The sequence below is a fragment of the Paenibacillus sp. P3E genome (assembly GCF_001909045.1).
Taxonomy (GTDB): domain Bacteria; phylum Bacillota; class Bacilli; order Paenibacillales; family Paenibacillaceae; genus Paenibacillus_AQ; species Paenibacillus_AQ helianthi.
In genome coordinates this window covers 1-40424 of the sequence record NZ_LVWH01000194.1, presented here as the reverse complement: position 1 = coordinate 40424, position 40424 = coordinate 1, and the positions used below count along the sequence as shown (strand labels likewise).

Below are 40424 nucleotides of genomic sequence, written 5' to 3'. Positions count from 1 at the left end.
GCAATATACAGTTAGAATGTATATAGTATGACTATACAGTTGAACTATACAATATCTTGCCGCATGTACAGTTTGATATCCAAAGGAGAAGAGATATGGGGAGAGACAAATATCTGCCGCTTACGGAAACGGTCTATTATATCCTGCTCGCCCTGCATGAGCCGGCGCACGGGTATTTGATCCTGCAAAAGGTTGAAGAGCTTAGTGGAGGACAGGTAAGAATGGCTGCGGGCACGCTATATGGTGCAATTGAGAATTTGATTAAGCTTAGGTTCATTGAACCTGTCGGCACGGTAGATAACCGGCGTAAGGTCTATGTGATTACAGAAGAAGGGCGGGCGGTCATGTTCCGGGACTATGAACGGATGAATCACATGATGGAGATCACGCGAAGAATTTGGAACTCAGACGGGAGGGAACCTCATGCGGAAATGTAAGTGTTTTACGAATTTAGAACATGAAGAGAAATGGCTGAATGATATGGCTGGGCGGGGCTGGCGATTTGTCAGAAAATCTTTGTTCAGCTACGAATTTCACGAAGCCGTACCGGAGGTTGGCCGAATAAAGATTGATTACCGTGCTTTTGTCAAGAAAGAGGATTTCGAGGATTATCGTGCCCTCTTCGAAGACAGCGGCTGGAAGCACATCCAGGGTTCGAAAAGTTCGGGATATCAGTATTTTAAGATGGTGAATGATCAGGGGAGCGAGGATATTTTTTCGGATGCCGATTCCAAAGCCGGGCGGTATAAACGTTTGTCAGAGATGTGGTTCTCGATTTCCTTGTCTTTTTTCCCGATTATTGTAGCGCTGATGTCAACAGGTACTCTCAAGCCGGCGGCTCTGCTCGATCCCGAAGCCCTCTATTTGACCCCTGGGTTATGGGAGAAGACTGGAGTTGGGTTTTGGCGGGCCTTTCTGTTCGAAACGCCGTTTGCACTTCTTCGGGGATTGAGTGCATGGCTCCTGCCCCTGGTGATTATGCTGTATCTGATCTTCGCCTTCAAGGCGAACCGGCAATATAAGCGATCACAGGGAGAGAACCTGTCCGATTAACGAGTGGGGTTATGCTGCATACCCGCTAAAAATATATTTCATTGAAATTACAGCTTATGGGAAAAACACTTGACACAGATATGATAAAATTAGTGAAATGGCGTTTTTATGCACATTGTATAGCTTACTGTTATCGGAGGAAAGACATGTACCAGTACAACGACCGGGAATTTGTGGATGTCCGTTTTGACGGGCATGATTTACGTTATGGTGAGCTGATCCGCTGCACATTTACTAACTGCACCTTCATGAACACCTCATTGGAAGAGATCGATACCACCCATTGCCGTTTTATCGAATGTGATTTTAAAGGCGCAGCCCTGAATGCTTCGATCCACACCGAATCTGCGTTCGAAAATTGTAAATTCAGCGGTGCGAATCTCTTTGTAAGCAAGTTCATCTCCTGCAAAATGACCGGTTCTGATTTCGCGGGCGCTCAGATGGATGGCATTACACTAAGCGGGGGAGACTGGTCCTACACCAATCTGAGGTATACCAAGCTTGGCAAGCAGGATTTGCGGGGCATCCGTTTTTTTGAAGCGGATCTATCGGAGAGTGATTTGGCCAAGGCTGACCTGAGAGACTGTGATCTGACAAGAGCCATGCTGGGTAAAGCCATCCTGACCGGGGCTGATCTGCGGGGAGCCAAGCTGGAAGGTGTGGATATGAAAGCACTGATGGTAAAAGGAGTGCGGATGGACAGGGAGCAAGCCGTTGTGTTCCTGCGTTCCTATGGTGCGAAGGTGGATTAAGTTCAGCAAAGTGTATGAAAAGCCAGCAATCGGATAGGATGTACACAGAGCGGAGGCCCAGGCGGCCTCCGCTTATTCGTGTGCCGTGAAATGGCTCACGCTGCACTTCTACAAATCCCTTTTATTGAAAAAGACATAAGTCACAGCGACAAGCACCACAATGAGCGCTGCCGACAGAAGCACGAAGACGACATCCAATCCTCCGCCATACATCACATTTTTGGCTTCAAAATACTTAAACGGTGTGATGTATTTCAGGCTTGCAAGCCTGTCGTTCAAGTCGATCGCAATCGATAATACAAAGGTGAGTAAAAGAATTCCTGTGGCAAGGGATGCGGCGGCCTTGGATTTTTTTTGCACGGCTGCAGTTGCCGTTCCGATGGACATGAACAGGAGCTGTAGAATCAACATGGCAAGCATGGTCATGGTGATATCCCCTGCAACGGACTCCCCCTTGCTGTACTTTCCTACCATAAGTAGAGAAGCCCATAAAGTAACCAGATTAAATATAATGATATTGACCAAGGCTGCCAGTAATTTGGAGGTGATGATGTGATGTCTGGAAACCGGCTTAACAAATAGAAATTCCGAGGTTTTATCCCGCTCTTCCTTAGAGATGATATTCGCCCCCAGCATGGCGGCATGAACCGTAGCCATCAATAACAAATAGACGAATAACATTCCGTAATATCCGCTGGCTGTATTCAGATCCAGGTTTCCAATCCCTAATATCGCCTGCAGTGATTTGGGCATGTCCGCCATCATCTGGCTCATGGACTGTCCGGAGGCGGATAACCCCGCGTATTTACCCATGCCGGAGGCTACCATGAGGAACACACCGATGCTCCAGAAGATTAAAGATTTCCGGTACGATTTCATTTCTCTCCAAAATATATTCACAAATGATCCCCCCTTTTACACCGCATGAATATCTTTTTTGGCATACACGTAGTAGCTGGCTGAGATGGCAATCCCAATAATAACGGCCCCGGTGATTACATAGGAGATTTCGTATCCTGAATGTCGTAAGATTTCGGACGGATCAAAATATTTAAAGGGCGACAGGTAACGCAGGCTGGCATCCCCGGTTGTTGCTCCGATCATCCCGATAAAGTAAAAGGAAAAGACTGTAGCCAGTGAAACCGTCAGCACCGATTTGATCTTGCGGATCATGACCGACATCACGATTCCGATGGCCAGAAAGAGTAGCTGAACCCACAAGATGCTTAAGCTGAGCAGGAGAAATATCTTCAAGCTATAATCCTCCACCTTCACCTGTGAAGCCATCCCATAGGCCGCCGCTCCATAAATAATATTGGTAATGACTAAGGACACGAATGCTGCCATCAGCTTCGCCGTAATAACCGTTGAACGTGTAACCGGCTTGGTTAACAGGAAATCCGCTGTTTTCTCCCGGGCTTCTTTAGATACAATCGAAGTGCCCAGATTCATAGCCTGGATGGCTCCGACCAGAACGATGAACGTCAAAGAATACGTATAGAAGCCCATAATCGTAAAGAGATTGTTCAAATCGAGCCCGATTGCTTTTCTTAATGATTCGGGATAGCCTTCAAGCAGCTTCGTGAATTCCCCGGCATCTTTGTGGAAAGAAGGGAAGAGGGACATGAACAGCACCATGATTGCGATTAAAGAAAGTAACCAGATGATCGTGGATTTCCGGTAAGCCTTCAGTTCGTGCAGGAAAATATTCATCAGCGCTCTAATCCTCCTTTACATAGTAGTGCATAAAGATCTCCTCCAGATCCGGCTCCTCGATCCATACATTGGTGATGTCCGTTTCTGCTATTTTTTGGAGCACCCCATTGAGGTTGCCCCGGAACAGAAAGTGAACCAGATGATCCTTAACCTCTAATTGACTGACGCCCGGCAGATTGAAGTACTCCTTATCGAGTGGTGTTTTCGTGTGGATTTTGAATTTTTTATAGTTATTTTCCTGTAAGGTGCTGATCTTTTCGACCGTAACGATAGCCCCTTCTTTGATGATCGCAACACGGTTGCAGAGCCTTTGAACTTCACTGAGAATATGGGATGAAAATAAAACCGTTGCGCCTTTTTGGTTCTCCGTTTCCAGCAGTTCAAAGAATTTCTGCTGCATAAGCGGGTCCAGGCCGCTGGTAGGCTCATCCAGGATGATCAGCTTGGGCTCGTGGAGCAGCCCTTGGACAATTCCCACCTTTTTTTTGTTGCCGAGCGACAAATCATCAATTTTCTTCGTCAAGTCAAGGTCCATGATTTCCGCCAATTCCTTGATTCGTTTCGTACAGTCCTTTTTGTAGAAGCTGGCCGAATACTTCAAGAGATCGAACACCTTCATATTGTCATAATAAAAGACTTCCGAAGGCAGATACCCGATTTCCTTTTTGATGTCAGGAGCGAATTCAATGCAATCCTTGCCGAAAATCTTGGCGTTGCCGCTAGTCGGGTAAATCAGGGACAGCAAGGTTCGGATCGTAGTCGATTTTCCCGCACCGTTTGGCCCGATGAATCCGAATATCTCCCCCTCTTCTACATTAAAGCTGATATCCGTGATGCCTCTGGACTTACCGTACGTTTTGGTCAGATGATTAATTTCAATCACATTCATGGCAGAACCTCCCGGAACTATTGATAAAAAGAATGTCTAAGCATCTCACTGTAGACGTCGAGCTCGGCAATGATATCCTCTAGCTGAATTTGACTCACAGGTACTGAAGCCGTCTGCGCCTGCAATCGGTAGGCGAACCCTTCCATAGTCCAATAGATAATGTTTACCGCTTTTTCGATATCGATTCCCTCTTTGAACGGGGTGAGGTCAATATCACCGAACAAATCTTTATAGCCCTTGTTCAAAAATTCTTTTTTCCGGTTCTCTAAATCGGGCTTCACCTCACTGGAATCCTCAGGATACACTCTCTTTATGAATTCAAAGGCATTCGGGTATTTCTGAAATAATCCGAATTTAAGGATCGCCACATTCCTGTACTTGATAAAAATATCACGCTGATCCCAATCGATGTGTGCGTGTATTTCCTCCATTAGCATTTCTATAAAATAATCAAACAAAAATAAGTACAGGTCCTTCTTATTATTAAAATAATGGAACAGCAGACCTTTGGAGATTCCCGCCTGCTTCACGATTTCATTGGTGGAGGCATTCTGGTACCCTTTAAGCGCGAATTCTCGTAAAGCGGCATTTATGATGCGGTCCTGCTTATCCTTACTTAGATTTAGAAACTTGGAGAACAATGGTATCACCTCCAGGGGTATCACTATATTAACCATAAGCATCGATCATTCCAATGATATTGACCAATGCGGTCAAATTGATTGTAATTCTCTTGACCGCATTGGTCAATACTGAAAATCTAAAGCATTTTCCTTAACCCCTTAGATCTTTTTTGCGGGGAGCTGTTGTTTTTTGGTGGTCTGGGATTAAGGTGCGATGTGGACAGTCTTGTCGAGCTGCTCAAGGAAGCCGCCGAAAAAAATACCTCCGGCATTATTTTTCTGGCCAATGACGAGATGACATCCGAAGTGATACAGTACCTGAAGCCGTATGCGGACAATTTGCGGATGCCAGTGTTCGAGCTTCCCCGCGAATCCATTATCGTTGAAATCACCAAAGAGATTTCCAGCAAAATATTAGAAGAGGAGAGCAGGACTTCTATCACTGAACATTTGCTTGAGCGGCTGTGCTTCGGGGATGCGGAGTCCGTTCACGAATGGGTGAGCAAGGCAGGATACTACGGCATCGACCTGAGCGGTTATTTGGACCGGATGAATATGGAATGGGACCATTCGTTGATATATGCAGCAGGGACTAGTACACCCTCAACTGCCCAGCGCAAAAAAACTTCTGTTCACCGCTTGTTTTATCACAACGCGTTGAACAGAAGTTTTTTTGGGTTTGCGGCGACTGCATTGTATGCTGAACAAAGGTTGGTAACATATGCGCTCAAGGCTGGTTTCGGTAAGCTTCCGGTGTGAGACCGGTGCTCTTTTTAAACAGACGGAAGAAATATTTCTCATTGTCAAAACCAAGCGCGCCGGCAATGATATATACTTTATCATCCGTAGTTTTTAACAAAGTTTTGGCGTGTTCAATCCGCAGTTTGTTGATGAAATCCGTGAAATTCTCCCCGGTCTTCTCCTTGAACAAAAAGCTTAAATAACTGGAGTTCATAAAAAATAAAGAGGAAACCTTCTCCAAGGTCAGATCCTGCAAATAGTTTCTGTGAATATAAACTTTCACGTTATCGATTACATTCGGTGAAGAATAAGGTGTGCTGTCTTTAAGCAGTTCCGCCAAGTCTGGCAGCACAGCCATGAAATACTGCCGGATTTCCTCCGGGTCAAATGATGTATTAAGTACAGCCTCCATGCTGGAAGAAGTCGTTTGATAGGTAGTAGCCGGAAGACGTAATCCGAGTAATTGTTTGATTTCCGCAGCCAGTTCCTGGCATTGGTGTTTGAGCTGGAATAGTGTGGCACTCGGCAGTTGCATATAAAAAGTAATGAAATCGACGACACTTTCCCTAACCTTAGAGGAATGTCCGGCTTCCAAATAGAACATCAAGTCCCCGGTTTTATTCCATAAAGGCATTTCCGAAGGACAGTCTTCGGCGTTGTAAACGAATATGGAGCCATAATCCATGATCCCCTTGCTGTTCATTGCGCTTAAGCATTCCTTCTGCGCCTGATACAGTTCGGCCATATTGGACTTAGCAGCGCTGAGCCCCGCAAATACTTTATTATAGGGAATGGCACAAAGCGGCTCGAAAAATCTATCGGCGGACTGAATCGCGAAGCTAGCGTCCATTCCTTTATAGGAAACCCGCTCATAAGAAGCGAATACCACGAATAACAAATGTTCGTTCACAGGGTGCGGAACTGAAATGTAATCTTCATGAACGCCACCTTCAAATAGATCCGGATTGATCTGCGTGGAACTATATACGGTCAGCAGAACATAGAAACTTGCAGCCCCGAAACGGTTCATCTGTTCAGAATGAAAAGAAACAGGTTTGCCTGTTTGCTCATCCAAGATGAGATGCAGCAGTTTTTGCTGATCCAATTGGCGAATCATGGCTTCATTTTCACTTTTGGATAATGCAGCCTGTTGCTTGGCGGCACGTTCCGATGCTAACGAATCAATGGCTTTGCGCAGCGCTTGATGGATTTCTTCGCGGCTGAACGGCTTGAGTACATAACTGACTACTCTGGCGGAGATCGCCTCCTGCATGTATTCAAAATCGGAATGTCCGCTGATGACAATGATCTTTTTAAGAGGATATCTCTCCTGCATGACCCGCAGCAAGGATTTGCCATCCATCACCGGCATCCGCATATCGGTCAGAATCAGGTCAGGATCAGTTTGCTCGATGAGCTCCAGCGCATCCTCTCCGTTCTCTGCCTCCCCGAGCAGGACGAGCTCCTGCTCAAAGGACTGGATCTTCTTGATTAGCCCTTTTCGAACGAGGTATTCATCGTCGATCACAATAAAAGTATGCATTTGGATCCGTCCTTTTCTTTAATTTGCCGGGATGGTGATTTTCACTGTGGTACCCAAGCCTTCCAGACTCTCAAAGGTAAGTCCATATCCGGGACCGTAGTACAGCACAATCCGCGAATGGACGTTTTTAATCCCGATGCTCCGTTTATTTCTTTGTCCAAAGCCGCCAAATTCCGGGGGTTCGGCCAGCAGGGCTTGAATCTCGGCAACTTGGGCTGTCGTCATGCCGATCCCGTCGTCGATAATTTCAAACACCAAATCGTGTCCTTCTCTACAGCCGTTCACGGTAATGCTGCCTTTACCTTTTTTATTTTCAAGTCCGTGATAGAGCGCATTCTCCACCAGCGGTTGCAAAATGAGCTTCAGGATTTTACTGCTTTGCACCCGCTCGTCAATTGTCTTGTGAAAAGAGATTTTGTCTCCGTACCGGATTTGCTGGATTGCCATATAATTGTCCACATGCTGCAATTCCTCAGAGGCCGGGACCAGCTCGCTTTCCGTCTTGATACTGTACCGGAACATATCGCCAAGTGCTTTGGTCATAATAGCGATGCTTTCCACTTCTTCAATCTCGGCTATACTGTTAATGGACTCAAGCGTATTGTACAAAAAATGTGAATTGATCTGCGCTTCCAGTGCCTTCATCTGCGAATCCAGGGTCAGGATACGGTTCTGGTAGCTCTCCCGGATGTACAGGTCGATGTCCTGCATCATCTTGTCATATTCCGTGTACAGAATGCCGATCTCATCGTTTCGTTTGTATTTGGCTTTGGAGGGAATGAATTTTTGCGATTTATTTTTGCGCATGGTACGGCTGAGCTCGATAATAGGCCGTGTAATCCATACGGACAGAAGAATGGAAAGGATCAGGAATAGCACACCGCAGGTGGCGGAAATATAAATAATCAGCTTCTGTGAAATGCCGTATTCCTTATACAGCTTGGAGGTCGAAAGATTGGCAATGACTTTCCAGCCGTTGCTGGGGAAGGCTTGTATTACCGTTATATCATCGGAATTATAGTATTTTGCTTGGTCGCCGTTCATGTTTTGGGCCTTGGTCCACAGTTCGGCAGGCAGCGTAGAACCCGCAGGATTCTGGGACCCTTCAAAGAGGAGTGTCCCGTCCTCATTCACCAGATAAATGTTAGACAGGTTCGTTGCCAGATTGCGGTTCAATCCGCTGAAAATGTCCAGACTGCAATCCAGCATAAAGACGCCAAGAAATTCCCCCGTGTTCATATCGTAAACTGCACGAGAGAAGGAAATAGAGGGTTTGGCATTGATGAAGTAAGGCTTTATTTTATTATCCCCGATGTAGAGCTCCCCTTGTTTAGCCAGCGTCTTCTGGTACCAGGTGTCTTGCAGCGGATTATAATCTGCCTTGAGGTCGCTTACCGAACCATAACTGATAAATTTACCATCCGGCGTAAAGAGGTACACACCATTGATATAGTCGTAACCCAGCAGCACATTCTGAAAAATCAGCTTCAGCTTGTTGCGGATCGTATAGATTTCGAAAGAGTCATTTGTCGCCTGGAGCTGCTTCAATTCGTCACTGACGGTTCTATACTCCGTTGAACTGGAGGATTGCTGCTGGAAGGTGATCGAGATCCGCTCAATATTTTGCAGGACGCCCTCAATGCTCTCGACCGCATTTCCAATGGTTGTCGCTGCCACTAAGGAGGTCTGCTTATTCACTAGTTCGGTATAACTCCGGTAGGAGCTAATAGCAATTACAATAATCGGGATAAGGGAAACGGCAAGCAGCACCAGAAACAGTTTGGTTTTGATATTAAAGAATCGCAATCCAATTCTTCCTTCCGCTGAAAACGTTAATGAATGCAATCTAAAAATAGTGCACTCAAATGACCAAAGTAAGTATACCTCCTCTGATAGTAAAATGAAAGCGTAAACAGTAGTGCACTTTATAAACGGAAACGAAAGAGGGGTCTTAATCTATGAAAGCTAGAAAATCACTTTGGGCCGGTCTCACCGCTTTGATTTTATCTGCGTCACTTCTTGGCGGCTGCGGTTCCAGTTCTAACAACGAGCCGGCTGCTTCAAACGGCAACACAGCGGATACAGGCGGTTCCAGCGCTAAACCGGTAACGATTACTTTAATGATGTCAGGGACTAAGGCACCGGACGGTCAGGATTTTGTATTAGACATTCTTCCTAAGCTGGTTAAGGAAAAATTCCCGAATGTAACGCTGGAAACTTCAAAATACCCGGATGAGCAGTATATTACCTCTGTACGTACGAAGCTGGCGGCAGGACAAGGACCCGACATCTTCCTTGTGTTCCCGAGAAATGCATCGCTTGCTGTGAACGATATGGCGAAAGCAGGTTTTACCGCTGATCTGTCTGACCTGACCTTCCTGGACAATATCAGCACCGGCGCGAAGGAAGACATGGCGTATGAAGGGAAACAGTATGCGATTCCATCGGGTATGGATATGCTTGGGGTTTACTATAATCAGGAGTTGTTCAAGCAGGCAGGGATTACCGAGCAGCCCAAGGATTGGCCGTCCTTCCTCGAAGCCTGTCAGAAGCTGAAGGATGCGGGTATTACGCCAATCGTCCTCGGGGATAAAGACCCTTTCTTTATTCAATTCGGGATGTATCAAATTGCGGCGAATACCGTATACCCGGATGACAAAGAGTTTGACACCAAGCTGCAAACCGGAGAGACTTCACTGACTGACCCTAAATGGGTGAAGACGGTTTCCATGTTCAAGGAGCTTTATGATAAGGGATATGTCATTAAAAACTCACTTGGACTAGGAAGCGCTCAAGCAGCCCAAAATTTTATTGACGGCAAAGCTGCAATGGTGTTTGACGGAACCTGGGATTATCCGACACTGACGGCTAAAGGCGCATCTGAGTTCACACGCGGGTTCTTCGCGCTTCCGGCTAACGATGCCGGCAAGCCTACTTATATTGCTGCGGCTACATCCGCCGGTTACGCCGTTAATGCCAAATCGGAGAACATGGATGTGGCCAAGGAGATTTTGAATTACTGGTACGATGGTCAATCCGACTTGTTCAAGGAGTGGGTGAAGTCCAATACTTCCATCAGTGTATACAAAGATGTTCCGCTCAATCATGAACTGTTCAAACCGGTATTCGACGATTACAACAACAACGGAAATTCCGTTTATTTCCCCAATCAGATGTGGATGACGGGCGTCGCTGAAGAAATGGAAGCGAAGTTTGCCAACATTATCGGCGGACAGAAGACGACGCCGGAGGAAGTGACTGCGGCCATGGACAAAAAGTATAAGGAATTGGCAAAGAGCAAGAAATAGACATACAACTGTAAAGGATCACCGGCTATAAGTAATGGCCGGTGCATCCGGGATTAAAAGGGAGATGAGAGAAATGAACCGGACTGTAATGAAAAAAACGATGTACTTTTTTGCCATCCCTGCTTTGGTATTTTACCTGATATTCTGGATCTTTCCGATTCTGAAGCTGTTTCAATACAGTGTTACCGACTATAACGGGTTCTCCCCGGATTTTAATTATATCGGCTTGGACAACTTTAAAGACTTGTTCGCAAGCGGAACACTCGGAACCTCGCTGTGGCACACAATATTGTATACCGTAATCAGTGTCGCATTAGGTAACTTGATTGGATTAGCACTTGCTTTGATGCTGAATATGAATATCCGCGGAAAAGGTTTTTACCGTTCGATTTCCTATATTCCTACCTTGTTCAGTGCTATTGTCGTAGGTTTTATCTGGAGTTATGTCTATATGCCCGATTCCGGGATGATTACAACCCTTTTGTCGAAGATAGGCTTTAATACTGAAAATATCAATTTTCTCGGCAATTATTCCACCGCCTTGTACTCGATTATCTTTGTGGAAATCTGGAAGAATATTGGCACGACCATGATTATCTTTCTGGCCGGTCTGCAGACCGTTCCCAAGGATTTGCTGGAAGCGGGTGAAATTGACGGCTGCGGCCCATGGCGTCTATTGAGAAATATCAAGCTTCCGCTGCTTGCCACTTCGGTGACGATCAATATTACACTTAGCTTAATCAATGGTCTGAAAGCCTTTGACTTCCCGTTCATTATGACCAGCGGCGGTCCTGGAACTTCGACTAACACCCTTATTTTCTCAATTTATAAAATGGCCTTCACGGAGCAAATGTTTGGTAAAGCCTCTGCGCTTGGTATCCTGTCCTTCTTGTTCATTATGGTCATCACAGGAATCTTCGTGCTCAATATGAACAAACGGGAGGTGTCGGCATGACGTCGATGACCAAAAACATGTTTGCATCCGATCCAAAGCGAGGAGCGTTAAAACGGCTAAGCGGCCGAAACCTGGGGAAAAAGGCGCTGGTTCAACTACTGGTTATTGCCGTAATGGTGCTCAATCTGATTCCTCTGGTGATCGCGTTGTCCACCTCGCTGCGTTCCCCGGACAATATGAGCAATCCTGTCAACTTGTTCAATGAATTCTCGCTGTCCAGTTACCGCTCTGCATTTGAACGAATGCATTTTTCGCAGGCCTTTATGAACAGTCTAGTCCTGACCGGCATTTCCGTGATCGTCGTAGTACTGATTGCTTCGATGGCTGCCTACCCGATGGCCCGGATCAAGAGCAGAACCAGTCAGTTTCTCTATCTGTTCTTTCTTTCGGGACTTGTGGTTCCCGGTCAAATGGTCCTGATTCCGATTGTGCAAATGCTGAACAGCCTGCACATTCCGAGCACGCAGTATACGCCGATCCTGATGTTCATTACGTGCAGCCTGCCGTTCTCTACGTTCCTGTATACCGGTTTTATCCGCAGCGGAGTACCGGAGGAAGTGGAAGAGGCCGCGCATATCGACGGGGCCGGACTGTTTTACCGGTTCTGGAAAGTCGTATTTCCACTGCTGATTCCGGTTACTGTATCGGTTATTATTACGCAGGGCGTATGGATCTGGAATGACTACTTCTTTAATATGATCTTCATTACCAAGGCTTCGCAATCACCGTTGCCGCTGGCAATGCTCGGTTTCATGGGCGACCAGCAGAACCCTACACAGTGGAATGTGCTGTTCGCCGCCTGCATCTTGTGCGCGCTGCCGCTGCTCATCGCATTTACCTTCCTGCAAAAATATTTCGTGGGCGGGCTTACCGTTGGTTCGGTAAAGGGTTGATCTGCTTAGTGATAAATCTAGAGTAGGAGGTTGGATGATGTCCCAAGCTATAGGGCAGAGTGCAGCAGTGATCATAAAAAAAAATGAAGCTTTTGCCCAGGCGGCAGAGCGACTTATTCCCGAATTATTCCATGAGGTCTGCCGTCCGCAGCATTTGATTAAAGTCATAGCCGATGAAGAAGCTGTTCATGGCTGGAGAACTGAGGTTGTACAATCGGCCGATGAACTGCCTTCGCTTGCCCTTGGAAAAGGGGATGAGGTCATTTTGGATTTTGGCAAACACTTGGTGGGCAAATTGTCGCTTCATATTGAGCCGGATGGAAGTCCGCCTGATGCGCCACTGTATTTAAAGGTAATCTTGGGAGAAATGCCGGTTGAAATGGGGGAATCCTTTGCCGAATATGAGGGCTGGTTAAGCCGTTCCTGGCTGCAGGAGGAAACCTATCATTTGGATGTATTGCCTCACACACTGCATATGGAACGCCGTTATAGCTTCAGGTATTTGAAACTTCAGGTACTGGACACCTCCGTGAAGTACAAGGTGATCTTCGATGATGTCTACTGTACAACCGTCACTTCGGCCTCACCTGAAATGATTGTTCCGCTGAAGCATACTGACGAGGAGCTTGCGCGGATTGACGAGGTCAGCATCAAAACGTTGGAAGACTGCATGCAGGAGGTTTTTGAGGATGGACCCAAGCGGGACCGCAGACTTTGGCTTGGTGATCTGCGGCTGCAGGCGCTGGCCAATTACGAAACGTTCAAAAATTACGATTTGGTCAAACGCTGCCTGTATCTTTTTGCTGCTTATCCAACGGATAAAGGGCTGATTTCGGCTAACCTGTTCATGAAGCCTGTGGTCATTCCCGATGATACGTATCTGTTCGACTATTCGCTCTTTTTTGTTGCTTCGCTGAGTGACTATTATGAAGCTACGCAGGATATGGACACGCTTCGTGAGCTGTGGCCAACCGCATTTCGGCAGATCGAATTGTCGCTGGAACGGTTGGATACGCGTGATATCGTACAAGACGATAACTCGTGGTGGGCATTTATTGATTGGAAGGATCAATTAAGTAAAGTAGCCTCCGCCCAGGCGATTCTAATCTATAATATGAAGTCTGCATTGCAGCTTGCGACAATACTGGAGGATCACAATCAGGAGTTCCTGCAGTTGAGAATTGAACAGCTCACAGCGGCAGCATTGCAATTTCTGTGGAGTGATAAACTGCACTACTTCGTGAGCGGAGAACAACAGCAAATCTCCTGGGCCTCGCAAATCTGGATGATACTGGCCGGTGTAATAGATGAAGCGAAAGGGAAAGAGCTGCTTGTGCGTCTGCTCGATGAGAAACCCGGTTTATCCTTGTCTACTCCTTATATGATGCATCACTTGATTGAGGCCTTGATCCAGGTGGGCGAGCGGGAAAGAGCAACGCTGGAGATCAAAAAATATTGGGGACAGATGGTTAAAGACGGAGCGGATACCTTCTGGGAGCTGTACGATCCGGAGAATAAAAATTTCTCTCCTTATGGAAGTTACTTAATTAACAGCTATTGTCATGCCTGGAGCTGCACACCGTCTTATTTCATCCGTAAATATCATTTGTAAAAGCAAAAAGGAAATCATGGTTTTGATTATAAAAGCCCCTGTTCATTGCTTGTCTATCACAAGCTCTGGGCGGGGGTTTTTTGGGTGCATCTACCGCATTTGCCGGCAGAATAAAGGTTGGAAATATATAAAATTACATTCAATTCAAGCCGCTGAGAAGCGGCTTCTTTGATAATTTAAGAGCTGAAGTCTAAAACGGTTACATTGTCCAGTGAAGGACGGTGTAGCCGTTTTATTAAGAAAATTTTTTAAAAAAATCTGTAAATCAACTCCTGAAATTACCATTACTTGTATACGGAATATTCAGGGAGTGACCCTCTATGTCAAGCAAGATTGTTGTACAGAAGCCAGCAGAGCAGCAGACTGAGATAAAAAAGAGTTCTGCACAAGCTCCACTCGCTGACAAAGCGGCATTGAAGCCGCAAATACGAACCCCGCTTGAGCTCAAACGGCTAACCAACCGCCTCTTAACCGCCCCGGAAACGGTAACTTCCGGTGAGTTCGCTATGCTCACGGGTGTCATTGGCCTTCGGAGCGCTCTTATGCTGCTTGACCAAGGCAAGCGGAACAAGGGAAAGGCAGAGGCAACGGACATAACCTCGGATACAACACCGAAAGAATCTCAGAACTTACCTGCCGCTTCACGAGACTCTTCAATACAGCAAGCGTCACCGTCAACACATCAGTCAGAGGTTTCGGCCCAGCCTGTTTCAGCACAAGCTGCAAAGCCTGAAAAGGCTGAAAAGACCAGCCCAAAAACTGAAAAAGACAACAGGAATGCAACAGAATTTAAAAAGGGTGTTGAAGGTAAGCTATCGCCACTCACAAAAGCGGAGGCAAGCGCAGATGCCACGTTAAAAGGTAAATTGGAAGCTCAGGCGGAGGCCAAGTCAGGTGCAAAGCCAGAAGGCAAAGCAGGAGCAAAGGCGGAAGCCAAGTCAGGTGCGAAGCAAGAAACCAAGCCGGATGGAAAGACCGCAGCCAAGCCAGCTCCGGCCCGGCCTAAGTCTGCTGCTTCTGGTCCGCTGTCTGCTAACCTGCCGCTGCAAGCCAGAAAGGCACCAGCAAAAGCTCCTGTTGTAAATATTAAAGGAGATAATCCGGGCAGTGTGATCCAGCAGCTTGGCAGCATTGCTCCGTCAGAAATCGTGGAGGCTTACACTCAAGCGGTGAATGTCTCGGGGGGAGCGTTAGAGCAGCAACGTCAGCAGGCCGAGAAGGCGCTGCCTGCAATTCCGACACCAACCGGAATCGCACCCGGCAAGGATACTGAAGCTGCTGATTCCCCGAAGCAGGCAGCGGCCGGTCCGGTGCCCGCTTCCGAACTGCCCGTTTTTCAGAGCGGGAAAAAAGGCGGGGATACCTCGACAGGGATGGTTAGCTTTCCCCAAAGCCCGGAGGAGGCAGATCCTGACCAGATTATGGCGGAAGCAAGCCGATTTGCAGCAACTCCGCCGGAGATTGGTCTGACGGGTGAAGCGGACCCCTCTCAGGTGGAGAGCTATCAGGCAGAGGCCACGCAGCATATGCAGACTGTACAGGACTCCGAGCTGGAGCAGACCCGGCAGGATTTCGGAGAGGACCGGATCCTACCCAAGCCGGACGATGCCATCCTCAAATCCGGGCTTGCAATCCGCTCCGTGGCTCCGCCAGCTTTTCAATTGAAATCCACTGGTGTGATCCCGCCCGATGTTGCCGGCTACCTCAACCCTCAGCTGGATGGCCCGCTTCAGACCTATATGGAGAATAGCCAGGCGGAGTATCAAAAAGGGAAGGAACCGTTTGACAGCGGACTCACAACTGCCAAAAGTGATACAAAGGCCGAAGTGGAACGGCTGAAAACTGAAGCTTCAGAGAAGCAGCGAAGCGAACAGGCTGCAGTCAAAGCAGAGGTCTCTGGGTACCGAAGCCAGTGGCAGGAAGAGATCAAGGCCACCAGCGGGGAGTTTGACCGTGAAGCGGGTACAGCCGCAGCAGAGAAGAACAAGGAGATTAGCGGGATCAAGGATGAGAAGGAAGGCGAGGTCAAGAAAAAGCTGTCCGAAGCCGAAAGCGAATCCCGGCAGGAATATAAGACCACGAAGACCCAGGCAGAGGAGAAGCAAAAGGAAGGTGAAAACGAAGGCGAGCAAACAAAGAAAAAAGCTAAAAACCCCTGGGAATGGATCAAGGAAAAAGGAAGGCAGGCCGGGGAAGCCATTCAAAAAGGCATGAACTTCCTCTTCACCCAGCTGCGGAAGGCAGTCAAAACCATTTTTGATAAAGCCAAGCAAGCCGTTGTGGGGCTGATTGAAGCAGGCCGAAAGCTGATTGTCAGCGCCATTAAAGGTTTCGGGAACGTGCTGAAGGGCTTAGCCAATAAAATATTCGCCCGTTTTCCAGGCATTGCCAAGAAGATCAACGGCTGGATCGACCGTGCGGTGAATAAGGCGGTTCAAGCCGTCAATGCTGCCGCAAGCCTCCTGAAGAAGGGGGTCAGTACCGCCCTGGACTTCATGGGGAAAACGGTGGATAAGCTGTTCGCCGGTGTCCAGTCGCTGTATAACGGCATATTGTCGGGAATCGGGAAATTCCTGAACGGGGACTTTAAAGTGAATTTCGGCAAGTTCCTGGAGATTGCACAAATTTCTGCTGAAATTGCTGCCGCTTTTGCGACAGGCGGAGGCAGTATTTTGGTTCAAATCGGCATCTGGCTGACATCGACACTCCCTAAGCTTCTGCGCCAGGCGAACTCGGTCATGACTGTGGTCAACACCTTGCGGAATTTCAAAGTGCAGAATGTGAAGCAGTTCCTGAATCCGTCGGGAATGGGCGGTTTTCTGGTCAAGGGGCTGTTCGGTGAACTTCAGCCGCTGCAGACGGGCCAGGAGGACGATAAGGAGAAGGACAAGGACGCTGGCAAGGCTCCGAAAAGCGGAGGCCAGGAAAAAGGGCTGATGAAGGTGCTGCAGCTCCTTGAGGGAGTGTTCGGGATTCTGCAAAAGACTGTAGGCAAGGTTGCCGGGGCCATCAACAAGGCTCTTCCGGTTATCAACATATCGGACAAGTCGTGGTTTAATCCTTTCAGTATGGCATATGCCGGTGCTGTTCAGGCGCTGGAGGTCGTGAAGAATCCCGCTGAGGCCCTTAATGAGGGGGCCGACAAGCTTAAGGAAGCAGCCGGAGGCTTTTTTAGGGGGATTCGGGAGAAGGTAACCGAAGCCGCTGGCGGGATTAAAGCAAAGGTGCAGCTGCTCGGGAAACCGGCCCAGCTCATGACGGTCCTGGCCAACAAAGGCGTGGATATGGTACTGAATTTTATCATCACCAATCCGCCGTCAGCACTGATTAAAGCCGTGTTTAAGGGGATTGAAGCTGTGGCAGGCCAATCGCTGGTTGACCTGATTCGCCAGCATATTCCCTTCGCGGACAAACTGATCAACAAGATCGCAGCGTCCGGCCCGGTCCAGGGCCTGATGCAGCCGCTTCAGGGACCTGTGGAAAAGGTAGGCGGGATGATCGACGAAGCCACCGGCGGAGCGACGTCTCTTGTCGATGAAGCTGAATCGCAGGCGAGTAGTGTCTTCGGCAACGGCACGAAGCTGCTGGCTAATCTGTCCGGGACCTCAGGCGGAGGCAGCAAAGACAGCCCAGGCCAAAAAGAAGAGCAAAAAGCCGGCGGAAAAGCAGGTGCTGCCAAAAAAGAAGCCAGCGGCGGTTTCCTCGGCACGGTTAAGGGAGGCGTTCACTCCCGCCTTTTAGCCTTCGGCAAGCAGCTGTTGAAGTCCGGAGTCAACCTCGCGGTGGCCGGAGCTGGCAAGCTCAAGAATGCCATCTCCGGCCTGCTGGTCAATTTCAAAATCGGCAAAGAAAGCCACAAGCTCTGGGTCGAAAAGAGTGGCAGCGGACATGTGGTGATGATGGCTAGTGATCCACAAACCTTAGCAGTAATCATAAAGGGATTTGAGACTCGGATAGAGAAATTAAAGGAGTATGGAGCTGGAAACGATGGATCTGAGATAGAAGATCCTGGAATAGACATTGGCGCACTTATAATTCAGCTTAAAGGACTTCATACAAAGATAGGGGCAACACCGCTAGACAAATTAGCGAGTTCAGATCTCAATACTGTAGTGCCTGTGATCAAAGCAATAGAACAGTATCTGGAGAAAAAGGAGGGTGCTGCTGAGGGGACGGGTGAACCTAATCAACAAGCTGAATCCTTATGGCGACCAACAGAGAAGATAGCTGATTTATGGAGTAAGGGGAAATTAAAAGTTCACTATGAAAAACATGGTGATGAATTTGGGGCAAAATCCTCAAAAGAATACTCAAACATGGCTTATGAATTTGGAACTAGTAAATCTGATAGTATTATACAAGTGAATGATGGAGCATTTATATATAGATATGAGCCGTCTACTAAATCTATATTCGTTGGGACTGGCATAGGAGGTAAAATCAAGTCATTTTATAAATGGGATGGTCGTTCTGATGATGCTGTAATCTTAATGTTAAAAGGAAAGGGATTAATTGAATGAGAAATATATCCAGGGAAAATTTCTTTAAATTAATATGCTCAGTACGTGATATTGTTGAAAAAGAGATAGATTTGCCAAAGTATTTTGAAGAAGGTTCTTCAAAAATTAATATGGAACTAAGTGAGGTGGATTTTCAAGGTGTTAGTAATGGATTTTTATCAGAAATAGTTTATGCTATTACAGGATATGATGTTGAAGTTATTGGTGAAGTGGAAGAATTGTTTACTTGCCCTTGTTGTGGTTTTAAAACTTTAACAGAACTTTATGATAAGATTGAAGGAACAGGTTATGATATTTGCCCATATTGCAAGTGGCAAGATGATGGAACTATGGACATAAATTCTTATAGGTCTATCAATAAAGGAAGTATAGCAGATCATCTTAATAAACTCCGCATAAATTCTAATAAGTACTATATAAACAAATGGCTAGATGGGAAAGATTAATGATTAATGTTTATCCAGCAGATGTTCCAAAGTAACCTTTTGCATGGGGATATACAGCTATTAGTTAAACTTTTTTTGGTGGGGCTACCCAGTATCGAATAAATCCGTCATATCTTGAATTAAAAGAAACAGCTTGAGAGTTACATATCTATCTTTTGCTGTATGGTATGTAGATCAATAAGGTGACGCCACTACTCCATGTCATTAAGTTAAGGCGTAGGGCCAAAAATCAAGAAAAAGAGCAGGTTATCAAAAAGATAGCCCGCTCTTTTTGCACGAAAAAATAGAACTTGACAAGCAGGTGGAAATGTGTAGCTAAGCTCCTTGAAAAAACGAGGAGGTTACGCCAGTGGAAATTCTTTTGAAAGTAATCATACGAATATTCCTCCTAAAGCAAAGCAATTCATCGCCTGGTTTCCCTTTTTTATTCCCTATTTGCTTGCCTAGCGTTTCTGAATGAATTTGCTGCGGAAGCCGGAGGGAGATAGCCCCTCCTTCTTGGAGAAGCACGAGGAGAAATGGGAAACGTGGTGGAAGCCCACCTCCTCGGCGATCCGGGTAACGGACCAGGAGGTCTGCAGTAGAAGGCGCTTGGACTGTTCCACACGGTAATTCTGCAGATATGCCATGGGGGTCATGCCATAGGTTTTGAGCATGCTTTTGGCCAAATAATTCGGATGATAATTGAGTTCCTTCTGCAGCATGGGATTGTTGATGTCACGGGTATAGTTATGGCGGATGAACAATTCCACCTTTTCGGCAAGCTGAATGGCAGTAGCATCGGAAGGGGAGGCCAGGTCACGGTCCAGGTGCTGGAGGAAGGATTGGAAGGAAGCCTGGCGTTTCCAGTTGCGCAGGGATTGCGGCTCATGCTCCTGCTCAAAAAACAGATCCAGCACCTCCATCGCCTTCCTGGAGATTTTCATATGCTTGGGAATATAAATCGAGCAGACATCGGCATGATTGAGGTAGGCTTTTTGCTTATGGCTCTCGATCAGTGTGACCTGAGATTCCAGACATTCATCCATACTCATACATTCCTTCCAGCTGCCAAAGGTCTGAAAATGAATCCAGATGATCTTCGTATCCTCGGTGCAGGGTGCAGAGCCGTAATGATGGCCGTCCGGACGGAGAATGAGGATTTCACCTTCATGCAGCTTCCACTCCTTGCCGTCCTCACCGACGGGGAGGATTCCCTTCAGCACAACGATAAGATCAAATACGCCGATACAGTTGCGGTTGATGTGAACATCCCCTGCGGCATAGGTGGCATGTCCGCAATCGACGAAGTAGGGAATAGGCGGAGAGATAAAATGGAGAATAGGCGAGTTCATTTTATTTTTCCTCCAAGCAGGTTGAAATGATTAAAAATAAGGTTGGAATCCTGCGTTTTTTTTCATGATACAACATGTATTATTATTAATAAAGCGCTTTCTAAAAAGTTGAATAGCTAAAAGTTGAAGTTGTTTTTTCTGACGGATGAAATGCAAAATACTGGCTTATTCCCGTAAAGGGCTAAGTATATATCGTTCAAGGAGGAAGCTGAATGAAAAAAGCATTTCTGTGCACGACGGTATTATTGTTGATTCTGGTCATGGGGCTCAGCGGCTGCGGTGGTAACGGGAATAAAGAGACATCCCCTACGAACCAGCCGGCAGCAAGCAACAACGGCAGTAAGGCAACTGAAGGCAGTGAAACAGCAAAACCTCCTGCTCAGGCGGAAAAAGTAGTATTCTGGACCTTTGTTGACGCGCATCAGAAGTTCTATGAGAGCATGGCGGCAAGCTGGAATGAGAGTCATCCGGATAAAACCATTGCGCTGGAAGCGACCACCATACCTTATGACGATATGCACACCAAGCTGCTGGTAGCCCTGCAATCGGGTGTAGGCGCACCGGATCTGGTTGATATCGAGCAGAGCAAGTTTCCGAACTTTATGAAGGGAACGCCGCAGCTCGTGTCCTTGAACGACATTGTGGAGCCTGAGCTTGGCAACATTGTGAAGTCGAGAGTGGAAATCTACAGCAAAGACAAAACGTACTATGGTATTGATTACCATGTGGGTGCGACCGTCATGTATTACAACAAAGAAATGCTTGACCAGGCAGGAATCAATCCTGACACCATCAAGACCTGGGCTGACTTTGAGACGGCAGGCAAACAGATGCTGGATAAGACAGGTAAGCCGATGATCACATTTGAAGGCAACGGCAACTGGTCCTGGTGGCCGGCGATCAGCCAGCAGGGCTCTGATCAGGTGGATGAGAACGGCAATGTTACTGTGGATACACCGGTCAATGTGAAAACGATGGAATTCTTCCAGAAGATGGTGAAGGAAGGTGTCGCTGCTGTCGCTCCTGGCGCCGGCCATGATACAGAAGAATATTTCGGCTATATGGATTCGGGCGGCGCCGCTTCGGTCTTCATGCCATTCTGGTTCATGAACCGTTTCACCGACCATATCCCGGATCTCAAGGGAAAAGTCATCATCCGTCCGATGCCGGCTTGGGTAGAAGGCGGCAACCGCTCCGCAGGGATGGGCGGGACCGCAACCTCGATTACCAATCAGGCGAAAAATCCTGATCTGATCAAGGAATTCCTGGCTTACGCCAAGCTGTCCAAGGAAGGCAACCTGCAGATTTGGAAGCAGCTGGGCTTCGACCCGATCCGCACGGATGTCTGGAGTGATCCGGCCATGAAGGAATCGAACAAATTCACCGATTATTTCGGTACCGATATCTTTGATACGCTGCTCAGCGTCAAGGATGAAATTGCTCCGGTCCATATCCGCGAGAAATCGCCTGAGGTATTCGATGCCATCCGCAACAAAGCGATGCCGCAAATCTTCATTGACATGAAGGACCCGGCCAAGGTCCTAAAGGAAGTGCAGGACAGCCTGAAATAAGATTTCCCCACATATGAAAGCGCACACAAGCTGTGAAGGGGAATGGAACATTCTCCTTCATATCCATACATTTTCCGGAAATATTCACAGCACAAAAGAGTGGAGGTTTGGTTATGCAGATAGAAAGAGAGTTGACCAAAAACCCAAGAAGAAGGAGTTACCAGCTGGGGAATTCTCAAAAATTGGCACCCTATGTGTTCGTACTCCCGTTTCTCTTGTCATTCGCCGTCTTCTTTGCGTACCCGCTGATTAATGCAGGGGTCATGAGCTTTCAGGAAGTGCTCCCGGGAGAGGTGTCGTTTACCGGACTTGATAACTACAGAGGACTCTGGAATGAGGATTTCGGAGCGGCACTCTACAACAGCAGCCGATACACTGTCTGGACACTCCTGCTGCTGATACCGGTGCCCATGATTCTGGCTGTTCTGCTCCATTCGAAAAAGATGCCGTGGAGCAATTTTTTCAGATCTACCTTGTTTATTCCGGCGCTTACGTCTGTAGTCGTTGCAGGTGTGGTGTTCCGTCTCATTTTTGGTGAACTTGACGGCGCGTTGATGAATACGATTCTGCATCTATTCGGGATATCCAGCCAGCGCTGGCTCTACAGCTCCAGTCTGGGAATGTTCGCCCTGCTTGTACTGGCCGGCTGGAGGTGGATCGGCATCAATATTCTATATTTCCTGTCTGCACTGCAGAGCATTCCCGCCGAGCTGTACGAAGCGGCTGACATCGACGGGGCTGGCGCTTTCCGGAAATTAATCAGAATTACGATCCCCCTGCTGAAGCCGATCACGATTTATGTCGTGACGATCACTATATATGGCGGTTATGCCATGTTCACCGAGAGCTATATGCTATGGGCAGGCAAGCCTTCGCCGCAAAACATTGGACTGACCATTGTCGGATACATCTATCAGCAGGGATTCCAGTATTTCAATCTTGGTTTTGGATCAGCCATCGGGATCACCTTGCTGGGGATCACCTTATTGGTCAGCCTGGTTCAATTAACGCTCACCGGCATGTTTAAGAAGGAGGACTAGAGCATGCGGACTATAGAGAAATCCAAATTCAGCTTCTCCTCTCTGCTGCTTGTGCTTTTATTTGTGATTCTGGCGGCCCTGATGTTATTTCCGTTATATGCTTTGTTCCTCGCTTCCCTGAAGCCTGCTACAGAATTGTTCCGCTACGGCCTGAATGTGCGGCTGGATTTCAATTTGATGAGTCTGGACAATTACAAAAGCATCTTTTCGGGGCAGGGGGCGGCTGGCAATTATTTTGGCTGGTATAAAAACAGTCTGCTTATTACCACGCTGTTCACCCTGCTGAGTCTGCTGTTCTCTTCAATGGTAGGCTATGGGCTGGGAATGTACCGTTTTCGCGGCCGTAATTTTATTTTTACCCTGGTGCTCGTGGTGATGATGATTCCCGTGGAGATTATTCTGCTGCCGCTCTATAAGCTAATGATTTCGCTGAAGCTGATCAACACCATCTGGGGGGTTATTCTGCCCTTTGTGGTCTCCCCGCTGCCCATCTTTTTCTTCCGCCAATTTGCGCTTGGCCTGCCCAAGGACTTCATGGATGCGGGCCGGATGGACGGATGCTCGGAGTACGGAATCTTCTTCAGAATCATGGTGCCGCTGATGGCCCCGGCGTTTGGGGCGATTACCATCCTGCAGGCCATGAACAGCTGGAATAACTTCCTGTGGCCGCTGATCGTGCTGCGGACGACCGAGCAATTCACATTGCCGATCGGGCTGGCCTCCTTTGTCTCTCCCTTGGGCAATAACTATGAAGCGCTGATCGCGGGAGCCGTCCTGGCCATTTTGCCTATTCTGGTTCTGTTCTTATTTTTCCAGCGCTTCTTCATGGAAGGGTTAACGGTTGGCGGAGTCAAGGGGTAAGGTTGTAAGGCTGCCACGGGCAGGTGATCTGTAACAGAGATGAGAGGAGAGTTCCATTAATGAATGATAATACCACACCGGCTTCAGGCAAGGTTCAGATTCATGATCCGTTCTGGTCGGAATATATCCGTCTGGTCCGCGAGGTTATGGTTCCTTATCAGTGGGAGGCGCTGAACGACCGTGTTGAGGGGGCTGAGCCCAGCCATGCGATCCGTAATTTCAAGCTTGCGGCGGGCCGGGAGGCAGGTGAGTTCTACGGAATGGTTTTTCAGGACAGTGACGTAGGTAAATGGCTGGAGGCTGTGGCGTACTTACTGGAGACTAAGCGGGATTCTGCGCTTGAGGAGATTGCGGACGGCGTCATTGAGCTGCTTGCTGAAGCCCAGAGGGATGACGGCTATCTGAATACCTACTTTATGCTAAAAGAACCGGGCAAGGAGTGGACTAATCTGGCGGAATGCCACGAGCTCTATTGCGCTGGACATTTAATTGAAGCGGCAACAGCCTATTTCAGGGCCACCGGCAAAAGAAAGCTGCTCGACGCGGTGAGCCGGTATGCGGATTACATTGCAGCCGTATTCGGAGCGGAGCCCGGCAAGCTGCAAGGCTACGACGGCCATCAGGAGATTGAACTGGCGCTGGTGAAATTGTTCCAGGTCACAGGTGAAGAGAAGTATCTGGAGTTAAGCCGCTATTTCCTGGACCAGCGGGGACAGCAGCCCCATTACTTTGAACAGGAATGGGAAAAGCGCGGCCGGACCCTGCATTTCCCTCAGCTCTCCATGGTTCATGATCATCTGTACAGCCAATCGCATCTGCCTGTCAGAGAGCAGACCACAGCGGAGGGGCATGCGGTACGTCTGGTCTATATGTGTACGGCGATGGCCGACATTGCCCTTGAGACCAAGGATGCCGGGCTGCTGGAAGCCTGCCGGAAGCTGTGGGACAACATTGTGAACAAACGGATGTATATTACGGGCGGCATCGGGTCCATGGAGCAGGGGGAATCCTTTACCGCGGATTATGATTTGCCGCCGGACCTGGCCTATGCCGAAACCTGTGCTTCCGTAGGGCTGATCTTTTTTGCCCGGCGCATGCTGGAGCTGGAGCACACCAGCAAATATGCGGATGTCATGGAGCGGGCGCTCTATAATACCGTAATCAGCGGAATGTCCCTGGATGGCACCAAATTTTTCTATGTGAATCCGCTAGAGGTGTATCCGGAAGTACTGGGTAAGAACAAGAACTACAATCATGTAAAAGCTGTGCGCCAAGGCTGGTTTACCTGCGCCTGCTGTCCGCCGAATGTGGCCCGTCTGATCGCCTCGCTCGGAGACTACATTTATTCAACAAAAGGCGATACCTTATACGTTGAACTCTACATCGGGGGCCGTACCGCAAGGATAATGAATGGCATATCCGCCGTTATTGAACAAATCTCCAGCTATACTTCGGATGGCAAAGTCCGCTTGAACGTTACTCCTGAACAGGCCGGTGAATTTACGATTGCGCTGCGTATGCCGGATTGGTGCCATGAGGTCCAGGTATCGCTTAACGGCCAATCCCGAACGCATCATGCAGGAAATGCGGACGGATATATTCACCTGACCCGCAAGTGGGTATCCGGTGATACCCTTGAGCTGCAGTTTGCGATGCCGGTCACGGCGATGAAAGGTCATCCGCATATCCGCCAGACCTTTTCCAAAGTAGCCCTGCAGCGCGGTCCTTTCGTCTATTGTCTGGAGGAGGCCGATAACGGCCAAAGATTGTATCAGCTGCGGCTGCCGCAGGGCAATGAATATTCACTTGCAGAGGAAGCTGGTTTCCCTGAGGGCATCCGGACGATTTCAGTTTCCGGTAGACGGATGCTGCCGGAAGCAGGCTGGGGGGAGGAGCTGTACAGCAGTGGCCCCCCCTTGAAGAGCAGGGAGGTGCAGCTGAAGTTCATTCCGTATTTTGCCTGGGCCAATCGCGGGGAAGGCGAAATGTCTGTCTGGATTGGGGAAGAACAGCAGAGATAAATACGTATAACAACGATAATAACATACATCGAAGGAGATGATTCAAGCATGATATTCAAGACTTCTGATGCAACACAGCCAAGATTAACACCGAATAGGATACTTACAGGAGCGGTCTTCTGGACGCTGGCGGTGCTATCCATTATTCTTCTTCCGTCGAAAGCCGGCGCGTATGAACTGACAAGCGACAAGCTGCTCATTGAAACCGGGCAATACGGTGAAATTTCATCGCTGAAAATCAAAGGCGACGCCTTCCCGACCGAGTATGTGATGAACAAGACAGTAACACCCGAGCAGGATACAGCAGATCATCAGTGGCTCGGCGAGCTGCTCTTCACCTATCGCCTGGATGGAGGCGAATGGACCAAGGCATCTACCAATCAATCCGGGGATGTCCGGACCATAGACAAGGATGGCAGTAAGGTGACAGTCACCTACGAAAACTCCGCAAACGCCGGCGGAATACACGATTTCAAGCTGGTTGAAACCTATACTATGGAAGCAGATGGCTCACTCCAGTGGGATATTCATGTCGCTAACACCAGCGGCAAAAGCCTGGAGTTCGGAGATATTGGGCTTCCGCTTCCCTTCAATGAACAGTGGACGTACGGGGACGCCATTTACGAGACTCGTGTGGTCACCCACTCCTTTGTTGGGGGCAGCGGTTCTTATATTACAGCAGGCAGACCCAGCGGGATTGGCTCCTATCTGATGCTGTTGCCGGATGCCGCTACCGGTGCGGGTTTTGAGTATCAGGACCGCTGGCGCAATGAAGAGCATCCGGGCAGTAAGTGGGCCTGGAACCCCGAGAATGAAGGCAAATGGATCGAGGGCTTGAATGTCTTTTATATTCATTCCAATGTGATCAAATCCACCAACCGGGGTTATCTGCCACATACCAGCCTGACGCTGGCTGCCGGGGAGAGCAAAACCTACGGCTTTCAGCTGCTTGCTGTAGCGAACGAGCAGGAAGCCAAGGACATGCTGGTTCAGGAAGGGCTGATAGATGTAACCGTTGTCCCGGGCATGATTGTGCCGTTGAACCAGAAGGCCAAGTTCGATCTGCGCACCAAAGCTGACATTCACAGCGTGAAGCTGGATGACGGGACCGAGGTTCCCCTGCTTGAGCAGAAGAGCGGAGATCATCACATTTATGAATTCAGTCTGGGCAAGCTGGGGCCGCAGCATGTTACGGTCCAATATGGAAGCGGTCTCACAACCGTGCTGCAATTTTATGGTATCGATGCGGTTGACCGGGCGCTGGAGGACCATGCGAACTTTATGGTTGAACAAACCCAGTGGAATCTCCCCGGGGATATACGCGACAAAGTGTTTGACGACTGGATGATGAACACGAAGTCCAAACGGAATAACTTCAGCGGCTACTGGGGCTGGGGCGATGACTGGGGATTGACGCATGGACAGTTTTTAGCCGAAAAAAATGCCCTGAATCCTGTAGCTTCGGAAATCACGGCAGTGGATGACTATCTGGAAACGGCCATCTGGAACCAACTGATGAATGGCCATCATGAGGATTATCTGATTCATGACTTCCTGATGAAGGAGCCGAATACAACACCTACTTATCGTGGTTACGCCTATCCTCATATCTATAATACGTATTTCAGCATGTACAAAATTGCCGCCAATTACCCTGAGCTGGTTGCCTATAAGCATCCCAAGGAGACCTATTTGCTGCGGGCTTATAATATTTTGAAGGCTCTGTATGAAGGCCCCGTTTCTTACAACTGGGAGACTGGACTTATGGGAGAGCTGACCACACCGGATATCATTCAAGCGCTTGACAGTGAAGGCTATGTGGACGAAGCCAGTGATATCCGGGCCAAGATGCTCCGCAAATATAATAATTTCAAAAACAATAAGTACCCTTACGGTTCGGAATACAGCTATGACAACACCGGGGAGGAAGCGGTATACACCCTGGCTAAGATGCAAAAAGACAATGACCTGGAACAGGCCAAAGCGCTGGAGATGATGGGTAAAATCAATGCCAAGACGCGGGCCTCACGTGGACAGATGCCTGTCTGGTACTACTACGCTGATCCGGTAACCATTACAGGAGAAAGCTGGTGGAACTTCCAGTACAGCGTGTCGCTGGCCGGATATGCGATGGACGACTGGATCCGCTATCATTCCACAGCCAAACGGGAAGAGGAGCAGCGGTTGTCTTATGCGGCCAAGCTGGCTAACCTCAGTGCCATCAACTCCGGGCAGATCAGCGATGATCCGGAGAATTACGGAGCTGCAGCCTGGACCTACCAGGCCGAGAAAGGCAATAACGGCACCAATGGAACCGGCGGCGGACGGAATGTTCCGCTGCTGAACGGATGGAAAGGTATGACCGGGGAAGCGGATCTGGGATTGTTCGGTACGCTGCAGATTCTAAGTGCGGACATTGCCGTCGATCCGATCTTCGGGGTAACAGGCTACGGGGCGGATGTTACAGTGACGGATTCTGTCTATTACGATATCACGCCTACAGACGGTCTCTTCAAACGGATCAACCTGATTACCGAAAAGCTCTATACCGAGCTGGATAAAGATCAGTTTACCGAAGCGAGACTGTCTGCCAATAAGGACTATGCCAAGTTCAGCCTGCGTAATTTGACACCTGGCTATGCACATGAAACGACGCTTACCCTGAACGGTCTGGTAAAAGGCGCCTATCTTATCACCATCGATGGTGAGCCTGCGGGCAAGCTGAATGCGTTCGGGGATGAAGCGAAGCTGACGATTGAAGCCGGACCGGCAGTTGCATATACGGTAGAACTGAGTGCCACAGAGCCGGATGACAATCAGGTCCCCTCGGTTGATGCGGGAGCAGATTTCACCTACACGCTGCAAGTGGACGATGCCATGCTTCGCGGTACAGCCAAAGACGATGGTCTGCCGAAGGGAACGCTGACCCCGGTATGGTCCCTGGTGTCCGGACCGGAAGACGGTCAGGTTGTGTTTGGCAAAAGTGCGGCGCTATTCACTTCGTTCACGGCAACGAAGCCGGGAACTTATGTGTTCAAGCTGACTGTAAGCGATTCGGAGCTTGAGGGCAGTGATACGGTTACGGTGACAGCCTTGGCACCGCCGCCGCTGCCGGAGCTGCTTGTGCATTATGACTTCGATGAAACATCCGGTACAGTGGCAGCCGATGATTCCGGAAGCGGTAAGGACGGCAGTGTGCTGGGAGCCGCCTCCTGGCTTCCGGGCAAAATCAATCATGCGCTTGAGCTGAGCGGCCAGGATGCCTATGTGAAAATGCCCGAAGGCCTGCTGAGCCGTGCGGATGCGGTTACCGTGTCAGCCTGGGTGAAGATGGACAGCGTTGGAACCTATTCGCGGATCTTCGATTTTGGCACCGGAACAAGCACCTATATGTTCCTGTCACCCAAAGCCGGCTCCATTACCCGGTTCGGTATTTCGACCGGCGGGAATGCCCCGGGTCAAGAGCAGACCATTGACGGTCCGGCTCTCCCTGCCGGCGAGTGGAAGCATGTAGCCGTGACATTGTCCGGCTCTCTGGGGGTCTTATATATCGACGGTGTGGAGGCGGGCAGAAATGACCATCTGACGCTCAAACCGTCAGATCTCGGTAAAACCAAAAACAACTACATTGGCAAATCGCAATTTGCCGACCCGTATATGGATGGGTTGGTCGACGACTTCCGGATCTACAGCAGAGCGCTGAGTCCGGATGAAATCACTGCGCTGCTTGCCCCTGCAGGCCACATTATCTCGGTAGAGGATGTAGTGCTTACAACACCGGCCAAGCAGGCGCCGAAGCTTCCGTCAACGGTTACCGCCAGCCTGGAGGATGGAAGCCAGTTTGTAGTTTCCGTACAGTGGGAGACGGTAACTCCTGCACTGTATGACAAGGAGGGTTCTACATTTACCGTAAACGGAACCGTTATCGGAACACAGACGGCGGTTCAGGCTAGGGTTACCGTAACTAAGAGGGTGATCCCCCCTTTTCCTGAGCTTGTGCTGCGCTATAACTTCGATGAAGGTCAGGGTACTGCCATTGCTGATGCTTCGGGGAACGGACATGAAGGAACGGTTCTTGGCAGTCTCGATTGGGAGGCTCAAGGGCATAAGAATGGAGCGTTGACCTTCAGTGGAGCGGGCGGCAATTATATCTCTGCCGGCACTGATCCTGCCCTCCAGCCAGGCAGTATGACGCTGTCCTATTGGGTCAAACGCACCGGTGCCATGAATGACAAGGAGAATGTGCTGCTGTGGTTCAAGCCTGAGGGCAACTACGCGGGCAACGGATTTTTTATTACCTATAACGGAAACTCCAGTATTGTATACGTAGATGGAGCAAACGGCTTCTATGTGAAACAGTCGCCTGAGGCGTTTTTGCCGCTGAATGAATGGACCCATGTGGTCTTCACGTTCGATGCGGTGACTAAGACCGGAGTCATCTACAGAAACGGCGTGGCCCAGCAGGTGGACACCGATGGTTCGCCGGGCTCCATTACAGCTACTAACGATGTGAAGCGAATCGGTGTCTCCGGTTATGGCAACGGGGCACAGCTGAATGCCGGGCTTGATGATTTCCGCATTTACAGCGGGGCAATGGACGCTTCACAGGTAAAAGCATTGTATGAAGACAAGGACATTCAAAGCGTGGAACCGGTCAGCGTAACGACGGCGGCAACCGTTGCACCTGTCTTGCCGGACACGGTTCAAGTGAAATATGAGAACGGAAGTGAAGGGACTGCTGAGGTCAGCTGGAACAGTGTGCCGGAAGAGGACTACGCACGGCCTGGAGAGTTTGTGGTTTCAGGACAAGTGGAAGGCACTACTTGGCCTGCAGCAGCCACGGTAACCGTAACTGAAGCTGTGAAACGAACGATTGTGGAGCTGAAAGAGGTACACATTACCACAACAGTAGGGGTCGCTCCGGTGCTGCCAACGGTAGTACAGGCAACGTACTCCGATCATACGATTGGTGAAACCTCCGTCATCTGGCAGGGCATTGACCCTGTATCGTATGCGGTGCCGGGAGGCTTCACCGTGACTGGAACCGCTGGCGGAACAGATCAGCACGCGGTGGCCAAGGTTACCGTGCTTGATTCAGAGGCCCCTGTCATTGTGAGCCTTCAGGATGTGGAGGTCGTGACAACAGCTGGGAATGCACCGCTGCTGCCGTCGGTAGTTACGGCAGTATACAGCGATTCAACTTCCCGGACGGTCCCCGTAGTCTGGCAGACTATCGCCCCGCATCAGTATGCCGGTGCCGGAAGCTTCACAGTGAGCGGTGCAGTGGAAGGTACGGATTTGGCAGCCAGAGCGAAGGTTACCGTGACAGGTCCGACGGTCACACCAACACCAACGCCGGCATCGTCAGCTGCTCCGGCTGCCGGATTGAAGGTGGTTGGTGAAGCAGCATTCGCTTCTGGGCCGGTGGCTGCTGCTGTGGAGATCACGCTGGGTCCAGGACAGACCCAGGCTTCACTGCCTGTTCATGCCGGAGCACTGCTGGGCAACAGAGCCTTGGTGATCCGGGATGGCGAAGCCTCTATTCAGATTCCGGCGTCTGTTCTGACAGAGCTTGGAACGAAGCTGGCAGAGGCTAAACGCAGCGGAGCAGCAATTCTGATTACGCTTGCGCCTGTTCCCAATGGAGCAGTCCCGTCCGGGAATGGAAGCGGCATCTACCGTCAAGAAGGGACGGCCTATGAATTCGGGCTGGTGCTGCGTACAGCGGACGGATCGGAAATCACACCGTCTACCTTTTCCCAAGGGGTCCGGGCCATGCTTCCCTATGCAGCTTCGGCTGTAAATGAGGAATGGCTTGGGGTGTACCTGAAGAACGGAGACACCTCACAATGGAGCTATGTGGGAGGGACAGCAGACAAGGCCAGCAAGAAGCTGGTCCTGATGCTGGATCATTTCAGCACCTACGCCGTGTTGTCTTATGACGCCACATTCATAGATGTTGCCCCTGACCACTGGGTGTATACAGCACTGAAATCGCTCAGTGCCAAACATGTGGTTACGGGGCTCACGGACAGCCGCTTTGCTCCAGCCCAAACGACAACAAGGGCTGAGTTTACTGCGATGCTGGTCAGAGCACTTCAACTGAAGGACACGGGTGAAGGGCTTCCGTTCCGGGATGTGCCAGCCGGAAGCTGGTACACCAAATCCGTGGCAGCAGCTTATGCTGCCGGGCTGATTGAAGGGGTAACAGCAACCGCCTTTGCACCGGATGCCGAGATAACCCGTGAGCAAATGGCAGTGCTTCTCATTAAGGCTTACGAATACAAGGCAGGAAAAGCGGCTTCCCGCGGCGGATTACAAAATCTGACGGACAGTGCCTTAATCTCGGTCTGGGCGAAATCACAAGTGGCTCAGGCAGTGGCTCACGGCATTATGCAAGGGATAGGAGACGGGCGGTTTGACCCGCAAGGACTCGTGTCCCGGGCGCAGAGCACCCAGGCCATGTATAATTTTTTACGTGCTATGAACTAAATAAGAGAGTAAAGAAGGTGCACTTGGGTCCGGTCCAGGCACCTTCTTTTTTCTACCCAACATCCGAAAATAATCCACCATTATTAAAAATTTGGAATTTCATAATGTAAGCGCATTCCCTATGATGAGAACAGGAACCCAATCAACACATTTAAGCATTCGATTTCGAAGCGGGTTTAACGAAGTGATTCAAGGAAGCGTATGCTACAAAATTTTTAGGGAGGGTTATGATGGAGCTCAATGGAAGAGGGCGGGGAAAAGTATTATATGGGCTACTGACCGTAATTTTGCTGATGGTCACCCTGCTGGCGGGATGTTCAAACGCTGGCGGCAAGAATGAAAGCGATAAGGGAAATGCAGCGAAGGATCAAGGAAACGCAGAGCAGTCAGGGAAACCCGTAACGCTGAAATTCACCTTCTGGGGCAGTCCGCAGGAGAAGGCGGCTATTGAGAAGGCAACCCAGGCCTTCACAGACAAATATCCGAACATCAAAGTAGATGCCATTCATATCCCGGAAGCGGATTATGATGCCAAGATTACGGCTATGGTAGCCGGGAATGAAGCACCGGATCTGGGCTATATGCATGGCGAGCTGGCAGACCCCTGGCAAAAGGACGGCAAGTTCGTCAATATGTTTGAACTGCTTGATGCGGATAAGGACCTGAAGCGCAGCGACTTTTTGGATTATATCTGGTTCAAGTCTTCCGAGGATTTTGCATACGGAATCAGTACAGCCGGAGAAACCTTCGGACTGTTCTACAACAAGGATCTATTTAATGAAGCCAAGGTGGATTATCCTCCTGCCAAGCCGGAAATGGCCTGGAGCTGGGATGAATTCGTAAAAGTCGCCCAGCAATTAACCCTCGACAAAAACGGTAAAAATGCCGCCGATCCCGGGTTTGATCCGGATAATATCAAGCAGTTCGGCGTCTCTTTTGAAACTTGGCATGGACCTGTTCATGCGGCAGTGATTAACAATGAAGGAGAATGGGTGACCAAAGACGGAAAATTCGGGTTCAGCCAGCCGGAAGCGGCGGAAGCAATCCAGCGCCTGGCGGATTTAATTAACGTGTATCATGTGGCACCCTCTCCGGTGCAGATGAAGTCGATTCCTTCCCAGGCGGTTGCCCTGCAATCGAAGCTTGCAGCGATGTCGATGCACGGCCAATGGATCAACCTGGACCTCGGTGCCGCCAAAGTCAATTATGATATCGGTGTGCTTCCGAAGATGAAACGCAGCGTTCCGATGGGAATCAGCGGAGCTTCTGTCATCTATACATCCAGCAAGCATCGGGAAGAAGCCTGGCTGCTGACGAAATTTCTGGAGAATCCGGAAGGTGCCATAGACCTCTACAAAGGCGGATTGTGGATGCCTACGATGACCAAATGGTATACCGATCCCGGGCTGGTAGCCAAGTGGGCAGAGAACAATCCGGCTCATCCATCAGGCTTTAAGGATGCGATGATGAACAATCTGCTGAACAACGGGGTGCCGAACGGGTCCTATTATATTAAAAACTTTTCCAAAGTGAATGCGATTACCTTCTCCGGTATGGATGAGGTATGGCTCGGCAAGAAAACCGCCCTGGAGGCGATGAAGGAGGTTGAGGCGAAGATTCAGCCGGAAATCAGAGGACGTTATGATGTCTCCCCTTGAGGATGCTGTGAATGGGGTACAGACCCTGAAGCCGGTCCGGCATTCAAGCAAAAGACACCAGGCTGCCAAGGAGCTGCGTTACGGACTTTTGTTTGCTTCGCCGGTACTGGCGGGATACCTGCTGTTCGTGCTTGTTCCAATTGCTGCAAGCATATATCTGAGTTTTACCAACTATAGTGTAGGGATGGTACCGGAGTGGATCGGCATTGCCAATTACAAGACCCTTTTTACGGGTGCCGACCCCTTCTTTTATCCAGCGGTCAAAGCTACCTTCTATTATGTGTTTGTCAGTGTGCCTCTGGGCATTATCATTTCCTTTTTTGCTGCAGTACTGCTGAATCAGAAAATTGCAGGCAGAGCCTTTTTTCGCGGAATATTCTATTTGCCGGTCATCATTCCGTTAGCCGCTTCTTCCATGGTATGGATGTGGCTGCTGCAGCCGGATTTTGGCATTGTGAACGCCATGCTGAAGCAGCTTCATCTGCCTACTTCGCAATGGCTGGGGGATACAGGGTCGGTAGTTCCGACCTTGATCCTCTTTAGCTTTTGGACGCTGGGCAATACCATCGTGATTTTCCTGGCCGGACTGCAGGGCATTCCCTCCCAGTTGTATGAAGCGATAGAGATCGACGGGGGGAACAGGCTCCATAAGCTGTTTTATATTACCATCCCGATGACTTCGTCCATCATCTTTTTTAACACGGTTATTGCTTTTATCAACGGATTTCAGGCGTTTGTCCAGCCTTCGGTAATGACGCAGGGCGGACCGAACAACAAGAGCCTTTTTTATGTACTGTACCTATTCAATGAAGGATTCAAGTCCTCACGGATGGGTAGCGCCAGTGCGATTTCTGTGCTGCTGTTTCTGGTGATCGCCCTGTTCACCGCTCTGATTTTCTTCTTCTCCAAATCGTTGGTGTATTACGAAGGGAAGGGGGAGCAGCGGTGAAACAGCAATCGTGGATAAATCAAGCAATGATATATCTGCTGCTTGGTATTGGAAGTTTGTTTTGCCTGTTTCCAATCTTTTGGATGGTCCGGACGTCACTGATTGATATGGGGGAGCTGTATCAGATTCCGCCGGGGTTTATTCCGAAGGTTTTCAAGTGGGATAATTTCCGTACGACTCTGGATGCGTATCCGTTTGGCCGTTTCTTTCTGAACAGCGTCATTATTACTTCATTGGCGATCCTGGGGGTTCTGCTCTCCGCCTCGTTGTGTGCCTACAGCTTTTCGCGTATCGACTGGAAAGGGCGGGACCAGGTATTCGGGGTGATATTAACCGGACTTATGATTCCGTTCTTTGTAGTCATGATTCCGCAGTACGTATTTTGGAACGCACTTCACTTAACGGACACTTTCGTTCCGCTGGTGGCACCTGCCTGGTTCGGCGGAGGGGTGTTTAATATTTTTCTGCTGCGGCAGTTCTTTCTGGGCATCCCGCGCGAGCTGGACGAGGCGGCCAAGGTGGATGGTGCGGGACATGTACGGATATATGCAGTGATTATCGTCCCGCTGGCCAAACAGGCGATGATTGTGATCGGCTTGCTGACTTTTTTGGCGAACTGGAATGATTACCTGGGACCGCTGGCGTTCATTACCTCCGAGAAAAACTATACGTTAATGCAGGGACTGACCTTATTTCAGGGCTCCTACTCTGCACAGTGGAATCTGATGATGGCTGCGACTACAGTCATTGTGATCCCTTCGCTGGTGATCTTTCTGATTGCGCAGCGCCACTTTATTGAAGGGATTGCCATGACCGGAATCAAGGGTTAATAAGGGGGTACAGCTTACAGCATGTACGATATTCTGTTAGTAGATGATGAACCTGCTCACCTCACCGGACTCTCCGGCATGCTGCGCCGCTTGCGTCCGGAATACGGGATCGTTACAGCCAGGAATGGCCGGGAGGCCCTTGAGATCTGCAGCGCCCGCTGCTTCCAGATTATTATCACCGACATTAGGATGCCGCTCATGGACGGACTGCATTTCCTGGAACAGCTTACGCCTCAGCTTGCTCCGCGGCGGGTCATTTATTTAAGTGGATACAGCCGTTTCGAATATGCGCAAAAAGCGATGAGTCTTGGATCTTCCGAATATATGCTGAAGCCGCTTGACCCGCAGAAGTTCATTGCTGTTCTGGAGAAGACTGAAAAGAGCCTGGAGGAAGAGTACGCCACCCGGCAGCAATATGAACGGCTTGCCGTCCGGCTGGATGTGGCAGAACCCGCCTACCGTCATCGTCTCCTGAACCATTGGCTGGAAGGGAAACTAAGGACCCCGGCAGACCGAGAAGAAGTGTTGACTATGCTTGGATTCAGCGGCTCCGGCAGCTTGCTGGTGGTCTATATCAAAGAGGAAAGGGCTGCGGAAGAGGTGAAGGCATCCTTGCAGCCCTTTGGTTTCCATACGGGTTTTACTTCCCGTCATGATCCCGGTCTGCTGGTAGCGGCAAGCAGCGTACAACCTGACTCCGGCATGCTCCAGATGCTTGTACAGCTCGGGCTGCCTGTGGGGATCAGCGCTCCTTCAGAGCATTTATACGATGATGTTACCCGTGCGTATACCGAAGCCCGCTATGCGGCTGCATGCTGCTTTTATGCACAGCCCGGGGAGCCGCAAGTATACTTAGCGGCAGATGGGGGGCTGGACACCGGCCGGATGCTTACCTCTGATCCCAGGATTCCAGGCAGGTTAAAGGAGTTAATCGAAGGCTGGGATGGGCTTTCAGGTTTCGGGCCTGCAGCAGAGGAAGCGGTCTGCCGGATGCTTGGAGAAGGGGCCCTGCCTTTACCGGAGGAACTGGTGCGGGAGGTCAAGCACCTTCTGTCCAGGGTGATTTATGACCTCGAAAGTATAAGAGAGGATGTGCAGGAAGTTCTGCTGCAGCGCGCCTCCTGCTTGGGCGACGGCATTCGATGCTGTCCGGAATTGATTGCGTCCGCAGCCAGGCTTTTGGAGGACATTGCTCATAGTGTGGCGGAAGCGAAGCGGGAACGGAAGGAGGGGGTGATGTCACGGTGTCTTGATTATATTGACAGGCACTATAGGGAGGACCTTTCCCAGGAAGCGGTCGCCGCCATGTTTCACTTTAGCTCCAGCTATTTCTGCCAGTTTTTCAAGAGCCGGCTCCAGCTGACCTTCAATCAATATGTGACCCGGCTACGGTTGAATGAGGCCAAAGAAATGCTAGGGAGTTCTAATGAGAAGGTGTACCGGATCGCTGAGCAGCTAGGGTATCATGATGTCAAATATTTCAACCGAGTCTTCAAAAAAGAAACGGGTCTCACACCGGAAGAATACCGCGCCTTGACGCGCAGATTGACTGAAGTCTAGATGGTTTTTATGGAGGAATTATGGCTGGATACCGGTATATCTACCGTGACAAACGGGATCTGTGGAAAAATATGAAGCTGAGAACCAAGCTGATCCTCTGTTTTGTGCTGCTGATTTCGATTCCTTCGGTGACGAACGCTGTTATTAACTATAAGACGAGCTCGGACATCATAGTCAGCAATGCCGAAGACAGTATCATCGAGATCGTGAAAAAGAAAACAGAGATCAGCGACTTGATGCTGAATCATATCGAATCCAGAACCATTGACCTCATTTCAGACCCGGACTTATTCACCCTCTTTGACCGGCAGCAGCCCCGGACCGATGAAGAGCTGCTAAGAATGGACCGCAAAGCAACTGAAATTCTGAACAAGTATTTCCGTAACGAGCAGGACTTCTATTCTGTGCAGCTGGTTACCAGTTATTACAGCTTCGGGGGAGGCGCTACGGGCTATACCACCAATTCACCGTTTGTCTCCGTTCCGCCGTCCGGGTTCGTACACTCCTATATATACCAAAAGATAGCGGAGGTGAAGGGGAGCCTGCTGTGGTTCCCCACCTACGATTGGACAAGAATCTACGGACAGCCTCAATTAGGTGGAATGGACGCCAAGTTCCGCATGGTTTTCTCAGCAGGGCGGCTGCTTAACATTTCACCCGTCATCGACGGCATGAGCCACAGCTGGCCTCAGCGTGTGGAACGGCCGGTGCTGCTGATTAATTTTAATGAAGAGTATTACCGGCAGTATATGGCTCAGACGCCTGCTGCGCAGGGATCCTATTTCTATGTGGTCTCCAGAGAGGGACAGATCGTCACCTACCCGGACAATTCACTTCTGGGGATGACGGATGCGAACGGATGGCATAAGGACCAGTTCACATCTGTGTCAGGGACTGCCCTGGTCAAGCAGGGAAAAGAGGATGTGTTGATTGGTTATGCCGCTTCCGGGATCACCGGATGGGTAACCGTATATGTTGTCCCGTACCGCCAATTGGTCCGCAACCTGCCGACCGTCAGCTATACGGATTTGGGGATTACTCTGGTCCTGCTTCTATTGTCAGTGGGCATTGCCTATGTGATTTCCAGCCATTTGACGAAACCGATCAAAAAAATGATGGCTGCGATTCAATTAACCGGGGCCGGTGATTTTTCCACCAAGATTCCAGACCAGCCGCAATTGGAATTTCGCATTCTCGTGAAGAGATACAATCAGATGAACGAAAGGATTCTTGAGCTGATCGAGGAAAATTACAAAAGCACCAGACGCGAGAAAGAAGCAGAGATGCTGGCGCTCAACCTCCAGCTCAATCCCCACTTCCTTTACAATACGCTCAATATCATTAACTGGATGGCGCTGGAGAGGGAGGAGAGCGAGATCAGCCAAATGATTGTCAGTCTATCCACTATGCTCCAGTATACTGTGAACAACGGCCAGGAGGAGGTTCTGCTGGAGGACGATCTGAACTGGCTGAGGAGCTACACACATATTATGGGCAAACGTTATGCCGGAGTATTTGAGGTGGAATACGATATAGAGAATCTGCCTCCCGGGACGGTGGTTCCCAAGCTGTTCCTCCAGCCTATTGTCGAGAATGCTATTATCCATAGTATGGAGGCGGTTGTGAGCGGGGGATGGATTAAGATTACAGGACGGAGATCTGGGGAACGGTTGTATTTTACCGTTTCGGATAATGGGGTAGGGATGTCCAAAGAGCATATCGAGGATATGCTGATTCACGACGCCGGAGGCATTGGACTGCGAAATGTCAAAAAACGGCTGAATTTGATGTACGGAGGTCTGGCGGAACTTCAGATTCAATCGGAGCCCGGGGTGGGAACGGTTGTGACCGTAGTCATTCCTTATTGAACTGTCTTGTTCATCATCATTATTTTTTTGAAAAGTAATCCATCACTAAGGTATACCTTGCCATCTTGGATAAAGGTTCTTGGGTATAAGTTATATACTATGGTGATTAGATTCAAAATCATAAATAGAAGGGGGAGAAAATAATTTTCTTCACTACCAATTCCAAATAAAATGTAGGTAATACAAATAATAAAAATCTGAAAGAATACCCCTCCGAGAGCAAAAACAGAAAGACGCAGCTTGCTGATCTTAACACGGGTACCTGGAACAGTTAACCCGCCGAAGCCATAGCAAAATATAAATGATGTTCCAAAGACGACTACACTAAAAATGGGTTTCCGATCTCCGATTACTACACGTTCTATTTCATACCCAACCAGCTTCCCTGCAAAAAAATGCCCAAGTTCATGCAAAAATGTGTCTATATATTTGAATGATGTGATCATGATAGCCATGAACAATCCCATCTTAACGGAAGGCTCGATTATGGATAGCAAGATAAGAATTATAATGAAAAAGATTATATAAAAGGATGTTCGGTTCAGCATCAATGCCCTTCCTTCATATTACAGCGTAAATGTTAGTGCTAGGTTATTCTATGATCTTCCCAAGAATTTGTTCTTTGCTAATCGTACCGAAGGACCTGCTATCCAAACTATTGCTATAATTATCTCCAATTACAAAATATTGATCTGCTCCTATCGTGTATTCACCAACATTTGGGTTGTCTACCATAGCAACCGGCAATACGATTTGAACATCATTGATTAGTATTTTGTCTTTCATTACTTCTATTTTTTCGTTGGGCAATCCTACAACTCGTTTAGCATACTTTATATTTTTCGGATCCATATGAAAGTATATAAGATCATTCCGTTTTATTTCATGCTGAGTATAATAATCCGTTTCTACCTTAACTATTTGACCCTCTTTATATGTCGGTTCCATTGAGGGACCCATTATTTCGACAGTTTGATAGTTTGTACTTTTATTACAAGCGCTTATAATCATGAAACCAAATAACACTAGTATATATTTCTTCATATCTACCCTCTTTTCTGGAGTTTCCACGGGTCGAACTTAGCCGCCCAGGATTGCCTGCCCTTGCCAATTCTCCGTATTTCCCTCTGGTAGCCCAAGGACTGCATGGCCTATAGCGCGAATACGGTGTTAGATGATGGAGGTGATG

The 40424-nt window shown here is 49.0% G+C and carries 29 protein-coding genes and 1 pseudogene; 21 read left to right on the top strand and 9 right to left on the bottom strand.

The window, feature by feature from the left end:
* Positions 1 to 95: 95 nt before the first annotated feature.
* The 3 genes from A3842_RS23505 to A3842_RS23495 all read left to right on the top strand — a co-directional run bounded on the left by A3842_RS23505 (position 96) and on the right by A3842_RS23495 (position 1805).
* Positions 96 to 437 carry a PadR family transcriptional regulator gene (locus A3842_RS23505; protein WP_074085476.1) on the top strand — a complete coding sequence of 114 codons (342 nt, stop codon included), beginning with the start codon at positions 96 to 98 and terminating at the stop codon, positions 435 to 437.
* Positions 424 to 1053 carry a DUF2812 domain-containing protein gene (locus tag A3842_RS23500; protein ID WP_074102918.1) on the top strand — a complete coding sequence of 210 codons (630 nt, stop codon included), beginning with the start codon at positions 424 to 426 and terminating at the stop codon, positions 1051 to 1053. Before A3842_RS23505 ends, A3842_RS23500 begins: the two co-directional genes overlap by 14 nt.
* Before the next feature lie 146 nt (positions 1054 to 1199).
* Entirely contained in the window at positions 1200 to 1805 is a 606-nt protein-coding gene (locus tag A3842_RS23495) for a pentapeptide repeat-containing protein (RefSeq protein WP_074085474.1), read from the top strand.
* 108 nt (positions 1806 to 1913) lie between these two features.
* Here the strand turns inward: A3842_RS23495 and A3842_RS23490 are convergent, their stop codons facing one another.
* From A3842_RS23490 to A3842_RS23475, 4 genes are read right to left on the bottom strand one after another with little or no spacing between them, the layout of a single operon-like run.
* Complete coding sequence (locus A3842_RS23490) at positions 1914 to 2705, bottom strand: ABC transporter permease subunit (protein ID WP_074102917.1); 792 nt, start codon at positions 2703 to 2705, stop codon at positions 1914 to 1916.
* A 15-nt stretch (positions 2706 to 2720) separates the two neighbouring features.
* Positions 2721 to 3518, bottom strand: coding sequence for an ABC transporter permease subunit (locus A3842_RS23485; protein WP_074102916.1), 798 nt, complete (start codon positions 3516 to 3518; stop codon positions 2721 to 2723).
* Between the two features lie 7 nt (positions 3519 to 3525).
* Positions 3526 to 4410, bottom strand: coding sequence for an ABC transporter ATP-binding protein (locus A3842_RS23480; RefSeq protein ID WP_074102915.1), 885 nt, complete (start codon positions 4408 to 4410; stop codon positions 3526 to 3528).
* A gap of 17 nt (positions 4411 to 4427) precedes the next feature.
* The gene (locus A3842_RS23475) at positions 4428 to 5060 is read right to left on the bottom strand and encodes a TetR/AcrR family transcriptional regulator (protein WP_305953396.1); all 633 of its coding nucleotides are present in this window, start codon (positions 5058 to 5060) and stop codon (positions 4428 to 4430) included.
* Between the two features lie 156 nt (positions 5061 to 5216).
* Here A3842_RS23475 and A3842_RS23470 point away from each other — a divergent pair, with 156 nt between their 5' ends.
* Positions 5217 to 5792, top strand: coding sequence for a PucR family transcriptional regulator ligand-binding domain-containing protein (locus A3842_RS23470; protein ID WP_074085469.1), 576 nt, complete (start codon positions 5217 to 5219; stop codon positions 5790 to 5792).
* Here A3842_RS23470 and A3842_RS23465 read toward each other — a convergent pair.
* On the bottom strand, positions 5761 to 7317 hold the full coding sequence (locus A3842_RS23465; RefSeq protein WP_074085468.1) for a response regulator transcription factor: 1557 nt from the start codon (positions 7315 to 7317) through the stop codon (positions 5761 to 5763). The genes A3842_RS23470 and A3842_RS23465 overlap by 32 nt on opposite strands.
* An 18-nt stretch (positions 7318 to 7335) precedes the next feature.
* Positions 7336 to 9123 (bottom strand): sensor histidine kinase, encoded by a 1788-nt coding sequence (locus A3842_RS23460; protein WP_074102914.1) that lies wholly within the window; start codon positions 9121 to 9123, stop codon positions 7336 to 7338.
* 152 nt (positions 9124 to 9275) lie between these two features.
* Here A3842_RS23460 and A3842_RS23455 point away from each other — a divergent pair, with 152 nt between their 5' ends.
* The 6 genes from A3842_RS23455 to A3842_RS33805 all read left to right on the top strand — a co-directional run bounded on the left by A3842_RS23455 (position 9276) and on the right by A3842_RS33805 (position 19051).
* Positions 9276 to 10625 carry an ABC transporter substrate-binding protein gene (locus A3842_RS23455; RefSeq protein WP_074085466.1) on the top strand — a complete coding sequence of 450 codons (1350 nt, stop codon included), beginning with the start codon at positions 9276 to 9278 and terminating at the stop codon, positions 10623 to 10625.
* An 88-nt stretch (positions 10626 to 10713) separates the two neighbouring features.
* Positions 10714 to 11580, top strand: coding sequence for a carbohydrate ABC transporter permease (locus tag A3842_RS23450; RefSeq protein WP_256701830.1), 867 nt, complete (start codon positions 10714 to 10716; stop codon positions 11578 to 11580).
* Positions 11577 to 12473 carry a carbohydrate ABC transporter permease gene (locus A3842_RS23445; RefSeq protein WP_083609704.1) on the top strand — a complete coding sequence of 299 codons (897 nt, stop codon included), beginning with the start codon at positions 11577 to 11579 and terminating at the stop codon, positions 12471 to 12473. The genes A3842_RS23450 and A3842_RS23445 overlap by 4 nt, the downstream gene beginning before the upstream one ends.
* Before the next feature lie 37 nt (positions 12474 to 12510).
* On the top strand, positions 12511 to 14085 hold the full coding sequence (locus A3842_RS23440) for an alpha-L-rhamnosidase-related protein (protein ID WP_074102912.1): 1575 nt from the start codon (positions 12511 to 12513) through the stop codon (positions 14083 to 14085).
* Positions 14086 to 14405: 320 nt separating this feature from the next.
* Complete coding sequence (locus A3842_RS33035) at positions 14406 to 18605, top strand: hypothetical protein (protein ID WP_074102911.1); 4200 nt, start codon at positions 14406 to 14408, stop codon at positions 18603 to 18605.
* Positions 18602 to 19051 carry a CPCC family cysteine-rich protein gene (locus A3842_RS33805; protein WP_074085462.1) on the top strand — a complete coding sequence of 150 codons (450 nt, stop codon included), beginning with the start codon at positions 18602 to 18604 and terminating at the stop codon, positions 19049 to 19051. The genes A3842_RS33035 and A3842_RS33805 overlap by 4 nt, the downstream gene beginning before the upstream one ends.
* A 443-nt stretch (positions 19052 to 19494) precedes the next feature.
* Here the strand turns inward: A3842_RS33805 and A3842_RS23425 are convergent, their stop codons facing one another.
* Positions 19495 to 20385, bottom strand: a complete 891-nt coding sequence (locus tag A3842_RS23425; RefSeq protein WP_074085461.1) for an AraC family transcriptional regulator — start codon at positions 20383 to 20385, stop codon at positions 19495 to 19497.
* Positions 20386 to 20597: 212 nt separating this feature from the next.
* Between A3842_RS23425 and A3842_RS23420 the strand changes: the two genes are divergently transcribed.
* From A3842_RS23420 to A3842_RS23375, 11 genes and pseudogenes are all read left to right on the top strand, one after another.
* Positions 20598 to 21956: an ABC transporter substrate-binding protein gene (locus A3842_RS23420; RefSeq protein WP_074085460.1), complete on the top strand. Its 1359-nt coding sequence runs from the start codon at positions 20598 to 20600 to the stop codon at positions 21954 to 21956.
* Between the two features lie 113 nt (positions 21957 to 22069).
* The gene (locus A3842_RS23415) at positions 22070 to 22996 is read left to right on the top strand and encodes a carbohydrate ABC transporter permease (protein WP_074085459.1); all 927 of its coding nucleotides are present in this window, start codon (positions 22070 to 22072) and stop codon (positions 22994 to 22996) included.
* Positions 22997 to 22999: 3 nt separating this feature from the next.
* Positions 23000 to 23857, top strand: coding sequence for a carbohydrate ABC transporter permease (locus A3842_RS23410; protein WP_074085458.1), 858 nt, complete (start codon positions 23000 to 23002; stop codon positions 23855 to 23857).
* A gap of 59 nt (positions 23858 to 23916) precedes the next feature.
* Positions 23917 to 25878, top strand: coding sequence for a glycoside hydrolase family 127 protein (locus A3842_RS23405; protein ID WP_074102910.1), 1962 nt, complete (start codon positions 23917 to 23919; stop codon positions 25876 to 25878).
* Between the two features lie 126 nt (positions 25879 to 26004).
* Positions 26005 to 29814 (top strand): annotated as a pseudogene (locus tag A3842_RS33445) (DUF5695 domain-containing protein); the annotation flags it as partial.
* 36 nt (positions 29815 to 29850) lie between these two features.
* Positions 29851 to 32370 (top strand): Ig-like domain-containing protein, encoded by a 2520-nt coding sequence (locus A3842_RS33440; RefSeq protein WP_256701832.1) that lies wholly within the window; start codon positions 29851 to 29853, stop codon positions 32368 to 32370.
* Positions 32371 to 32600: 230 nt separating this feature from the next.
* Positions 32601 to 34028 carry an ABC transporter substrate-binding protein gene (locus A3842_RS23395; RefSeq protein ID WP_074102908.1) on the top strand — a complete coding sequence of 476 codons (1428 nt, stop codon included), beginning with the start codon at positions 32601 to 32603 and terminating at the stop codon, positions 34026 to 34028.
* Complete coding sequence (locus A3842_RS23390; protein ID WP_256701828.1) at positions 34012 to 34977, top strand: carbohydrate ABC transporter permease; 966 nt, start codon at positions 34012 to 34014, stop codon at positions 34975 to 34977. The genes A3842_RS23395 and A3842_RS23390 overlap by 17 nt, the downstream gene beginning before the upstream one ends.
* Complete coding sequence (locus A3842_RS23385; RefSeq protein WP_074102907.1) at positions 34974 to 35807, top strand: carbohydrate ABC transporter permease; 834 nt, start codon at positions 34974 to 34976, stop codon at positions 35805 to 35807. The genes A3842_RS23390 and A3842_RS23385 overlap by 4 nt, the downstream gene beginning before the upstream one ends.
* A 21-nt stretch (positions 35808 to 35828) precedes the next feature.
* Positions 35829 to 37367 carry a response regulator gene (locus A3842_RS23380; RefSeq protein WP_074102906.1) on the top strand — a complete coding sequence of 513 codons (1539 nt, stop codon included), beginning with the start codon at positions 35829 to 35831 and terminating at the stop codon, positions 37365 to 37367.
* 20 nt (positions 37368 to 37387) lie between these two features.
* Positions 37388 to 39235 (top strand): histidine kinase, encoded by a 1848-nt coding sequence (locus A3842_RS23375; RefSeq protein ID WP_074102905.1) that lies wholly within the window; start codon positions 37388 to 37390, stop codon positions 39233 to 39235.
* On the opposite strand, the gene A3842_RS23370 is transcribed toward A3842_RS23375, so the two are convergent.
* Positions 39229 to 39690 carry a hypothetical protein gene (locus tag A3842_RS23370; RefSeq protein ID WP_178382400.1) on the bottom strand — a complete coding sequence of 154 codons (462 nt, stop codon included), beginning with the start codon at positions 39688 to 39690 and terminating at the stop codon, positions 39229 to 39231. The two genes, A3842_RS23375 and A3842_RS23370, sit on opposite strands and share 7 nt — an antisense overlap.
* 136 nt (positions 39691 to 39826) lie before the next feature.
* The gene (gene lepB, locus A3842_RS23365; protein WP_143186345.1) at positions 39827 to 40306 is read right to left on the bottom strand and encodes a signal peptidase I; all 480 of its coding nucleotides are present in this window, start codon (positions 40304 to 40306) and stop codon (positions 39827 to 39829) included.
* Between the last annotated feature and the right edge of the window lie 118 nt (positions 40307 to 40424).

Coding starts and splice junctions, on each gene's coding strand:
- A3842_RS23415 (WP_074085459.1), top strand. CDS start 22,070: ATGCAGATAGAAAGAGAGTTGACCAAAAACCCAAGAAGAAGGAGTTAC.
- A3842_RS33035 (WP_074102911.1), top strand. CDS start 14,406: ATGTCAAGCAAGATTGTTGTACAGAAGCCAGCAGAGCAGCAGACTGAG.
- A3842_RS23505 (WP_074085476.1), top strand. CDS start 96: ATGGGGAGAGACAAATATCTGCCGCTTACGGAAACGGTCTATTATATC.
- A3842_RS23425 (WP_074085461.1), bottom strand. CDS start 20,385: ATGAACTCGCCTATTCTCCATTTTATCTCTCCGCCTATTCCCTACTTC.
- A3842_RS23465 (WP_074085468.1), bottom strand. CDS start 7,317: ATGCATACTTTTATTGTGATCGACGATGAATACCTCGTTCGAAAAGGG.
- A3842_RS23375 (WP_074102905.1), top strand. CDS start 37,388: ATGGCTGGATACCGGTATATCTACCGTGACAAACGGGATCTGTGGAAA.
- A3842_RS23500 (WP_074102918.1), top strand. CDS start 424: ATGCGGAAATGTAAGTGTTTTACGAATTTAGAACATGAAGAGAAATGG.
- A3842_RS33805 (WP_074085462.1), top strand. CDS start 18,602: ATGAGAAATATATCCAGGGAAAATTTCTTTAAATTAATATGCTCAGTA.
- A3842_RS23405 (WP_074102910.1), top strand. CDS start 23,917: ATGAATGATAATACCACACCGGCTTCAGGCAAGGTTCAGATTCATGAT.
- A3842_RS23455 (WP_074085466.1), top strand. CDS start 9,276: ATGAAAGCTAGAAAATCACTTTGGGCCGGTCTCACCGCTTTGATTTTA.
- A3842_RS23420 (WP_074085460.1), top strand. CDS start 20,598: ATGAAAAAAGCATTTCTGTGCACGACGGTATTATTGTTGATTCTGGTC.
- A3842_RS23450 (WP_256701830.1), top strand. CDS start 10,714: ATGAAAAAAACGATGTACTTTTTTGCCATCCCTGCTTTGGTATTTTAC.
- A3842_RS23380 (WP_074102906.1), top strand. CDS start 35,829: ATGTACGATATTCTGTTAGTAGATGATGAACCTGCTCACCTCACCGGA.
- A3842_RS23440 (WP_074102912.1), top strand. CDS start 12,511: ATGTCCCAAGCTATAGGGCAGAGTGCAGCAGTGATCATAAAAAAAAAT.
- A3842_RS23370 (WP_178382400.1), bottom strand. CDS start 39,690: ATGGCTATCATGATCACATCATTCAAATATATAGACACATTTTTGCAT.
- A3842_RS23485 (WP_074102916.1), bottom strand. CDS start 3,518: ATGAATATTTTCCTGCACGAACTGAAGGCTTACCGGAAATCCACGATC.
- A3842_RS23445 (WP_083609704.1), top strand. CDS start 11,577: ATGACGTCGATGACCAAAAACATGTTTGCATCCGATCCAAAGCGAGGA.
- A3842_RS23390 (WP_256701828.1), top strand. CDS start 34,012: ATGATGTCTCCCCTTGAGGATGCTGTGAATGGGGTACAGACCCTGAAG.
- A3842_RS23410 (WP_074085458.1), top strand. CDS start 23,000: ATGCGGACTATAGAGAAATCCAAATTCAGCTTCTCCTCTCTGCTGCTT.
- A3842_RS23480 (WP_074102915.1), bottom strand. CDS start 4,410: ATGAATGTGATTGAAATTAATCATCTGACCAAAACGTACGGTAAGTCC.
- A3842_RS23495 (WP_074085474.1), top strand. CDS start 1,200: ATGTACCAGTACAACGACCGGGAATTTGTGGATGTCCGTTTTGACGGG.
- A3842_RS23395 (WP_074102908.1), top strand. CDS start 32,601: ATGGAGCTCAATGGAAGAGGGCGGGGAAAAGTATTATATGGGCTACTG.